A 56097-nucleotide genomic window follows, 5' to 3' on the forward strand; every position below is an offset into this window, starting at 1 on the left:
CAACGCGAAGCCAACACCAAGCTTGGCAAACCATGGATGCAGGCTCACATCCGTGGATAGCATTCAATGGAATTGAGGAGGAAGCACGATGACGGAGGCCGGACGACATCGTCGCTGGTTGTTCTTGCTGTTGGTGACGGTGACCGCATTCGTCGCTGATGATGTCGCGCGCGGGCAGACCAGCGACACCGGCGATCTCTCCTTCGAGCTCGTCGATCCCAAGGTGCTGCGCGTCTGCGCCGATCCGCGCAACCTGCCTTTCTCCAACGAAAAGAGCGAAGGCTTTGAGAACAAGCTCGCGGAATTTCTCGCGGAAAAACTTCAGAAGAAGCTCGATTACGTGTTCTTCCCGCAGGCGACCGGCTTCGTGCGCATGACGCTCGGCGCGCATCGTTGCGACGTCATCATGGGATTTCCGCAAGGCGACGACCTCGTGCAGGGCACCAATCCCTATTACCGCACGTCCTACGCGCTGGTCGCCAAGCCCGGCAGTGGCCTCGAGGACGTCGACACGCTGGAGGATGCGCGGCTCAAGGGCAAGCATATCGGCATTGTCGCCGGCACCCCGCCGGCGACTAACATGGCGCTGGCGGGCTTGATGGGCGACGCAAAACCCTATCCGCTGATGATCGACACGCGTTTTGACAATTCAGCGGACGCGATGATCAAGGATCTCGTCGCCGGCACGATCGATGCCGGCGTGCTGTGGGGGCCGATGGCCGGCTACTACGCCAAGAAGCAGGAACAGCCGCTGCACGTCACGCCGCTGGTCAAGGAGACCAGCGGACCGAAGCTGATCTACCGCATCGGCATGGGTGTGCGTCCCGCGGACCAGAACTGGAAGCGGCAGCTCAACCGTTTGATCCAGGAGAATCAAGGCGCGATCAACAAGATCCTGCTCGAATACGGCGTGCCGCTGCTCGACGAGAAGGACCAGCCGATCGGTGCTGAGACCGCCGGGAAGGCGCCATGAGACGATAGGATGAGGCGACATCTTGCCGCTGTGCTCGTAGCCGCCGCGCTCGCTGTGCCGGCGATGGCGCAGCAGCAGGAGCCGTTCGAGCCGGAGGGCTATCGCACCGACAATTACCGCGCGCCGGTGCCGGCGACGCTGGAAGGCGCGCGCGTGCTGACCACGGCGGAGGCGGAGACCATCTGGCGCGAGAAGGGCGGCGCGTTCATCGACGTGATGCCGCGCCCGCCGAAACCAAAGAACCTGCCCGCCGGCACGGTCTGGCGCGATGCGCCGCGCTTCGACATTCCCGGCAGCATCTGGCTGCCCGATACCGGCTACGGCACGCTGCCGCCGGCGATGGACGATTATTTTCGTCGCGGCCTCGAGCGTGCCTCGCGCGGCAGCAAGTCGGCGCTTCTGGTGATCTACTGCCTCGCCGATTGCTGGATGTCGTGGAACGCCGCCAAGCGTGCGCTGGCCTATGGCTATGCCAACGTCGCCTGGTATCCCGACGGCACCGACGGCTGGGAGCGCGCCAAGTTGATGACGGCAGAGGCGCAGCCCGAGCCGCGGCCGGATTAGGCCATTACATGATCGGCGGTCGCATGATCAGCCGTCACTTGGCCTTCTGCAGCTTGGTGATGGTCTTCGTGCCGCCGGCCTCGGTGGCGGAGTAGCTCACGCGGTCGCCGACGTGAACGGGTTCCAGCATGCCGGCGTCCTTGGCCTTGAACTCCTGCACCGCGCCGCCGCCGCTCGCGCCGACCGTGCCGCTCTGCATCTGCTGGATCGAGATGGTGCTGTTGAGCCGGTCGATCCTCGTGACCATGCCGGTCATGTCGTCAGCGGCGAATGCGCTGGATGCAAGCATCCCCATGGCGGCAGCGCCTGCGAAGATCAATTGTCTGGTTCCCATCGAGGCCTCCCGACATCTAGGATTCACTTCGACAAGACATCCTAGATCGATTTGGTTCCGGCAGATAGCGCCGGCCAAGGATAACGACTGCGATGGGATGGCGGGAACTTGTCCGGGAGCCGTCAGCGAGGCTGACGCTATTCCATTTCCTGCTGGATCACGCGTCCGAGCGCGAACAGGCGCTGGTCGATCGCGGTCGGCACCTCGCAGACGAATCGCACCACCTTGTGGCGGTCCTCGAAAATGCGGGTCTTCCAGATCAGGTCGTTGCTAAGGGCCTCGACCTTGGCCTCATCGCGCGGTGTTGTGCCCTGGAGCGCCTGAAGCTGAAGCGTCTCCTCGCGGATCTTGTCGGCGGCCTCGCGCTGCTTGCGGCTGACTCGTTCAAGCCCGTTCATGACCTGGGAGCGCTGGGCGTTGAGCGTGTCGAACAGGCCGGCGAACAGCAACTTGGCATTGGCCGTCTTGTCGGTAGCAGAGGCGGCCAGAAAGTCTTTCACTGACTTCTCCGCCTCGTCGATCGGCGTCTTGCGCGCCGATAGCTTTGAGACCAATGCGCTGACCTTGGCGTCGTCCTTCCAGCTGTTCTGCACGTCGTCGAGCGCCGGGCCCGCCCACACGGCGGCAAGCGAAATCTCGGGAACCTTGGCTTGCGTGCAGGGCCAGTCCGGATAGCGCGGATCGGCCGCGCGGCTGCCTCCGCTCGTCATTGCGAGCGCCAATGCGGCCGTGAGCAAAATCCGCAAGTTCATCCTTCGCCTCCCGCAGGGCCGCGCCGTGCCAGCCCGCGCGACGGATCATAGGCATAGATCGCGCCGATCATGAAGACGATTGTGCAGGTCGCGACCACCGCCAGCGAGATCCAGTTGACCTGCCCGTAGAACGCAAAGCGGATCAGCTCGACCGCATGCGTGAACGGATTGGCCTGGCAGAGGTAATAGAGGTAGGGGCTGCCTTCCTGCACCCGCCAGAGCGGGTAGAGGGCGGAGGAGGCGAAGAACATCGGAAAGATCACGAAGTTCATGACGCCGGCAAAGTTCTCGAGCTGCTTGATGCCGGAGGAGATCAACATTCCGAGCGAGCCCAGCATCAGCCCGGACAGGATCAGCGCCGGCAGGACGGTGAGGTAGCCGAACGGCGGCGGCGAAATGTCCCAGAACCAGGCGATCAGCAGGAATGCATAGACCTGCAGCAGCGAAACTGCGGTGCCGGCGAGCAGCTTGCAGAACAGCAGGAACCAGCGCGGCAGCGGGCTCACCAGCAGAGTGCGCATGTTGCCCATCTCGCGGTCATAGACCATTGAGAGCGAGGACTGCATGCCGTTGAAGAGCTGGATCATCGCCATCAGGCCCGGCGCGATATAGACCTCGTAGAGGATATAGGTCTCGTAGGGCGGGATGATGGAGATGCCGAGCACCTGGCGGAAGCCGGCGGCGAAGATGAACAGCCAGACCAGCGGGCGCACCAGCGCGGAGACGAAGCGCTCGCGCTGATGCAGGAAGCGCAGGCCCTCGCGCCAGACGATGCCGGCAAGGCACGTCATGTACTCCGACAGCGAGAAGCCGCGCGGGGCGTGATGGGCTCTAGAATCTTGGGCCGTGATGCTGCTCATGCGCCGCCTCCCGGCATGGTTTGCGCGCCTGTCAGGCGCATGAAGGCGGAATTAACGTCCTGCGCGCCGGCTTCGCTCAGCACGCGCGCGACGGCGCCTTTTGCCAGCACCTTGCCCTGGTGCAGCACCACGAGGTCGTCGCTGGCCGTGATCTCGTCGAAAAGATGCGTGGCCCAGAGCACGCCGATGCCCTGTTCGGAGACGAGCTGCCGGACATGACTGATGATGTCGGCGCGCGCCTTGACGTCGAGCCCGACGGTCGGCTCGTCCAAAAGCAGCAGGCGTGGCCGGTGCAGCAGCGCGCGCGCGATCTCGAGCCGCCGCATCTGCCCACCCGAGAGATCGCGCACCTTGCTAGCCGCGCGGTCGGTAAGCCCGATGCGGCCAAGCAGCTCAGCGGCGCGCGCAGCGGCCTCGCGGCGGCCGATGCCGTGCAGGGCGGCGTGATACAGCAGGTTCTGCGTCAGCGAGAGGTCGAGGTCGAGCGTCCGCTGCTGGAATACGACGCCGAGCAGCCGTAGCGCCTCGCCGGGCGCGCGGCTGATGTCGTGGCCGAAGATCGAAACGCGGCCGGACTGGATGCCGAACAGGCGCGTGATGAGCGAGAACAGCGTGCTCTTGCCGGCGCCGTTGAGCCCGAGTAGCGCCGTAAAACTCGCAGGCGCGACATTGAAGCTGACATCCATCAGCGCCCGGCGCGCTCCGTAGGAATGGCTGACGCCGTCGATCGACAGCGCCGCCACCGCGGCCGCATCCGATGCCGGTGCGGTCACGCGGGATTCAGTGATGGGCGCAGGTGTCGTCATGGCGCGATCGCAATACCCCAGGGCAGCTCGCCGACCTGGATGGTCTTGATCACCTTTTGGGCGGCGACGTCAATCACCGAGACGTCGTTGGAGACGCCGTTGGTGGTGAGGAGATATTTTTCGTCCGGCGTGAAGGCCAAGTGCCAGACCCGCTGACCGACCAGCAGGTACTTTGTCACCTTGCGCGTGGCGGTGTCGACGACCGCGATGCGGTTGGCGGGGCCGAGCGCGACGAAGGCGGTCTTGTCGTCTTTGGTCATGCCGATGCCGACCGGCTGGATCGCCTCTTTCCGCAGGCCCGGAATCTCGAAGGTGACCTTGCCGATCACCTCATGCTTCCTGGGGTCGATGATTGAGACCGTGCCGCCGATCTCGGAGGAAATCCACAGCTCCGAGCTGTCATGCTTGAACTCGGCAAAGCGCGGCCGGGCGTCGACCAGCACGTTGGCGACGATCTGGCGCGTGGCGGTGTCGATGAAATGCGCCATGTTGGTCGTTTCCGACGTGTTGATCAGGGTCTTGCCGTCGGGGCTGATGGTCATGCCCTCCGGCTCGACGCCGACCTGGATGTCGCCGAGGCGCACGCGCTTTTCGAGATCGATCACGGTGACCGTGTTGTCGTTCTCGTTGGCGACATAGAGCACCTTGCCGGCGGCATCCTGCGCGAATAGTTCAGGATCGGGCCCGGACGGCAGGCTGTCGACGATGGCCTGCGTCTTGGCGTCGATCACCTGAATGGTGTCGTCGTCGCCGACCGCGACCATCACGAACTTGCCGTCGCGCGTGAAATCGATGCCGCGCGGCCGCTGCCCAACTTTGATAGTCTTGACCACAGTCCAGCTCTCGGTGTCGATGACCGACACCGTGTTGCTCTTCTCGTTCGAGACATAGGCGATGAACGCGTGCGCGGGTGCGGCCGCAAGCATAGTTGCGGAGAGCAGGCCAACACGCCAGATGCGCGACATACGTGTCCTCACTTCAATTTGCATTTGCTCTCCGGACGGTCATAGCCGAGCGTATCGAGCTCCGAGACCTGGTGCAAAAAACCTTCCTGCGGCGAGACCGACACCACCATGCGGCCATCGACCAGCAGAATCGGCTGGCGCAGCTGCAGGTTCCAGTCGCGCAGCGTCAACCTTGTGCCCTTGAAGGCAGCGACCGAAAAGTCCGGTCCCCTAATGAAGTCGGTGACCTTCTTGGTGTCGCCCGAATTGGTGCGCGAGGTGGCCTCGCCGATGATGCGCACGGCGGTCCATGCCTGCATGTCCAGCGCGGTCATGCGGCGCTGATTGAGCTTGATGAAGCGGTTCTGCATCTGCACCGCACCCCATTGGTCCTGCGCCGCGTCCCAGCTCCGCGGCACGAGGCCGGCCGAGCCCGCGACGGGGCGGGGATCCCAGGTGCGGTAGGGCAGGTAGTTGGCGAACACTTCGCTCTCGTCGGCCGCAACCAGCACGTCATAGGCGGGCGCCTGCTGGGTGAACACTGGCATCTGGCGCTGGATCAGCGTCACGCCGGAATCGGTGCGGCGGGCGCCGCCGGCATCCTCGAAGGTGCGCTCCTGCACAATCTTTGCGCCGAAGCGCGTCGCCGTGCGGCGGAGCGCGTCCGCAAACAACTTGTCCTCGTCATGCGAGCCGACGACCAGCAGCCAGCGCTTCCACTGCTTCCACACCAGATACTGACCGAGCGCGTCGGCGAGCATGGCGCGCGTCGGTGCCGTGTGGATGACATTGGCGCGGCAATCAGCCTCGCGCAGCCGCTCGTCGATGGCGCCGGCATTGAGGAGCAACGTGCCGCGGTCGCGGAGCGCATCGGCGGCCTTGAGCAGCGCGTCCGCCGGCAGGTCGGCGACGATAAAACTGTTGCGCTCGGCGAGCTCGGTGGCCGCCTTCGCGGCGTCCTCGCCGTCCTTCAGACGGCGCTCCTCGAGCTTGAAACGCTGGTTGAGGAATTTACCGGTCGTGTTGTTGTCGTCGATGGCGAGGCGGGCGCCTGCGATGCCGTCATTGTCCGCCGGCTGCTCGACCAGCGACAGCGTCTGCTTGACGCCGGCGCGGCCGAGATAGCCGATGCCGATGTCGGTCGAGTCGGCCGCGAGCGTCTGCGTCGCCGCAAGACTTAAAGCCAGCAGGCCGACCAACCATCGGATCATGTTTCCTCCTCGCGTCCTCCCCGCCTTGTGCTGGTGGAGGCATTTCCTGCCTTGAAACATGACCGATTTGGCTTAGCTTGCAACCCCGCATTTCGTCATCGCGACGTTGGAGACCGGAATCACGATCATGCGAGCGTTGCTGCTTGTCGCCTCATTGTTGCTCGCGAGCTCGGCCGCGTCAGCCGATCCGCCAAAGCTTGCGGTGTTCGATTTCGAGCTGATCGATACCAGCCTGCCGGGCGAATTCTACGGTTCGAAGCCGGAACTGGTACGGCTCGATCGCATCAGCGAGCAGTTGCGCCAGGAGCTGGCGAAGTCCGGCAAGTTTACGGTGCTCGACATCGCGCCGGTCAGGGATGCCGCCCATCACAGCAATTTGCAGGCCTGCGGCGGCTGTGACCTGAAGCTCGCCGGACAATTGGGTGCCGATCTCGAGATCACCGGCGTGGTGCAGAAGGTCTCGAACCTGATCATCAACCTCAACATCTACCTGCGCGACGTGAAGACCGGAAACATGGTCACCGTCGCCAGTGCCGACATGCGCGGCAACACCGATGAATCCTGGACCCGCACCATGAGCTATCTCATCCGCAACCGCCTGCTTGCACCGAATTACGGGCGACCGGAGTAGGGGCCACTTACCCTCCCCTGGAGGGTAGGGGAATCGCGCGAAGCGCGAGCGGGGTGGGGTGACGGTCTCTCCGCATCGAGCACTGCCCGAGTGGAGAGATCACCCCACCCCGTCACGCAATCTCGCTTTGCTCGATCGCGTGCCGACCCTCCCCCTCCAGGGGAGGGTAAGCGAGAGCCGTTCTCGCGGGCCGCGATCAGATCACGCCGTCAGCCTGGCCGCGTGCCAGTGCAGATGGTCGCTCATGAATGTCGAGATAAAGTAATAGCTGTGGTCGTAACCGGCCTGACGGCGCAGCGTCAGCGGGATGTTGGCCTTGGTGCAGGCCGCCTGCAGCAGCTCGGGGCGAAGCTGCTCCTTCAGGAAATTGTCGGCCTCGCCTTGATCCACCAGGAAGCCCGAGAATTTCGCGCCGTCCTCGATCAGCGCCACGGTATCATGCGCGCGCCAGGCGTCCTTGTCGGGGCCGAGATAGCCGCCGAGCGCCTTGGTGCCCCAGGGCACCTGCGACGGCGCCACAATTGGCGCAAAGGCGCTGGCGGCGCGATAGCGGTGTGGGTTGCGTAGCGCGACGGTCAGTGCGCCGTGGCCGCCCATCGAATGCCCCATCACCGATTGCCGTTTGGCATCGACCGGGAAGTTCGCGGCGACGAGCTTTGGCAGCTCGTCGGTGACGTAGCTCCACATGCGGTAATTGCGCGCAAACGGCTCTTGCGTGGCGTCGACATAGAAGCCGGCGCCAAGGCCGAAATCATAGGCGTTGTTGGCATCGCCAGGCACGTCCGCGCCGCGCGGGCTGGTGTCGGGCGCGACGAAAATCAAGCCGAGCTCGGCGCAGGCGCGGCGGAATTCGCCCTTTTCGGTGACGTTGGCATGGGTGCAGGTCAGGCCGGAGAGATACCAGACCACCGGCAGCTTGGCACCGTCCGCGTGCGGCGGCACATAGACCGAGAACGTCATGTCGGTCTTGGTCTCGGCGCTGGCATGGCGGTACACGCCCTGCACACCGCCATAGGATTTGTTGGTCGAGACAGTCTGGATCGTCATGTCAGAAAACTCCGTGGCGCCTTAACCACATGATGATTGCAACGCTTGTATGACCGAATGTGTGGCGATGTCAGGCCACGCCGCTGTCGATCGCCAGCCGCACCAGCTCGACGGAGGTTTTTACCCCGAGCTTCTGGCGCATGATGGAGGAGGTGTTGGCCACCGTCTTGTAGGAGGACTGCACCAGCCAGGCAATCTCGGAAAGACTTTTCCCGGCACTGAGCAGTCTTAGAATTTCCATCTCCCGCGCATTCAGTTTCGACAGCGGGTTTTGCGCCAGCGCCGGTCCCGCAAAGGCGATGCTGCGCGCCATCGCGCTCGGCAGATAGGTCTCGCCATTGCCGACGGCGCGGATCGCCTCCACGAGGTCGTTGGGGTCGCCGGTCTTGGAGACGTAGCCCTTGGCGCCGCATTCGATCGCGCGCGCGGCGAAGGCGGGATCGTCGTTCATGCTGAACATGATGATGCGCGCCTCGGGCGCGCGTTCGAGGATGCGGCGCGCGAGCTCGAAGCCGGAGACGGTGGGCAAATTGATGTCGATCACGCAGAGGTCGGGACGTTCGACGATGAACACGCACTCGCCGTCTTCGGCGTCGGCGGCCTCCAAAATCTCGATCTCGCCCTCGTCGGCCAGCACGGCACGGCAGCCGGAGGCGACGATGGGATGATCGTCGACGATCAGAATGCGCATTGGCGTTTCCTCGGACAGCCCCGCTAGCCCTTTTTGCGTCGCATCGGGCCGGGATTGCTGTACGCTTTCGATTAGATATCGGGCGTTTCGGGTCTGTCAATGTTGGTCAGACAGGCGTCAGAGGTAACGGGCGAAACCAATGTGGCAAAATCTATCCTTGCGCGGGCGCATCAACCTGTTGCTGGCGCTGTTGCTGGCGCTGGGGCTCGCGGTGAACATCGCGCGGCAGGTCGCGGAGGCGGGGCCGCGCGTCCAGGCCGAGGACCAGAGCGTCATCCGCCTGGCGCGCGAATTCATCGAGATGATCGTGGCCGATCTGAAGGAGGCGCCGGATCCGGACGCCAAGCTGAACCAGATCGCGCGCGACCTCACGCGGCTGCGCCATGTCTCGATCGCGCTGCGGGACGAGACCGGAAACGCGCTGACGCCGCCGCGGACCGGTGAGAGCGACGATGGGCGCGCGCCGCCGGCCTGGTTCGTCAGCCTGGTTCATCCCGAGCAGACCGCGGTCAGTGTTCCCGTGTCCATCCATGGCAAGCCCGGCTCGCTGGTGATCACCTCGCACCCGAACGACGAGATCGCCGAGATCTGGGACGGTATCCTGACCCAGCTCGAGGTCGGCTCGGTTGTCGCGCTGGCCCTGTTCCTGGTGATGATGACGGTCGTCGGCCGCGCGCTGGCGCCGCTGCAATCGCTGTCGCAGGCGATGACCGAGCTCGAAGCCGGCCGTTACGACGCCCGCGTTGAGCCTGGCGGTGCACCCGAGCTCGCCGCCATCTGCACCAAGCTCAATCATCTCGCCGCGACCTTGGGGGAGGCGGTCGAGGAGAAGCGCCGGCTCGCCGAGCGCGCGGTGTCGCTCCAGGACATCGAGCGCAAGGAAATCGCGCGCGAGCTGCACGACGAGTTCGGGCCGTATCTGTTCTCGCTGCGCGCCCACGCCACGGCACTGGCAAAGCTGTCCGAGGCGCGCGAGCCGGGCGCGGAGGCCCTGCGCAAGCACGGCGCGGCGATCCTCGAACAGCTCAATTCGCTCCAGCAGTTCAATCGCCGCGTGCTGGAGCGCTTGCGGCCGGTGGGCCTGGCCGAGCTCGGCCTGCGCCAGGCGCTGGAATCGCTCTCTCGGCTGTGGCGGGAGTCGCATCCCGACGTCACCATCGCGACCACGATTTCGCCGGCGCTGGGGCCGACCGGCGAGACCGCTGATCTCACCATCTACCGCATCGTGCAGGAGGCGCTCACCAACGTATTCCGCCACGCCGGTGCGACATCGGTCGACGTCACGATCGAGCCCGGCGGCGCGCGCGACGGACGCGGCTGCGCGCGGGTACGCGTCCGCGACAATGGCCGCGGCATGGAGCCGGGCCAAAAACTCGGCTTCGGCCTCGTCGGCATGCGCGAGCGGATTCTAGCGCTGGGCGGCACGCTGAACGTGGCCTCGGGCGAGGGCGGCGTGACCGTGGAGGCGCTGGTTCCGACCGCCGCGGCCTGATCGGGAAAAATTCCCGATTTCGTCGGGAAGATGGGTGCGAATTTCCTCCGACCTTTTGGGGCTGGTGCGATCGGACCTGCCGACTACACTTCCTTCAAGCGAAACGGCATTGTTCAGAACAAGCCGTAAGCGATTGGGATGAATGGGACGACCGGGGTATGGGCGCGCGACGTCTGTTGATTGCTTCTGTGACGACGGGGCTTGTGTTGGGGCTTGATGCGGCGCTCGCCGCACAGGAGGAGGAAACCAACGTCCAGAATTTACCGCCGGTCGAGGTCTCGGCGCCGCCACCCTCGACGCGGCGCAGCGCGCCGCGAATGCCGACCCGCGTTGCCGCTCCGCGGACCCGGCTCTACGTCTACCCGACCTCGCCGGGCACCAGCAAAGGCCTCGACGTCGACAAGGTCCCGTCCAGCATCAACGCGGTCGATGCCACCCAGATCAAGCGCACCGGCTCGATGAACGTCACCGACGCGCTGCGCGACAACATCGCCGGCGTCAACATCTCCGAGGTGACCGGTAATCCGTTCACCCCGGACGTCGAATTCCGCGGCTTCGTTGCCTCGCCGGTGACGGGTACGCCGCAGGGGCTTGCGGTCTACCAGAACGGCGTCCGCATCAATGAAGCCTTTTCGGATGCGATGAACTGGGACCTGATCCCGACCGCCGCGATCCGGTCGGTCACGCTCGTGACCAACAATCCCGCCTTCGGCCTCAATGCGCTGGGCGGTGCGATCAATCTCCAGATGAAGGACGGCTTTACCTATCAGGGCGCCGAGATCGACGTCATGGGCGGCTCGTTCGGTCGCATCCAGGGCTCGGCGCAGTGGGGCAAGACCGTCGACAAGAACTACGCCGTCTATGCCGCGCTCGAAGGCCTGCACGACAACGGCTTTCGCAATTTTTCGCAGTCCGACGTGCGCCGTTTCTACAGCGATGTCGGCTACAGGAACGAGAACGCCGAATTCCACGTCAATATCGGCGCCGCCAAGAACAATTTTGGCGCCAGCGCCACCGTCCCTGCCGAACTCCTCCAGCAATATTGGGGCGCGACCTACACCACGCCGCAGACCACCGCAAACCGCGTCGGCTATCTCAACCTCACCGGCAAGGTCGAGGCCACGCCGACCTGGACCTTCGAAGGCACGGCGCATGTGCGCAGGTTCGAGCAGAATGTCGTCGACGGCAATCCGACCGACGTGCAGGAATGCGCCATTGCGGGGCTGCTGTGCTTTGGCAATGACACGACGCCCGCAAATGGCGTGAACGGCGTACAGCTTGCCAATCCCTTCCCGACGGGGACGATCCTCGGCGAGATCGACCGGGGCTCGATCCGCTCGACCACCTTCGGTGTGTCGGGGCAGGCCACCAACACCGATCAGCTGCTCGGGCATGATAACCGCTTCGTGGTCGGGGCCAGCTATGACGCCAGCGTCACGCGCTACAACGCTACCGCAGAGATCGGTACGATCGGCGAAAACTACGTCGTCACCGGCAGCGGCATCTTCCTGGGACCGACCGGCACACCAGACCCGGTCGCCGGTCCTGTCTCGCTGCGGACCGTCAATCAATATAACGGCCTGTACGCGATGGACACGTTCAACGTCACGGACGCCTTCGCGATCACCGGCGGCGGCCGCTTCAACGCCGCGCGCATCTCGCTTGAGGATCAGCTCGGCACCGCGCTCAACGGCGACCACAGTTTTAATCGCTTCAATCCTGTCATCGGCGGCACCTACAAGTTCACGCCGGAATTGACCGCCTATGCCGGCTACTCCGAGGCCAACCGCGTGCCGACACCGCTCGAGCTCGGTTGCGCCGATCCCCTCAGGCCCTGCCTCCTCGCGGCATTTCTGGTTTCGGACCCGCCCTTGAAGCAGGTGGTGTCCAAAACCGTCGAAGCGGGCCTGCGCGGCACCAAGGAGCTGAACATCGGCACGCTTGGCTGGAAGATCGGCGGCTTCCGCGCCACCAATTACGACGACATCCTCGCCGTTCCCGTGCCGGGGCGGACCGGCTTCGGCTATTTCCAGAACGTCGGCTCGACCCGCCGCCAGGGGCTCGAGGCCGAGGTCAACATCAAGTCGCCGACGCTGACGTTCAGCGCGAGCTACGCGTTCATCGATGCGCGCTTCCTCGATGCGTTGACGCTCGGCTCCAACAGCCCGTTCGCCGACGCCGACGGCAACATCCAGGTGTCGCCCGGCAACCAGATCCCCGCGGTGCCGCGCCACCGCGTCAAGGTCGGCGTCGAATACGCGCTGACCGATGCCTGGAAGGTCGGCGGCAACGCGCTGTTCGTCTCCAGCCAGTATTTTGTCGGCGACGAGTCCAACCAGTTCGCAAAGCTGCCGTCCTACACCGTGTTCAACGTGCATTCCTCGTATCAGGTCACCAAGAACGTCACGTTCTATGGCCGCATCGACAACATTTTTGACAATCGCTACGCCACCTACGGCCAGTTCTTCGACACCACCGCCGTGCCCAACTTCACCAATGGCGGCGCCGCCTTCAACGACCCGCGCTCGCTGAGCCCGGCAAGGCCCCGCGCGCTCTACGCCGGCATGAGGGTGACGTTCTGAGGAGCGAGAAGTCCCTGATGTTTTGCTTCAGCCAACCGGCCCGGGGATCCAATAATCACCGGCCAGTGGCCTGACCTTTACGCCGGAGATGACCCCGAGCTCCAGGCTCGGATCGAAATGGCGCATCGTCCGTTCATTGAGATCAATGATGCGGCCAGGCACGAGTGGGCCCACGTCATTGATCTTGACGATGACTTTCTTGCCGACAGCCTCGACGAGGGCAAATTTCGGCCGCGCGCCAAATTGAACGCCACCAAATTTCTGACGCAAGCTGGTCTTGATGGCGGCCGCCCAAACAGAGGGATCATAGCGCTCGCCGGAGGCTGTGTCCGGACCGCCCTCCTGCCGTCCGGGCTTGAATGGATTGTACATGGACGCTGCGCCAACGATCGCATCTCCGCAAGCCTCGTTGACGACAGCGCTTGAATGAACTCCACTTGCTTCACAGCGAGCAGCGGTAACTGAAACGGCAAGCGCAACCACGGCGCCGCAAACTGCGGCGCTCGAGCAGAACAGCATCATAGATCCTCGATTTTCTGTGATCGTAGTTCCCGAAGCCGCAGAAAAGCGTCGAGCGAACGCTGGAGCGTTGCGAACTCGTGCCTATTCGTTGCGGATTCGTGCCAATTCCGGCGACGGAACCGTTGTGAGAACCTGGGAGGTTCCACACAGTGTTCTAGTTTTCACCGGTTAATACAGGGAATGCGTCAGTAGCGTGACCGACAGTAATTCCACGGTCGTGCCGATACTGCCCTTTTACTGCCCCTTTTACTTCCGTTGGCCGCTCAAGAAGCGGACGTTCGATCAGCTCGTACTTATTCGGGCAGCCCCGCTTTGATCCGAGCTGTGAGTTTAGCTCCAGAGCGCGATGACACAATCTGATCGCCTCGGCCAAGCCTTCGCGCGTAATATTGATGCATGGCCCGAAGGCAGAAATCATAGGCCGTGAGGTCCTCCGGTCGTCGCCGCGTTGCCATCGCTATTCCGGCCTTGAATAGTTTGGGCTCGATGGCAGAGACAACGGCGACCGTCACTTCGTCCTGCAGAGCGAAGACATCAGTCAGGTCACGCTCGAACCTGCCTGCCCAGACGTGAGCGCCAGTTGCCGCATCGATCAACTGCCCTGCGATGCGGACTTTGCCCGAGGCCTTGCGCACCGATCCCTCAAGCACATATCGAACGCCAAGCCTGCGCCCGACCTCCTTGATGTCGGTGGCCTTGCCTTTGAAGGTGAAGCTGGAATTTCGAGCGATTACGAACAGCCATTTGAACTACGAGAGTGCGGTGATGACCTCCTCGACCATTCCATCGGCAAAATACTCCTGTTCGGGATCGCCGCTCATGTTTTCGAACGGTAGCACTGCGATAGACGGCTTATCGGGAATTGCGAGAGCGCTCTCTGATGCATCTCCGTGACTTGGGATGGCAGCCTCTCGCACCTGCCCGACGAAACGGAATCCCTTGCGCGGCAACGTCTTGATCAGACGCTGTTCTTCTCCGGAATCGCCAACCGCGCCTCGAGCGGCATTGAGCCGAGTCGTCAGTGCTGCATCCGAAATGCTGCGCCCATTCCAAACGGCATCGTCCTTGCTGACGACGCGCTCCCTGTTGCGGATCTCAGTCGAGCAGATCAAAGACCTGTGGCGCCATCGGGACCAGGTCGGCGCCGCGGTACAGCTCGCGCCGGTCAGTATCAAATACGTAGTCCTTGAAGAGATAGCGCAAGGCGCGAAATCCCTCGGGTGGGCCCGATCGCCGGTCGGGGTTTTTGAAGCCGCCGGAAAGCGCAAGAATAGGCTCCCGCTCAGGAAAATGTAAGCAGGCCGTCAAGCATCCACGAGCTCGCGGTAGCCGTCAGCCAAACATAAGCAGATGGAGGTCACCGATCTAATCGATGTCGCCGCGAACATAGGCCTCTGCGCGCTCGACCAGACGATCGAGCGTGCCTGCGGCCGTGTCGAGGACGAGATGCTCCCGATCCCAGGGTTCATAGTCCCGGCTCATGATCTCATCCCAGGCGGGCAGCTTGTGGCCGCCGATGTCGGGGAGGCGGTCTTCCGCGCGCCGGCGGTGCAGGGCGGGGTCGCTGCAGACGAGCTCGATTTCGACGAGACGCGCCGCGTTTTGCGCTGCCGTCTTGCGCCATCCGGTGCGGCTCGCAAGCACAGGATTGACGCAGTCCACGATCACGATGCGCCCCGGCTTCAGGTTTTCGGCCGCCAAAGCGTTGGCAATGGCGTAGCCGGTCTCGCCGACCGTGAGCCCCGCTGCCTGCATGGCCTGCTCGATCGCGTCGATTCGGAGATAGGTTGCCCCGAGCCGCATGGTCAATTTGCGGGCAAGGGTCGTCTTGCCGGTCCCGGGTCGTCCTCCAAACACGACCAATATCGGCGGTTGCTGTTCATATTTCATGACGGATCTGAGGGCCGCTGGATTGTTTTCGAGCAAAGTGGATACCGGTTGAGAAAACGCGTCAAAAAAACGCGTCAAAACAAGAATCTAGAGCCCCCGTTCCGATTCGATCGGAACGGACTCCGGCGACCGGGCCCACGACCATGGGAGGGCAGATAATTGCCCGGGCGAAGGGTAAGATCGATTGCAACGGACGATCCGTAAATTTATTCAAGCGGTTGGTATCCTGGTTCCACTATAACGGCGAACGATCCGGCGTAGGCGCGGGGATGAAATGTTAGCTGGCAGCACTGTCGATATTTCTTCGATCCTGAACCGCATCCTCGATACGGCCGCGGACAATCTGCGGGTCGCGAAGATCCTGGTCCAGATCGGACTCGACCCCAACAACATCACCTATGAGGCGCTGTTCAACCGCCTGCTGGAGATCTTTCTGGCCAACATCACGCTGGCCAACATGTTCGCCGTGATCGGCGCGGTCTTCTTCGTGGCGACGCTGCTGATGCAGACCATGGTGCCCTTGCGCATCGCGAACATGTGCGGCGCCACCTTCCTCGCGGCCTTCGGCGCCTTGTCGGGAAACGTCGGCACGTTGGCTTTGTACCTCCTGTCGCTGCCGATCAACGCCATCCGGCTGCGCCAGATGCTCAAGCTGATCAAGAAGGCGCGCACGGCGACGCAGGGCGACATGTCGATGGAGTGGCTGAAGCCGTTCATGACCGAGCGCAAATATCGCAAGGGCGACGTTCTCTTCAAGAAGGGCGATCCCGCCAACGAAATGCTCCTGACCGTCACGGGCAAGTTCCTGGTCAAGGAAATCGGCGTCGAGCTGCCGCCCGGACGTCTTATGGGCGAGCTCGGCTTCCTGACGCCGAACAACCGGCGCACCGGAACGATCGAGTGCCTGGAAGACGCGCAGGTGCTGACCATCACCTACGAGCGGCTGCTCGAGATCTACTTCCAGAATCCGCAGTTCGGCTATTATTTCCTCGTCCTCACCAGCCAGCGCCTCCTGGAGAACATCGCACGGCTGGAGGGCATCGTCGCGCAACAGAAGGCCGCGGAGCAGTCCGCGAAGGGCGATCTCGCCTAAATCTGCCACTGGGTTGGGCGAGCCGAGTACCCCAGTCTCGACGTCCGTTGATCTGGATCAACAAAGGCAAATTCGACGTTCAGTCTCTTTGGCGTCGGGCTCCGCGCGGCTTCCCTGTCGAGAGATCGGCATTTGGAGCGGCCCGCGCGTTTCTCGGGAGGTTCGACGATGACACGGCACCTTCTCTTCGCGATCGCGATCATAGGCACCGGCGTGCTCCTCAACGCACCAGTGGGAATGGCGACCCCGCTGCAATGTGAGGACAGAAACGTGAATTGCCTGGGCAACTGCGCCGACAGGACAGGAGGGGCAGGTGACCTGGGAGGCCGCCAGAACAAATGCCTGCTCTACTGCAGCCGGCAGGTCTCAAGATGCTTGATACGCGATGCGATGATCCGCCATTGACGCAGGCCAATTTCTTCGGGAGGTCCCATCCGGTCTACGCAGACCTTGGTGGAGGTAAAACTCGCCTCGCCTTATCTTCGCTTCCGATCCAGAGCTGACTTGTGACGAGTGTCTCGGGGGGTAGGCAAGTCTAATTGAACGCGAACCAGGCCTTGGCGACGAATGTCGCGCTGCACCAGTTCGAGGTCAGGCCATCCGGGTTGGGGACGAGATTAACGCGGCCGCCTGGCCGCGCATTTGGATCGCCGGTAAAGACGAAGCAGTTTTCCTTCGACAGGTTGGTGTCGTAGTAGCGCAGGTCGAGGTTGAACGCCTTGTGTGTGAAGGTGACGCCCGCTTGCCAATTGAGATAGGCGGGAAGCGGGAAGCCGCCGAGTTGCGAAGCCTGATTGCCGAACCAGGAATAGCCGGCAGCGGCGGTGAACGATATGGTCAGGTTCTGCGGCAGCAGCCGGGCCGGCATGTCGAAGCCAACCCCGCCCGCCACATATTGACTCCAGGCGCCGGTGTTCGAGACATTTGGAGAATAGGCGTAGCCGGCGGCGACGCGGATCTGTTCGCCGATGCGTCGATCGCCGCGGACAACGGCCTCCCAGTAGTTGATGCCGTTGGTCTCGCCAGGAAGTCTTTCACCGGGATAAGCGAAATAGGTGACCCCAAGATCGAAATCGATCGTTGCTATCTTCGGGCGCATACCCGCAGCAAAGGTGAACTCGGCGGCTGGCTGGGTCGGCAGCTTGACGGTGGCGACCGTGGTGCCGGCGTAGAGTAGGCCCCATCTTGTTTCGAAGGCGGCGCCGGCCGCGGGCCCATGATCGGACAGCGTGGTCCCGCGATAAATATAGTCGGATGCAAGCCCGCGCGGGCGCTGAATTCGAATTCGTTCGCGGACGTTGCGTGATCGGTGTCGGCCGCCGACCATCCGCGGTTGCCAAGGCCAATCGCACCGCCCTGAGCGGGGGGTTCGGCTAGCGCCAGACCGCCGGTCACGGGTGTCAGCAAAAATCCGACCAGCACAGCGATTGAGGCGCCGCGTACACGTCGGACCGATGCTCCGTCTCGCCGTTCCACAGTCCGTTATCCTCCCAGGGCTACCGCGACACCAACCAGCGCACTACCGACAGCCACCATCGCAAGTCCCGTCGCCCAGGGCCGCAACCCGCTATGAAATCCGAACACGTAACCACAGCAGAACAGCATCACGATAGCCACGGCGTAGGACACACGCAGCGCCAATCTGGCGTCGCTCAGGACCAGGAACGGGATTACCACCGGGAATGTCGAAACAAAGCTTAGCAGGCAAAGGCCCAACGCGCCGGTCCAGTCGCGCTTGGTCAGCCGTGGACCGGGAGAGGCCTCGGGCATTTGCTGCAATCTTTGCCGCATCGACTCCAACTGCTCCGCAGGCGGGATTGCCGATAATTCCTCCGGCAATGCCTCGGCAATGACGCGCCGCGCCGTTTCGGCATCGGGCGCCCGTCGTATCGCGCGGAGGGTCAGAATTTTGGCTCCCCGGTCGTTGATGCGCGCCAGCAGATAAAGACCGCCGTCAACAATGCCCCAGGCGAGATTGCAGCCGAGCGCACCGATCAGCATCGTCTGAACGTTGATGTCAGCCCCGGTCGCGACGCCGAGCGAGCAGATGAAGGTGAGGGCCATGATCAGCCCGAATAAAGTCTCCGAGATCCGTTCCATCGGATCAAGGACGTTAGCGAAGAGAGATTCTGAAACCTCTGACATCCCGGTAAGACGCCCGTTGGTCGCTGCTGATGAATCAACTTTCCACGCAAAGCTTGAGCCACGTCGAAGAACGCGCCGGCAAGCTTGATCTAGATCAAGCGTACCGCCCCCCAGGGCGCCTCGCTCGCGCGATGTGCGCCCGGCTCGTACTTGACAAGCACGATGAGAGAACGCCGCCCAGCACGAAAACGAGCGATCCGGAAGGGTGAGCATTATTCTGTGGTGGCAAGACGCGCTGTATAGTATTATAGGTTGCGTTCAGATGGGGCGGCCTGGAAGCGTTGCTTGCCCAGCACGAATTGAAAATGGAGATGATGCAGAGCGAGAACCTGCTGCCAGATGCTTGGTCTTGAACGTCGCAAAATGCGCAAGCCAGTACGAAGGGAGTGGAAGATGGATTGGATAGAACAGTTGTTGGGCTTTAGCCCCGATGGAGGTGACGGCACTGCTGAGGCGATGATTGTTTTTGCCGCCTGCGTGGTCGTTGCAATTGTTATTTTTGCTCGTGTGCCCAAGGCAAGAGGCTACGTCCGAAATCTGCTGGGGCTGAGCAAGCGCGCGTGATTGCAACCCAAGGATGGGGCGCGGCAATAGCAGATCCGAATTCTTGAAATGGCCGAAGGTGCTCGACCCGGTCCTTGATACTGACTGTTCTGACTGAGCAAGGGCAGCTGCTCAGCGCGCCCATTGCTGCACTTCCTACCGCGTGTCGTGAATGGACAAAGTCGCCTGATAGCGCGAGGTCGTTCAGATGAGCAAGTCGACAAAACGGAAGCGAAGCTCCTCCCCAACATCCCCCAAGCGATATGCGCGCAAGACCAGACGCGCTGCTGCACCTGCCGCTCCCTCATTCAAGCCGCTCAGGCTTAGCAAGCAAAAGGTCGCTGCAAAGAAGAAGAAAAAGAAGACAGATGGAAGCGGGCCACTCGAGTGGCTGCTCCCGATGCTGGAGTCGAGCTACACGCCACTGGAAGCGCGGGGCGCAACGTCGCGCTCGGCCATCACGACAACTGCAAGCAGTCTTGATTCGAGGAGCAGGACCCTGATCGCGCCGGCCCCGCCCGCAATATGGCGCGACGTTCTCCTCGAATATAAGCAACGCAAGGCCGTGGCGGTCGCAGCGCCGCCGTCGGCAGCGGGCGCCCCGCCGGCGCCATTTGTTCCAGGTGCGCGCAATTGGCTTCCGCTGGGCCCGAGCGTCGTGATAGATGGCCAGACCGTCGGCAATCAACCGGTTGCGGGGCGTGTCTCGCGTCTTGCGGTTGCGCCGGGCGGTGCGGTCGTTTATGCCGCGTCGGCCAACGGCGGCGTATTTCGCTCCGCCGACGGCGGTACAACGTGGCGGTCCATGATGGACCGTTTCGACTTGGATCCCACGAATTTTGCCACTGCAAGCTTGGTCTGCGGAGCGATCGCAATCGACCTCGCAGACTCGAACCGCGTCTATGTTGGAACCGGCGAAGGGGACACGCTGCAGCTTTTCCGCTCTCGCGTAACAGGAGCCCTTCCAGCCTACCGGGGGCTCGGTGTGATCCGCACCGATGACGGGGGCGCGAATTGGAACGTCGAACCGAGCTCGCCCGACCTTGCGGGTGAGGCCTTCTTCGCGCTCGCCGTCGATCCCGGCAATCGTGAGAATGTAGTTGGCGCCACGACCGTTGGGCTTTACCGCCGCGTACCTCAGACTGGTGGTCAATTTCAATGGGTGCAGGTGCGCCCCGGAGTGCACGCGAGCGTCGTTGCCGCATCGAGCGCCGGCACGACACGATTCTTTGGTGCTGAGTGGGGACAGGGTCCCTCGCCATCAACGGTCGTGTATTCGGACGACGGAGGAGCAACCTGGGCTGGCGCCGGCACCAATTTCCCAACAGCCGGCATCGGGCGCATAGCACTTGCGGTACAACCAGATAAGCCAGATCGCGTCTATGCATTTGTTGCGACCTCGAGCGGATCGCTCCAGGGCGTGTATCGCCTTGATGGCGTGACTCAGGCTTGGAAACGCGTTGACGCTGTGCCGAACGTGCTGCCCGGAGGTCAGGGGGACTACGACCTGACGATCATCGTTGATCCTGCCGATGCAAACCTGATCTACCTCGGCGGCGATCGCATGGACGCCCCGCCGTGGGGCGGATCGATCTGGCGTTGCAGCATTCGGGCGAGCGGCTCTGCTTACAAGGTGAGCAACTCGGTATCGATCGGTACTCATGCCCACGCCGATATTCACGTCATCTGCCACACGCCCGGTGATCCGAACGAGCTGTGGTGCGGATGCGACGGTGGAGTATTTCTCAACCGCGACCCCAAAGGCAGCGGTGAGTTCGTAAGTCAAAATAACGGGCTCGCGTGCCTCTGCAGCAATTTTATCGCGCAGCATCCAACGGATCCCAATATCCTGTTCAGTGGTCTGCAAGATAACGGCACGGCGCGGACGGCGTCGGGACCGATCTGGACGCATGTCAGCGGTGGAGATGGTGGTTACTGCTTGATCAACTGGAATAATACCAACCAAGTGCTCGTGTACATGAATGGGGTCGTGTATCGCTCTACGACCGGCGGCACATCGCACGCGGGGTGGACTCCGGTATGGAACTTCGGTTGGGCGACGATGACGCAACCGATTGTCGGTGTGCCGTACAATCCTTCAAGCCCATCCAGCGCAGACTTGGTGGCGGTCGGGGCTGGTCAGCTCGTATATCTATCGAATAATTTCGCGAGCAATTGGCTCTCGCCGATCACTCTCCCTGGTGGGGCTTCGACGGGTGACGCGTTCGCACTAGCTTTTGCCTCGGCAAACCGTCTGTTCATCGGGACGACGCGCGGCCAAGTGTTTCGAGCGGATCGCTCGGGCAATGCTTGGCAGATTGCGCGGCTCGACGACGCGCCCGCCGCGCCGCTCGGAGTATCGGGTCTCATCGCCGATGTTGCGGTGGACTGGGCCGATGCGAGCAACGCCTCCGTCTATGTCACCTTTGGGGGACTCGGAGATCGTCGCAGAGTGTGGCATTTCGACGGGACACGCTGGGACGTTCGCAGTGGCACCGGCGGGACCGGCCTCCTTGACGTTGAGCATAACGCCCTGGCCGTTGACCGGATAGCCCCCAACAACCTCTATGTCGGCGCTGATGTCGGCGTCTGGCATTCTCCCGACGGTGGGCTCAATTGGAATCCGCTGGAGAACGGGTTGCCCGATGCGCCGGTTTTCGATCTGCAAATTCACCCAACACAGCGGCTATTGCGAGCGGCGACGCACGGGAGAGGCGTGTACGAGATTTCGCTCCAATAAGGAAATACAAGTTTGCTTCAGCGGTCTCATTGTCGCCTCAAAAGGCAGACGATGAGCGGCTAAGCAGACTTGAGCGAAAGCTGGAGACGCGTTCGAACAGGGCGCGAACGGCACTTCTCAAATCGCCCGAGACTGGTCATTGTGCCTGCCGGAACAGGAACAGCCGGTTGTCGGAGAAGCATTGATGTCGGACGAGGTCTCGCGTCGCGAGTTTGCGAAGATCGCGGGATTGTCCGCGGCCGGGTTGGCAGCTCCGCAAGTCGTGGAGGCAAAGCCGGCAGCCGCGCCGCGCAACGCCGGCGGCTTTCCGGCGGGTTTCCTCTGGGGCACCGCGACCTCGTCCTATCAGGTCGAGGGCGCCGTTACCGAGGATGGGCGAGGGCCGTCGATCTGGGACACCTTCACCCGCGTGCCCGGCAAGATCGAGGACGGCAGCAATGGCGACCGTGCCAACGAGCACTATCATCGCTACAAGGACGACATCCGCCTGATCGCCGATCTCGGCTGCAAGGCGTATCGCTTTTCGGTGGCCTGGCCGCGGGTGTTTCCGGACGGTGACGGCAAGCCGAACCCAAAAGGGCTCGACTTCTACAACCGCCTGATCGACGAATGCTTGCGGAACGGCATTGAGCCGTGGCTGACGCTCTATCATTGGGACCTGCCGCAATCGCTGCAAGACCGCTTTGGCGGCTGGCGGTCGGCCGAGACCTGCAAGGCTTTTGGCGATTATTCGGCCTATGTCGCACGGCACCTGACCGATCGCGTCAAGAACGTGTTCACACTGAACGAGAGCGGCCGGTTCGTCTATTTCGGCTATGGCAGCGGCATCGACGCGCCGGGGTTGACGTTGTCGCAGGCCGAGGTCAACCAGGTCAGGCACAACAGCGCACTCGCGCACGGCCTTGCCGTGCAGGCGGTGCGCGCCAACGGCCGCCGCGGCACAAGGGTCGGGCCCGCCGAGAACATCGATGCCTGCATTCCCGCGATCGACACGCCGGAAAACGTCCGCGCCACCGAGATCGCGCTGCGTGAACTGAACGCCAGCTATCTCAACGTCATCCTGGAGGGCAAATACACCGACGCCTTCCTCAAATTCGCCGGCGCCAATGCGCCAAAGTACACGGCGGAGGAGTTGAAGGTTATCTCCTCGCCGGTCGATTTCCTCGGCCTCAACATCTACGCGCCCCAGCACTACATCATCGCCTCCGACAAGGAGCCTGGCTTCTCGCTGCTGCCGATCCCAAAATCCTTCCCGCACATGAACTCGAACTGGCTGCGCATCGGCCCGGAGACGATCTACTGGGTGCCGAAGCTGGCGGCAAAAATCTGGAAGACCGGCCCGATCTATATCAGCGAGAACGGCACGTCCGGCGAGGACGAGGTGACGGCCGACGGCAAGATTTTCGACACCGACCGCATCATGTATTTGCGCAACTATCTGGCGCAGCTCCAGCGCGCCACCGCCGAAGGCGTGCCGGTGCGTGGCTATTTCCTGTGGAGCCTGATGGACAATTTTGAGTGGGTGTTCGGGCTCAACAAGCGTTTTGGCCTGTACCACGTCAATTTCGACACCCAGGTGCGCACGCCAAAACTGAGCGCGAGTTTTTATCGCAACGTCATCGCGAGGAACGCGGCGGGGGTGTGACGGCGCCTCCCGTAGACGTCAAACGTTCCCGCTCATTCCGGCATTCCGGCGAGACGATAGGCTTCCTCCAGCTTCGCAAAGTCCTGATCTCTCCATGGAGAGCGCTTTCGTATTCCGGACAGACGATCAGATGGAGAGAGAAGAGCGACTTGCTGCCAAAGTTTTTGTGCAGCTTCCATGTCGCCCAGCATCGCATGACAAGCCATTGCCATGCGCAGGCCCTGCACATAAGTCGGATGATGACGCAACATATTGGCCGCGAACTTGAGCCCCTCCTTATAGTTCCCGAGAAAGAAGTGGGCGAAAGCCAATCCTTCGTTTGCGAAAGCAATGCGGGGATCCAGTGGGCTCAGTCTCAATGCGCGCTGAAGGTAGTCAAGTGCTGTTCGTGGGTCACCCAGGATGGTTTTGGTCCATCCACCCCACATCCATCCCGACATTCCATTTGGATCCAGGCGAATTGCTTCGTTCAGGAGACTGTCGGCCAGTTCGACTTCATTGCTGTTGAAGGTCAGAACCAGTGCTGATCGCGCCAACACCGAAGCATCTTGGCTCTCCAGACGCAAGGCGGTCTTGGCGTAGGTGATGGCTTGAGATCTGTCGGATGCCGGATCGGTACTCCACCCAAAGGCTTTGCGGCTGCTCAACGTCACTGCCAGTGCTGCATGAGCCAGTGCAAACTGCGGATCCAGCGCAATAGCCCTCTCGTAGAGACCAACGGCTCGATTCGTGGCGTCCCTTGTAAATTCGAAATGCGAGGCATCCCCACGCAGATAATAATCATACGCATCAAGATTGCTGGTGGGCTTTCGTTTGGCGCGCTCCATTTCAGCCTGGCTCACGCTTGGGGCGATTGCGCCAGCCACGCTGGCCGCGACCTGGTCCTGCAGGTCGAAGATATCCTCAAGCGCTCCGTCATATCTGTCAGCCCAGAGATGCGAGCCGGAAGCTGCATCTATCAACTGACCGGCGATCCTGACGCGACGACCGGATTTCCGAACGCTTCCCTCCAGAACGTATCGAACCCCTAAATCCCGGGCCACTTGCGTGATCTCGACAGGTCTGCCCTTGAACGCAAAACTGGAGTTCCGGGCAATGACGAAGAGCTGCTTGTTTCGCGAAAGGGCCGTGACAATTTCCTCGACCATGCCGTCCGCAAAATACTCCTGCTCGGGATCACCGCTCAGGTTCTCGAACGGCAGCACGGCGATGGAGGGTTTATCCGGGAGAGCGAGGGCGAGCCTTTTCGGTTCTATCGTGCCATCAGGGACTGCAGCGCCTTTGCGCCCCGGAGCTTCCTGCACTTGTCCGACGAAACGGAAGCCCTTCCGCGGCAATGTCTTGATGAGGCGCTGTTCCCCGCCGGAATCGCCAATCGCGCTCCGGGCAACATTCAGGCGGGTCGTCAGCGCTGCGTCCGAGACGGCGCGTCCTTTCCAGATGGCGTTGATGAGGTCGTCCTTGCTGACGACGCGTTCCCTGTGGCGGATCAAGTAATCGAGCAGGTCGAAAACCTGAGGCGTTGTCGGCACCACGACAGCTCCCAGGAGCAGCTCGCGCCGGTCAGTGTCGAACGTATAGTGCTCGAAGAAATAGAGCACGGGACATTCCCCCGGTTGCCCCTTAAGGCCGCTAGAGCGATGTCTGACGCGAAAACAATAGGCTGCCGGTACGGAAAATGTAAGCCGTTTGCCGAGCGCGCCTCTCCCGCCGCGTCAAACCATCCGCATGACGGAGATTGCGAGGGGCGCATTTCCGATCGGCCTGGCGGGCCGCCTGCCGACATCCTTGCGCGTCGCCGCTGATTTGCGTTGAGGCGTCATATGGTTCGCCGGAATGGCCGTGCGCTTTGCGCGAAACCCAGCTTCTACTGTGCATGGGGTTGTTTTCGAGCTTTTTGCAGGAGGGCGATCCGGCGCGCCGATTGACTCCGCTCGCCCCCTGATTCAAAACGCCCTCAGCCATTCAAAAGAAGAGGAAAAGCCATGGCAGACGCACTCATCATCGACGCATGCAGGACGCCGCGGGGCGTGGGCAAGGCGGGCAAGGGCGCGCTGTCGGGCATCCATCCGCAGCAGTTGGGTGCAACGGTGCTGCGCGCGCTCGCGATGCGCACCGGCATCGACACCGCCGATGTCGACGACATCGTCTGGGGCTGCAGCGCGCAGGTCGCAACGCAAAGCGGCGACCTCGGGCGCATGTCGGCGCTCGATGCCGGCTATGACGTGCGCGCCAGCGCCGTGACGCTCGACCGCTTCTGCGGCTCCGGCATCACCAGCGTCAACATGGCGGCGGCCTCGATCATGGCGGGTGCGGAAGATCTCGTCATCGCCGGCGGCTGCGAGATGATGTCGATGGAGGGACGTCGCGGCGGTGGTCCCATGATGATGGATGGCGGCAATCTGCGCCTGCGCGCAAGACATCCGCAGTCGCATCAGGGCGTCTGCGCGGACGCGATCGCGACCATGGAGGGCATCACCCGGCACGACGTCGATGCGCTTGGCCTCGAGAGCCAGAAGCGCGCGGCGCATGCGATGGCGAACGGCTACTTCAAGAAGAGCCTGGTGCCTGTTCATCGCGAGGACGGCAGCCTCGCGCTCGACCACGAAGAATATCCGCGGCCGCAGACCACGATGGAGGGGCTTTCCGCCCTGAAGCCGGCGTTCCCCGCGATCGCCGACTACGCGCTCGACGACAAGGGCACCACCTATCGCGGCCTGATCCTGCAAAAGTATCCTGATCTGAAGATCGACTTCATGCATCACGCCGGCAACTCGTCGGGAGTGGTCGACGGCGCCGCCGCCATTCTGCTGGCGTCGCCCGCTTACGCGAAGGCGCATGGCCTCAAGGCCCGCGCGCGCGTCGTCGCGATGGCCAATATGGGGGACTCGCCGACCCTGATGCTGAACGCGCCGGTGCCGGCGACCCGCAAGGTGCTGGCGAAGGCGGGGCTGACCATCGACGACATCGACCTGTTCGAGATCAACGAGGCCTTTGCGGTGGTCGCGGAGAAATATATCCGCGACCTCAGGCTCGACCGCGCCAAGGTCAACGTCAATGGCGGCTCGATCGCGCTCGGCCATCCCATCGGTGCGACCGGTTCGATCCTGATCGGCACGGTGCTGGACGAGCTCGAACGGCGCGACCTGAAGCGGGGCCTCGTGACCATGTGCGCCGCCGGCGGCATGGCGCCGGCGATCATCATCGAGCGCGTCTGACCCCTATTTTCAGGGCCTGAAATCGACCGGCCTCCCACAAAGAGGCCGGTCGTCGCTTGTCGAAAGCATGGAATCAGCTTTAGCAAAGGCGTATGCGGGCCTTTGAAACGCGGCAAAAAGCGCTGCTTTGGGCGCCACCCACTCCGGAAGTGGCTAAAAAGCAGGGTTTTTTGTCACAGAGGGGCAAAAAAGCCCGCAAAAATCGCGACAAAACTGTGCAGAAGGCTCTAGGCCTTCAATGGTTGGTCTAATATGCAACCGGCAACGAATCAGAGGAGACACGATGCCAGCCCAAATGTCCAAATCGCAGCTCATCGAGAAGATTGCGACCGCCACCGAGCTTTCCAAGCGCGACGTCAAGAACGTCATGGAGACGCTGACGGATGTCGGCCACAAGGAGCTCAAGAAGAACGGCCTGTTCCTGGTGCCGGGCTTCGCCAAGTTCGTCGTCATCAAGAAGCCCGCGACCAAGGCGCGCAAGGGCACCAACCCGTTCACGGGTGAAGAGATGATGTTCAAGGCCAAGCCGGCCCGCAAGATCGTCCGTGCCCGGCCCGTCAAGGCCGCCAAGGACGCCGTGGCCTAAGGGCTAAAAGCAAAGGCCCCCTTCGCCAAGGAGGGGGCCTTTTGTTTTGGGTGCCGCGAGGGTGAAGCGGAGGGATTAGCCCTTGCGGCGCTTAGGCCGGACCGGGATCGGCACCGGCCGGAGCGCATGCGACGGCATGACGTGCCAATGCCAGAACTGGGCGACCTTGCGGCGCAGCCGCTGAAACGTCTCCAGGTTCATCATCGTCTTGAACAATCCGAACATCAGTAGGACCTCTATCGTCTCGCTGGTCTTCTCATCGTCTGCGCGGGGCTCGCGCCCCGGTTCCCTAGGGCTAAGGAAACGCCCGTATGGCGCGGGCGTCCTTGCTGTGGATCAAGCTTTACGGGAAATATTTCATTCCGCCGCCTCGACCTGCGGTTTGGCCGGCTCGAGCACCGCTGCGACCGCCTCGTCGACGCGTTCCAGCCAAATGAATTCGAGCTTGTCCCGCGCGCTCTGGGGGATGTCGTCGAAATCCCGCTTGTTGCGCGCCGGCAGCATCACCCGCGTCAGGCCGGCGGCGGCTGCCGCCACCACCTTCTCCTTGATGCCGCCCACCGGCAGCACCAGGCCGCGCAGCGAGATTTCGCCGGTCATGGCGGTATCGCTGCGCACCGTGCGGTTGGTCAGGAGCGAGGTCAGCGCCGTGAACATCGCCACCCCCGCGCTCGGTCCGTCCTTCGGGGTCGCACCCGCCGGCACGTGGACGTGGATGTCGCTCTTCTCGAACAGCGACGGATCGATGCCGAGCTGGGTGGCGCGGCTCTTCACCAGCGTCAGCGCAGCCTGCACGCTCTCGCGCATGACCTCGCCGAGCTGGCCGGTCAGGATCATGCTGCCCCTGCCGGGCACGCGCGTCGCCTCGATGAACAGGATGTCGCCGCCGACCGGCGTCCAGGCGAGGCCGGTGGCAACGCCGGGCACGCTGGTGCGGAGCGCAATCTCGCCCTCGAAGCGGGGCTGGCCGAGCACGGTCGCCAGATCCTTCGGCGCGATCACCACCTTCTCGGCGGTGCCCTCGGCGATCTGCACCGCCGCGTGGCGGAGCACCTTGCCGATCTCGCGCTCGAGGTTACGCACGCCGGCTTCCCGCGTGTAGCCCTTGACGACCAGACGCAGCGCCTCCGGCTCGATCTCGGCCTGCTCGGCCGTCAAGCCGTTGGCCTCGAGCTGCCGCCGCACCAGATAGCGCTTGGCGATCTCCAGCTTCTCCTCCTCGGTGTAGCCGGCGAGGCTGATCAGCTCCATGCGGTCCAACAGCGGGCCCGGGATCTGGTCCAGCATGTTGGCGGTCGCGATGAACACCACGCGCGACAGGTCGAAGGGCACGCCGAGATAATTGTCCCGGAACGTCCCGTTCTGCTCGGGGTCGAGCACCTCCAGCATGGCGGCCGAAGGATCGCCCTGCACGCCACGGCCCATCTTGTCGATCTCGTCCAGCATCATCACGCAATTGCGGCTACCCGCCTTCTTGATGCCCTGGATGATGTTGCCGGGCAGCGCGCCGATATAGGTGCGCCGGTGGCCGCGGATCTCGGCCCCGTCATGCACGCCGCCGAGACTGACGCGCACGAAGGGGCGATCCATCGCGCGTGCGATGGACTGGCCGAGCGAGGTCTTGCCGACGCCGGGCGGACCGACGAAGCACAGGATCGGCGCCTTGCCCTGCGGTGCCAGCTTGCGCACGGCCAGATATTCGATGATCCGGCTCTTGATCTTCTCCAGGCCGAAGTGATCGGCATCGAGGATGCGCCGGGCCTCCTTGATGTCGATCGGCTTCTCCTCGGGCAGCGCCCAAGGCAGTTCGATCAGCCAGTCGAGATAGGTGCGGACCATGCCGGCTTCACCGGCCGCCTCGGGCATACGCTCGTAGCGCCGCAACTCTTTCTTGGCGTGAGCCTCCGCCTCGGGCGGCATCTTGGCTTTGGCGATGGCTTCCGTCAGCTCGGCGACCTCGGCCGCCTTGCCGTCGCCTTCGCCGAGCTGGCGCTGGATGGTCGCCATCTGCTCGCGCAAAATCGCCTCTCGCTGGCGCTCGTCGAACGCAGCCTTGGTCTTCTGCCCGATCTCGTTGGAGATGCGCAACACCTCGAGCCGCTCGGCGAGCTGCTTTGACACCTTCTCGACGCGCAAAACGAGGTCGACTGTCTCCAGGATCTCCTGTTTCTCCTGCGGTTTGATGTCCATGGTCGAGGTCGCGAGATCCGCCAGCGCTCCGGGCGCAGTGGTGTTCTGGAACATCGCGATCAATTCGGGCGGCGCCTGCGGCAGCAATTCGATCGCCTCGATGGCCTGGCGTTGCAAATTGAGGAACCGCGCCTCGATCTCCGGCGAGGTCGTGGTCGGCTCCGGAATCTGCTGCACCCGCGCGACCGGGAACGGCGTCCCCGGCAGGAAGTCGAGGATGCGCGCGCGCTGCACGCCCTGGCAGACGATGTGGTGGGTGCCGTCGGGCGCGGTGATGTAGCGCACGATGTTGGCGATGGTCGCCACGCGATAGAGATCGTCCGGACCGGGATCGTCGACGTCAGCGTTGCGTTGCAGGACGATGCCGATCGGCCGCTGCTCGCGCAGCGCCTGTTGGGCAGCCGCAATCGACTTCGGCCGCGCAATCGCAATCGGCCCGATCGCGCCGGGAAACAGCACGAGATCGCGGACGGCGACCATGATCAGCGCGTCCTCGGGGATCTTGGTTTCGGGGGGCGGGGTGGTGTTCATCTGTTCGTTGGTCATGATCGACCTCAGGCGGATTTGGCGAGGCGCAGCGCGACGCAGCCGTCCATCACGAAGCGGCTGATGGCGTAGCGCCCGACGGGCAGGGCAATGCGGCGCTCGAAGCGCCCCTGCGGCAGCTCGAGCCGGTGGATCCGCGCGTTGCGCAGCTCCGGCGGCAGGGTGCGATGGCCGCTGATGACGAGCACGCCGTCATGGATTGCCGTCTCGACATTGTTCGGACCGACGCCGGGGAGCGCGACGAGGATCAAGAGCTCCCGCTCGGTCTCGAGCACGTCGATCGGCGGCTCCCAGCAGGCGTCCTGGCGGCCGAATTGCTGGCGCATCCGGTCGGCGCGGTGGAGTTGATCCAGCGCTTCGGACAGCATCCAGTTCAGGGGATTTTTGGTGGACATGGGCAGGCTCTGGGGTGGGAAAGCCTGCATATGGTACGCCTTGCCGGGAAATCCAGCATGGGCCGGTTGGGTTGGCATGGCTGACCTGCAGGGTCAGGGGCTGGCGCAACAGGCGCCGGCGCCACGCGTGGTGAGCCGCGGCGCCGTCCGTTGTCGTCCAGCGCGGCCGCTAGGCCGCCGCGCGATAGCCCTCTTCCGCCTCGAGATTGATGACGGAAGTTGCAAGCTCGGTCAGCGTGTGATCGGTTGCCTCTTCCTCGTCCAGCGTCTCCTGGAGCAGCCTTGCGGCCTCCGGCATGCCGAGTTCCTCAGCCCAGGTGCGCAGCGTGCCGTAGCGGGATATCTCGTAGTGCTCGACGGACTGCGCGGCGGCGAGCAGGCCCGCATCTAGGGCAGGGGCGTTCTTGAACGCCTTCATGATCCCGGCGCCCTCATCGGTAATGCCCTTGATGGCTTCGCAGGGCTTGCCGCGCGCTGGTTTGTCCAACATTTTGAACACTTGGTCGAGGCGCTTGACCTGACCTTGCGTCTCGCGGAGATGCTTGTTGAAGGCGGCGGCAAGTTCCTTGGAATGCGCGGCCTTGGCCATCTTGGGCAGCGTCTTGATGATCTTGTTCTCGGCGAAATAGATGTCCTTCAGCGTCTCCAGGAACAGGTCCTTCAACATCTTCGGCGCCTGACGCGTACGGCGAACTGCCGTCTTTTTGGTTGCTCGCTTCTTCGCTCGTTTAGCCATAAATCCTCCTCTCGAGGTGCGCAGGAAGGCACCCCCATCCTCAATCCTCACGCGATCAAGATTCTGCGCTGGTAAATGTTCCTCGCGGTCCCCTTAGCGAGCGGCTAAGCATGGGGACGTGCCACTCCATCGAGAAGACGGCCTCTCGCATGCTCGATTTTGCCTTGTCGGCCTTCGTCACCTTGCTGCTCGTGGTCGATCCAGTCGGCCTCGCGCCGGCCTTTTTGGCCGCGACCAGCGGCATGGGCGACAAGGACAAGCGTGCGGTTGCACTGCGCGCGCCGCTGATCGCCTCCTCGATCCTGGTCGTGATCGCGCTGATCGGAAACTGGCTCTTGCGCCAGCTCGGGATCGGCATTCCCGCCTTCGAGATTGCCGGCGGCCTTCTCCTGTTCGGCGTGTCCTACCAGATGATCTTTGGCGACCGGCCGCGGCGCGAGGCGCGCGAGGCCGACAAGGCGCTGTCGGAGCACGCTTCCGACGTCGCCGTGTTTCCGCTGGCCATTCCCATGATGGCCGGCCCCGGCGCGATTGCGACCACGCTGCTGTTGTCGGGCAACGCGGCCGATGCCGGCCGGCTCGCCGTCATTATCGCGATCATCCTCCTGGTGTGCCTGATCTGCGGGCTCTGTTTCGTCTCCGCGAACCTGATCGCGCGGACATTGGGGCGGACCGGCAATGCCGTGCTTTCGCGCCTGCTTGGCATCCTGCTCGCGGCCTATTCGGTGCAGTTCGTCATCAATGGAATCGCAGCCGTGCGGGCCAGCCTGTCATGACGCGGTTCATTCCGTAAGAAATTGATTTCACTGAATAATTATTGACGTCGCTGCGCCGGCAATTCGACCGCAGGCAAGGAAGAACGCTTTTGCTTGCGCTGCCTGAAGGCTTTGCGTACTCCGGGTGACAACAGCGCAAAAAGCGCCGATCGCGAGGACGTCGATCTCAATGACAACAGACGAGCTTGTCCGCCAGCCCAGCGCCGTTCCCGGCATGGCCGCAGCCTGATCGGGCGCCCCGGTGTTCGCGCGGATCAGGCATCTCGTCGATCGCAAGGGATCGAACAAGGCGTCGAACCGGCTCCTGGTCCGCATCCGCGCGCTTTTGCGCAGCAACGAATTCTACCTGATCCCGCTCGCGCTCGTGATCGGCACGCTGGCAGGCGCTGTCGTGACGCTGATGGCCGAGATTGCGCAGATCGCCCATGTCCTGATCTTCGGTATCCCTGTCGATGTCCGGCTGTCGGCCAATGCCGTCGTCAGCCCCTGGGCGGCGCTGGCGGCGCCCGCGCTGGGCGGGCTCGCGCTCGGCATCATGGAGTGGTCGCGGCGGCGGCTAAAAATCTCCGTCGCGGTCGACCCGATCGAGGCCAATGCATTGCGCGGCGGCAGCCTGTCTATGCGCGACAGCATCGTGGTGTCGAGCCAGACGTTGATCTCCAACGGTTGCGGCGCCTCGGTCGGGCTAGAGGCCGGGTACACCCAGATCGGCTCGGGCATCGCCTCGCTGCTCGGTCGGTTCCTCAATCTGCGGCGCAACGATCTTCGCCTGATCGTCGGCTGCGGCGCGGCGGCGGCCATTGCGGCCGCGTTCGGCGCGCCGATCACCGGCGCGTTCTACGCCTGCGAGTTGATCGTCGGCGTCTATTCGGTCGGCAGCGCAGCGCCGATCCTGGCGGCTTCGCTCGCGGGCGCATTGACGGCGCAGTATCTCGGCGGCGCGCCCTATTCGCTCGAAGTGCCGCGGGTGGAGGCGGTTGGGCTCGAGCAATATCTGGCCCTGGTCGGGCTTGCGCTCGTCACCAGCGGCGTCGGCATCGCCGTGATGCGCAGCTCGACGGTGTTCGAGCGGATGTTCGCCTGGCTGCCAGTCTGGATCAGGCCGGTCTTCGGCGGCCTGATCGTCGGCGCCTTCGCGATCCTGACCCCGCAAGTGCTCGCGGCCGGTCACGGCGCGATGGTGCTGGATCTGCACCACGACATGACGATCGCGCTCATTGCCATGATCATCGCATTGAAGCTGACGGCGTGCCTGGTATCGCTGGCGTCGGGCTTCCGCGGCGGCTTGTTTTTCGCCTCGCTGTTCGTGGGCAGCCTGATCGGCAAGTTCTTTGCCGCAGTGCTGCTGCTGGTGAGCCCGAATTTTGCGATCGACCCGCTGGTCGCGATGCTGACGGGCATGGCGACGCTCGGGGTCGCCATCGTCGGCGGTCCCCTGACGATGTCGTTTCTGGTGCTGGAGATGACCCGCAACGTCGATGTCACCGCCGTGGTGCTGGCAGGCTGCATCGTCACCTCGATCTGCGTCCGCTTCATGTTCGGCCATTCGTTCTCGACCTGGCGCCTGCATCTGCGGGGCGAGACCATCCGCAGCGCCAACGACGTCGGCTGGCTGCGCAATCTGACCGTGGAGCGGATGATGCGCGGCGACGTCGGCAAGGTGCCGTCGACCACGACGATCGCGGCTACGCGGCGCGAATTCGTGCTGGGATCGCGGCCCGGCATCGTCGTCGTCAACAACGCCGACGAATATGTCGGCCTCGTCATGCTGCCGGACCTGTTCTCCAGCGATCTCGACACCATCGCCGACGACATCCAGGTGGTCGAGCTGGCCCGCTACACCGACATCGTGCTTCTGCCTGAAATGAACGTGAAGAGTGCCATGGCCGTCTTCGACGAGGCGGAAGCGGAAATGCTGGCGGTGGTCGAATCCGCCGATAGCCGCAAGGTGGTCGGCTTCCTCAACGAGTCTTTCGCCCGCCGCCGCTATGTCGAGGAGATCGACAAGGCGACGCGCGGCGTGCTGGGCGCGCTGTCGTAGGAGCGCGGTTCCGGGGTGGGTCTGCCCAGCCGCTGTCGCCATCCGGCCCCATACTTTCCACGATGTGGTCTTGCTTCGGCCGAACTGCGTTGGGGAGTATCAGCCAAGCGCAAATGCGACGGGATGCCCTCATGCGGGCGACATTGGGCTGGGGCAAGGAGCGCCAATGGATTCCGCACCGAACCCGACGCCAATTGATCAGCGTCATGCCCTGTCCGCGCGTGCGGACGACGAGCTCGTTCACGCCTATGAAAAGATCAGGAGCGCGGATGAACAACTCGCGCGTGCCAATGAAACGCTGTCGAGGCTGGAGCGCGAAGACGCGCGCCGCCGGCAGTCGCGCGGCAGGCCGGCGCTGCGCGGCCTGATCGGCTTGGTGTTAGCAGCTTGCATCAGCGCCGCCGCTCTTGTCTCGCAATCGTCCTATGGCGATACGGCCAGGCTGAAGATTGCCGGTTGGGCACCGCTGCGCGCTGCGACGCCTTCGCAAGCGCAAGCAGAGCCGGTACCTGCCGTGCAGCCAAGCCAGGCTGCTGCTCAGGTCGCCCAGGCGGAGCCAGCGCCGCAACAACCAGCACCTTCTGCTCAGGCCCCATCGGAAGCTATCGCGCCGCCCGTAACCACGGCCTCCCCCGATCTGACGGAGTTGCTCCAGAAGATGGCGCGCGATCTCGCAAGGCTTGAACAGGGCATCGAGCAGCTCAAGGCGAACGAGGAGCAATTGAAGGCGCAGCAGGAGCAAATGGCCCACGACAACGCGAAGACCGCCGAGGAGTTGAAGGCGAGCCAGGAGCAAATCGCGCGCCTTGTTACCAGCACTCCTGACAAGATTTCTGAAAAGACTCCCGACCAGGCTCCCCAGCAGAGCCCGCAACCCAAGACGGCAGCGTCGCCGGTGCCATCGCCACGCCCGGTTGCTGCGTCGGCGCGCAAGCCGGCGTCGACGCTTCCGTCGCCGCAAGCCAGAGTGCAGCGACCGGCGCCAGTACAGTTGCAGTCCGCTCGACAGTAGTCGCTATCGGCGGTGCATGTGGTTTCGCGTGGACGGGTGCTCGTCGTTGGCCGCACCTTGAACTTCGCAAGGCGCGCAAATCGCCAAAAGTTCCCCGCACGGCGCAAATGTCGCAGGCCGCCGGCCATGGTTGACGTTCATCGACCAGACAGGTGACATGCGCTATGAGATGCGGAAGTCCATGGAGATGCAGATGTCGATGCGCAAGGGATTGATCTCTCCGGCCGGGCGGAACGCCGCCTTGGCCGCATTCGCCGGCCTCGTCCTCGTAACCGCAGCCTCGCCCTCGGTCGCAGCTTCGGGCCCGTTGGCGCCAAAGGCCGCCTCCGCGGCAGCTGCGTCCTCCGATGCCACCGATTTCAGTGCCGTCCGCCGCCGCTATTACCGGCGCGGCCCGAGCGCGGCTGGCCTTGCGATCATGGGCGCAGGGATGGGCCTGATCGCCGGTGCCATCGCCGAGAGTCGCCGGCAGGAGTATTACGAGAACCAATACTATTATGGTGGTCCCGGCTACTATGGTGGCGGCCCCGCTTATTATGGCGGCGGACCGTACTACGGCGGACCGCGCTACTATCAGCCGTACTAGAGGCGCGTCGTCGGACAAATCCGTGCCCCGGACGCAGCGGAGCAACGCTTGGGGCGTTGCTGCTTGTCCGGGACACGAGAGGAGTTTCGCGATCGCCGTTACGGCGGTGCCACTACCATCGCCACGATCCGCCGGACCAGCGGCAGGACCATGAGCAGCGTGGGAAACGCGACCAGCCAGGACAGGCCCATGCGACCGGCCAGGTCGACAGGAATTCCGGCGTGGCACCCAGGCTCTTCAGCGTCGAAATCATCGATACGACAGCCGTCATCAGTACGGACAGCACGAAGGGCATGACGACCGGCGCATAGCGCGCCGGCAGCTTGCGAAAGACAGGCATTGGACTTCTCGATGGAATGAACAGGTCGATCACGTGGGCTTCGAAGACGAGCAGCGGTCCCGACCATGTCGGTAGATGCGTTGCTTCACGTGAGACGCTTACGGCGCTGGAATAGCGGCAGGTGTTCCATAGCGACGCGGTGCCGGCAGCGCAAGCCGAAACGAGCCGCGATGGTTATGATCGTTCGAGAACGACATTTTGCGAAAGCCCGTGCCACCACGAAGCAATTTTCGGCTAAATATTCAGCAGGCCTGCGCGCGCCTGCCGATAGACTTCGACCGGTCGATCCGATTGAATGACGGGGGACCACGGTTGAGCGATGCCGATGTGGAGAATTGTACCAGCCCTGCTGCTGCTGGCTTCGCCGGCCATAGCGCAAGTAAAGCCGGCTCCGAAAAGCATGGCTGCGCGCACCGAACCCTGTGCGCCGATCGGGCGCACCGCCGACGGCAAGCTGGTCTACTCCATGAAGTGTGAGAGCATCCCGACGCCGCCTGCGCCTCCGCCTTTGCCGCCGCAGGCCGAGGTGAAGGAGGCGCCGACGGCCGAGCCCGAGCCGGAGGTGCGGCGCAGCGGAATTTTTGGCTGGTCCTACGACCGCAGGTGAGCGGCCGCGCCCCTTGCGCAGGGCCCGCTGGAGTGCTCTTTGCTTGAATGTTCCCCTTGGAGGGCCGAAACCCTCCGACCCAGAGAGATGAGATGAGCAAACTCGTTATCCGCGCCGGCGATTTCACCTTCGATGCCCGTTTCGAGGAGCAACTCGCGCCCAAGACCGTCGCCGCGTTCCGCAAGGCCATGCCGTTCGAAAGCCATATCATCCATGTGCGCTGGAGCGGCGAGGGCGTGTGGATGCCGCTTGGCGATCTCGATTTCGGCGTCGGCTACGAGAACCACACCAGCTATCCCGCGCCGGGCCAGATCATTCTCTACCCCGGCGGCATCAGCGAGACCGAGATCTTGATGGCCTATGGCGGCGTGCACTTCGCGAGCAAGATGGGCCAGCTCGCCGGCAACCATTTCATCACGCTGACGTCGGGCCTGGAAAATCTCGCCACGCTCGGCAAGACCGTGCTGTGGAAGGGCGCCCAGCCGATCCGTTTCGAGGAAGTCTGAGTTGACGGAACCTCGTTACCCGCGCGATCTCCGCGGCTACGGCCGCAACCCGCCGCACCCGCAATGGCCCGATAGCGCGCGCGTGGCGGTGCAGTTCGTCGTCAATTTCGAGGAAGGTGGCGAGAACAACATTTTGCATGGCGACCGCGCTTCGGAAGCGTTCCTGTCTGATGTGCTCGGCGCACAGCCCTGGCCCGGACAACGGCACGCCAATATCGAATCGATGTTCGAATATGGCTCGCGCGCCGGCTTCTGGCGGCTGTGGCGGATGTTCACCGCGCGCCAATGGCCGACCACCGTATTCGGTGTCGCCACCGCGCTGAAGCGCAATCCGGAAATCGTCGCCGCCATGAAGGAAGCCGGCTGGGATATCGCGAGCCACAGCCTGAAGTGGATCGAGCACAAGGACATGACGGAGGCGCAGGAGCGCGCCGAGATCGCCGAGTCGATCCGCGTGCACACCGAGGCGACGGGGGCGCGGCCGCTCGGGTGGTACACCGGCCGATCCTCGATCAATACCAACCGCTTGCTGATGGAGGAGGGCGGCTTCCTCTATCTCTGCGACTCCTATGCCGACGATCTGCCTTATTGGGTCAAGGGTCCCCGCGGCAAGCAGCTCATGATCCCCTATACGTTAGACGCCAACGACATGCGCTTCATCAACCCGCAGGGTTTTGCGGAGGGCGAGCAGTTCTTCACCTATCTCAAGGACGCCTTCGACGTGCTCTACGCCGAAGGCGAGACCGCGCCGAAGATGATGTCGGTGGGGCTGCATTGCCGCCTTGTTGGCCGTCCCGGTCGCGCCGCGGGCCTGCTTCGCTTCCTCGATTATATCGGCAAGCACGAGCGGGTCTGGGTGCCGACGCGGCTGCAGATCGCGCAGCACTGGCACGACAAGCTCGCGCATCTCGCCGAAGATGCATTCGAGGTCTAGCCGAGGGAATGATGTCGCAGATCTCGCTGTCCGATCTCAATGCTGCTGACAAGGCCGATTTCGTCGCGGCGCTCGCCAATGTCGTCGAATATTCGCCGTGGATCGCGGAAGGGATCGCCGGGCAGCGGCCGTTCGCGGGCATCAATCAGCTGCATGCGGCGCTGATGGCGGCCATCCAGAGCGCTGAACCAGACCTCCAAATGGCGCTGATCCGTGCCCATCCAGACCTCGCCAACAAGACCCAGCGCGCGGCCGGGCTCACGGCCGAGTCGAATGCCGAGCAGAACAGTGCCGGCCTCGACCGCTTGTCGGAGGCGGAATACGCGGCGTTCGAGCGGGCAAACCATGCCTATCGAACGAAATTCAGCATACCCTATATCGTCTGCGCGCGTCGCTACACCAAGGATTCCATCCTGCGTGATTTCGAGACGCGGCTTCAAAACATTGCCAAGACCGAGATCCGACGGGCGCTTGAAGAGATCGGTCGCATCTCTGCGCTGCGCCTCGACCAACTCGTTGCAGCCGACGACAAGCTGAAAGTGCACGGCCGGCTGTCGACCCACGTGCTCGACAATCACGCCGGCAAGCCAGCGCCGGGCATCGCGGTCGAGCTCGTCGAGCTCGCAGCGCTCGGTGAGAGCCGCGTCATCGCGCGCGCGGTGACCAATCATGACGGCCGCACCGACGCGCCGCTGATCGGCGGCCGTCCGCTGCCGATCGGCCGCTACGAGCTGCAGTTCAGTGTCGGAAAGTATTTCGCCGCACGCGGCGTGCAGATGTCCGACCCGCCCTTCCTCGACGACATCCCCTTGCGTTTTGCGATCAGCGAGCCGGAGGGGCACTATCACGTTCCGCTGCTGGTCACGCCGTGGAGCTACTCGACCTACCGCGGTAGCTAGACGCCGAATTTATCCTGTAAAGCGGGAAACAATCGGTCCGGCTTGAACGGCACGGACGTGAAGCGGATGCCGGTGGCATCGGCAATGGCATTGCCGAGCGCAGCTGCGACCGGATTGTACGGGCTCTCGCTCATCGATTTCGCGCCCATCGGTCCGATCGCGTCCGAGGTCTCGGCGAAGAACACCTCGGTGCGCGGCACGTCAGCGAAAGAGGGCAGGTGGTAATCGCGGAACTTGGCGTTGATCACGCAGCCATCGGCGTCGATCACCATCTCCTCGTAGAGCGCGGCGCCCAGCGATTGTGCCACGCCACCTTCGACCTGACCGCGGCATTGCATGGGGTTGGCGACGCGCCCGGCGTCGGCCGCCTGCACGCTTTTGAGAATCTTGATCTCGCCGGTGCCCTTGTTCACGGCGACGCGAAAGCCCTGCACGTTGAAGGCCACCGAGCGGGGCGTGCCGCCGGAGTTTCCGCTGGCCGCAAGTGGCTTGCCCTGAGCCCGCGCGAGCTCCGCAAGCTCGGCGAAGGAGATGCGCTTCACGCCGCTGACGACGGAATGGCCGTCGAGCGTGCAACTGGCGGCATCGCAAAGCCAGGCATCGGCGGCTGCGCGCTTCAGCTCGTCTGCCAGAGTCTCGGCCGCCGCTTGCGTCGCCTTGCCGGCGACGAAAATACCGGCGCTGCCATAGGCGCCGGTGTCGTGGCCGCCATGGACGGTGTCCGATTGCCGCAGGCGAATGTTGTCGACGGTCGTCGACAGCGCGGAGGCTGCGATCTGGCGATGCACGGTGCTGGTGCCGTTGCCGAACTCAGCGGTGCCGACGGTGAGCTCAAAGCTGCCGTCGTCGCGGAGCGCGATCGCGGCATCCGCGATGTGCCCTGCCGGCGGCACCGTGTCGATCATGGTCAGCGCAATGCCTTCACCGGTCAGCCAGTCCGGCGACAGGTCCGGCATCGGCGCATCCGCCTGCATTGCGCGCTCGACGAGGTCGAGACACTGGTCGAGCCCGTAGGAGCCGTACTCGACATCATGATATTCCGACGGCGGTGGCGTCAGCATGGGGTCGCCGGGCTTGACGACATTGCGGCGGCGGATGTCGAAGGAGCTAATGCCGAGTTGCTTTGCCAGCTCGTCGATCGCGGCTTCCACCGCGATCAGCGTTTGCGGCAGTCCGTAGCCGCGAAATGCACCTGATGGCACCGTGTTGGTGTAGACCGCGACCGCATCGACCTTCTTGTTCGGGCAGTTGTAGACGCTGAGGCACTCCTGTGCTGCGTGGAACAGCACGGGGCCGGCGTGATTGCCGTAAGCGCCGGTGTTGGAGAGCACGTCGAGCTGGAGCGCGGTGAGCTTGCCGTCCGCATCGGCGCCCGCCTTGACATGGACGCGCATCGGATGCCGCGTCGAGGTCGCGATGAATTGCTCCTCGCGGGTGAGCTCGAGTTTCACGGGTCGCCCGGTCTTCAATGCGGCGAGCGCCAGGATGTCCTCGACAAACATCTCCTGCTTGCTGCCAAAACCGCCGCCAACGCGTTCGCAGAACACGCGGACTTTGTCCTTCGGCAAATCGAAGAGATCGGCGAGCGTGCGTCGGGTGAGGAACGGCACCTGCGTGGAGGAGCGGACGTTGAGCACGCCTGTAGCATCGAGCCAGGCAAGGCCGCCATGGGTCTCCAGCGCCGCGTGCTGCACGCGCTGGGTGGTGAAGGTGCCCTCGTAGGTGACGGCGGAACTCGCGAGCGCCGCGGCGACGTTGCCGAATTCACCATGCTTTTCGGCGACGATGTTTTGTCGCGCATTGGCGACGCGCTGCTCTTGTGTCCGATCGGGATGAATGATCGGCGCGCCGGGCGCGCGCGCCCGCTCGGGATCGACGACCGCGGGCAGGATGTCGTAGTCGACCTTGAGCCGGCGGCAACCTTCCTCGGCGGCGGCCTCCGTCTCCGCGACGACGGCGGCGACCTTTTGGCCGATAAAGCGAACAACGTCATCGAGGACGCGCGTGTCGTCGGGGTCCATCCAGTCCCGCTCGTGCCGCGCGGTCGAGAACAGCCGGTCGGGCGCATCCTCATGCGTCAGCACCGCGTGAACGCCGGGGACGGCCAGCGCGGCCGCCTTATCGATCGCGACGATCCGCGCATGCGGATGCGGCGAGCGCTTGAGCTTGATGTGCAGCAGGCCTTCGATCGTCGTGTCGAAGGTGTAGCGCGCCCTGCCGCGCACCACGTCGGGCCCGGCGGGAGCCGGCAGGCTGCGGCCGAAGGCGGTGCCGGGCTCGACGGTCTCCTCGACATTAGTCGTGCCGTTGAGTGCGTCCTCGATTGCGCGATAGCCGGTGCAACGGCAGATATTTCCCTTCAGCGATGCACCGAGATCGGTGCGCTGCGCCTGGTTCAGCGAGGCGCAGGTCAAGATCATGCCGGCGGTGCAGAAGCCGCATTGGAAGGCCTGGGCGTCGAGGAAGGCCTGCTGCATCGGATGCGCGCCGCCCTCGGGCGCAAGACCTTCGATCGTGGTGATTGCGCGGCCTTCGGCGCGGAACGCCGGGATCAGGCAGCTATGTACCGGCTCGCCGTCGAGCAGCACCGTGCAGGCACCGCAATCGCCGGCGTCGCAGCCTTTCTTGACGCCAAAGTGGCCGAGCTCACGCAGGAACGTCCGCAGGCACTGGCCGGCGCGCGGCCGTTCGGAAAACGGCGTGCCGTTGATCTCGAAACTCATGGGCGCGCCGTGTCACACAATTCGCTGCGGATTTCCTCGGCAAGCCGCAGCGTCATGTGCTTGCGCCAGAATGGCTTGCCGTGGACGTCGTCATGGTAGAGGTCGTCGGCGATCTCCTGCGCGATCAGTTTGCCGAGCGTAGCCGCGTCGGGTGACTTTGGAAGCAAGAGTTGAATGGGACGCACGGTCGACGCCGTCACCGTCAACGTGAACGTGCCGTCATCGCCGAGGCTGCCGATCAGGAGCGCGGCTGACCGGCCGACCGGCGTCAGCGAGATCTGGCGAAACGCCGAGCGTCGCTTGAGCGCAGTCAGGGGGATATCGATCTGCCGCAACAGGTCGCCGGGTGTCAGGCGATTGCGATTGTTGCCGGTGACGAACTCGACGACGGGAATTTTTTGCTCGCCGCCATTGGCCTGCCAGATGGTACAGATACCGTCGAGCGCTGAGGTCAGCGAGATCATGGGGCCGGCGGGCAACGACATGCAGAGATTGCCGCCGACGGTGGCGGTCTTCCAGATCTTGAACGAGGCTAGGAAGGCGCGGCAGCACTGGTTGATGAGGGGGGCGGCGAGCCAGTCGGGCGGGCAAGCAAGCGCGTCGAGCTGCGCGATGGTGCAGGTGGCTGATATCGACAGATGGGTTTCACTGATGGTCAGCGCCGGCCATTTGAGGTCGGTGAGGTCGATCAGCCGGTTCAGATGCTCCTGGGGTTCCGAGAACAGCCAGGTCCCGCCCGCAAGCCAGGCGTCGCCTGCCGTCCAGGCGGGCAGTTGGGCCCGCGTCTGCGGATGGGCCACGGCCGCGATGGTATTCAAGTCCATGGCTGCGCCAGCGCCTCGACCCGGGTGGATTGCTTCACAACAAGTCTTGCAAGACCGGCGCCAAGTCGCAACAAGAGTTGCTGGTTGCGCTGGCCCCTGCCTTGCAGGCACGAACCCAGCCGTCCGGCGGGAGAAACGGGAATATGGACAAGGCGAAGCCGATCTGGATCAAGGATCCCCTCGCGATCCTGGCTGATGGCGCCGAGCGCGGGATCGTGGTCCGGGAGGGCCGAATCGTGGAAACGGTGCCGGCCGGCGGCAAGCCTGCCACGTCCGATGTCGCCGTCTTCGAGGCGGGCGAGCATGTCGTGCTGCCCGGGCTGATCAACACGCACCATCACTTCTACCAGACCCTGACGCGCGCGCTGCCGGCAGCGATGGGTCGCGAGCTGTTTCCGTGGCTTCAGGCGCTCTATCCGGTCTGGGCCAGGCTGACGCCTGAATCCCTCGAGCTCGGCGTCACCGTGGCGATGTCGGAACTCCTGCTATCGGGCTGCACCACTACGACCGATCATCACTATGTGTTTCCCGCCGGCCTGGAAGATGCCGTCGACATCGAGGTCGGTGTTGCAAAGCGGCTCGGTGTGCGGGTGCTGCTGACGCGCGGCTCGATGAACCTGTCGCAGCGCGACGGCGGTCTGCCGCCTGACAGCGTGGTGCAGGACGAGGACACGATCCTTGCCGACAGCGCGCGGGTCGTGGCCAAACATCACCAGCGCGGCGCGGACGCCATGGTACAGATCGCGCTCGCGCCATGCTCGCCGTTTTCGGTGACGACGTCCTTGATGCGCGCGACCGCCGATCTCGCCGATAAGCTGGATGTGCGGCTGCACACGCATCTGGCCGAGACCGAGGACGAGAACCGGTTCTGCCAGCAGATGTATGGCTGCCGTCCGCTCGACTATCTCGAACAATGCGGCTGGCTCAACGCCCGGACCTGGTTGGCGCACGGAATCTTCTTTGAGGCCGACGAGATGAAGCGGTTGGCCAAGGCCAAGACGTCGATCAGCCATTGCGCGTGCAGCAACCAGATCCTGGCATCCGGCTGCTGTCCGGTCTGCGAGATGGAGGAGGCGGGGGTAGGAATCGGGCTCGGCGTCGATGGCTCGGCGTCGAACGATGGATCCAACCTGATGCAGGAGGTGCGCGCGGCGTTCCTGCTGCAGCGTGCGCGGTATGGCGTGGGGAAGGTCAGTCACAAGGATGCGCTGCGCTGGGCAACGAAAGGCTCGGCGGCTTGCGTCGGTCGTCCGGAGCTCGGCGAGATCGCCGTCGGCAAGGCCGCCGATCTCGCGCTGTTCAAGCTCGACGAATTGCGCTTCTCCGGCCACGGCGATCCGCTGGCCGCGCTCGTGCGGTGCGGCGCGCATCGCGCCGATCGCGTGATGGTGGCAGGCAAATGGGCGGTGGTCGACGGCGCGATCCCTGGCCTCGATATTGCCGATCTCATCCGCCGCCACGGCGCGGCGGCGCGGGCGATCCAGGCTGGATAGGCTGCGGAATGGAAGGAGGGGGCGACCACCAGTGCCGGGTTCTCGTGGCCACCCCCTCCGAACCTCCTCCGGGAGGAGCAGGTGATTTACTGAAGCAAGAACCGTGCTACTTACCCGGGATCTTGTCGTCGATGCCCTTGACGTAGAAGTTCATGCCGAGGATCTGGCCCGGGTCGAGAGTCTTGCCACCCTTGCATTCCACTTCCTTGCCGTCCTGCGCGACCATCGGGCATTTGAACGGATGCAGCGTGCCGGCGGTGATGGCAGCCTGCGTCTCCTCGGCGGCCTTCTTCACATCGTCGGGCATGTTGGTGTAGGGCGCCATCGCGAACATGTGGCTGTCGAGCCCGCCCCAGCTGTCCTCGGACTTCCAGGTGCCGGCGAGCTCGGCCTTGACGCGCTCGATGTAGTAGGGGCCCCAGGTGTCCAGGATCGAGGTGAGCTGCGCCGTCGGGCCGAACTTGATCATCTCGGAGTCCTGGCCGAAAGCGAGCTTGCCGCGCTCGCTCGCGATCTGCATCGCCGCCGGTGAATCGGTGTGCTGCATGATGATGTCGGCACCCTGGTCGAGCAGCGCCTTGGCGGCGTCGGCTTCCTTGCCGGGGTCGAACCAGGTGTTCACCCAGATGATCTTGACCTTGATGTTCGGGTTGACGGCCTGCGCGCCGAGCATGGTCGCGTTGATGCCGGAGACGACCTCGGGGATCGGGAACGAACCGATATAGCCGAGCACACCGCTCTTCGACATTTTTGCCGCGATCTGGCCCTGGATGTAGCGGCCCTGGTACCACTTGGCCGAATAGGTCGACATGTTCGGCGCGCGCTTGTAGCCGGTGGCGTGCTCGAAATGGACGTTGGGATATTTCTTGGCGACCTTCAGCGTGGGATCCATGTAGCCGAAGGACGTCGTGAAGATCAGCTTGTTGCCGGCGCGGACGAGCTGCTCGATCGCGCGTTCGGAGTCGGGACCTTCGGGGACGTTCTCGAGATAGGTGGTTTCGATCTTGTCGCCGAGCTCCTTCACCAGCGCCAGGCGGCCCTGCTCATGCTGGTAGGTCCAGCCGAGGTCGCCGATCGGGCCGAGATAGATGAAACCGACCTTCAGCTTGTCGGCAGCGGAGGCCGCACCGACGCTCCCGGCGAGCAGGAGCCCGGCAACAGCCGCAAGAATTGTTTTCCTCATCGTCAATCTCCAGACAGTCGGGGAAAGCCACACCCCGCAGACGCACGCGCCCCATCGCGCGCATTGCGGAAAATCGATCAGCGGTCGGGCACGAACACAGTACCGAGCGCGGCTGGCGCGGTCGAGCCGCCGGTGCGCGCACGGGATAGAAGGACCAGAACGATGACGGTCGCAAGATAAGGCAAAGCCGACATGAATTGCGAGGGCACGCCGATGCCCCAACCCTGCGCGTGGAGCTGGAGGATGGTCACCGCGCCGAACAGATAGGCGCCGACGACGAGGCGGCCCGGCCGCCAGGACGAGAACACGACCAGCGCCAGCGCGATCCAGCCGCGGCCCGCGGTCATGCCGGGAATGAAGAACGGCGTGTAGGCGAGCGGCAGATAGGCGCCGGCAAGCCCTGCGCAGGCGCCACCGAACATCACAGCAAACGTCCGGATACGCAGCACGGGATAGCCGAGTGCATGCGCGGAGACATGGTTGTCGCCGCAAGCGCGCAGGACCAACCCCGCCCGCGTCCGGTACAGGAACCACCAGACGCCGATGATCAGGGCCAGCGAGACGTAGACGAAGGCGTCCTCGCCGAACACGACGCGGCCGATCAAGGGAATGCCGGTGAGGACGGGAAGGTCGAGATGGGCCGCCGGCGTGATGCGCTCGCCGACAAGACCTGCGCCGATCAGGCCTGACAGCCCGACGCCGAGGATAGTCAGCGCCAGTCCCGTCGCGACCTGGTTGACAGCGAGCCCCAGTGTCATCAGCGCGAAGATCAGCGACATCAGGATGCCTGCGACAATGCCGCAGAGTGCGCCAATGACGATCGAGCCGGTGAACCAGGCGCCGGCAAAACCGCAGGCCGCGCCCATGATCATCATGCCCTCGACGCCGAGATTGAGGACGCCCGAGCGCTCGGTCACGAGCTCGCCGGTTGCCGCAATCAAGAGCGGCGTGGAGGCGGCGAGCACCGAGAGGATGATGGCTTCAACCAGCTCCACGGGCCACCTGACGGTTCGGAAACACCAGCCGGAAACGGTAGAGGATGAGGGAATCGCAGGCGAGCACATAGAACAGCAAAATGCCCTGGAAGACCTTGGTCACGTCCAACGGGATCTTCATTGCGATCTGGGCCTGCTCACCGCCGATGAAGGTCAATGCGAGGAAAAGGCCTGCAATTAATATTCCAAGCGGGTTCAGCCGGCCCAGGAAGGCGACGATGATCGCGGTAAAGCCGTAGCCCGGCGAGATGCCGGGCTGCAGATGGCCGACGGGCCCCGCGACCTCGATGATTCCTGCCAGCCCTGCAAGCGCGCCGGAGACGGCGAAGGTCAAGATGATCAATTGATTGGCATTGAAGCCGCCGAACCGCGCTGCGCGGGGCGCGGCGCCCACCACGCGGATCTCAAAACCCTTGATGGTCCGGCCGAGCAGGATGGCTGCAGCCGCGACGACCAGCAGTGCGATGATGGAGCCGAGATGCAGCCGGCCGCCTTCGATCAGGAGGGGGACGGTCGCGACTGGATCGAATTCCGCTGTCGTCGGGAAGTTGAATCCTTGCGGATCGCGCCAGGGGCCGCGGACGAGATAGTCGAGGAACAGGTCGGCGACGTAGACCAGCATCAGGCTAGTGAGGATCTCGCTGGCGCCGAACTTCACCTTGCAGATCGCGGGGATCAGCGCGTAGAGCGCGCCGGCGGCCGCGGCGAGCACAAGCATCGCCGGCAGCACCCAGGCGCCGGCATCGGTACCTTGCGTCTTCACCGCGATCCAGCTTCCGGCAACGGCGCCGATCAGGAACTGGCCTTCGGCACCAATATTCCAGGCGTTGGCGAGATAGCAGAGCGACAGCCCGATCGCGATCATGACGAGCGGCGTCGCCTTCACCGCGATTTCCTGCAGCGAATAGCCGTCGGTCAGCGGCGCGATGAAATAGGCATGCAGCGCAAGAAGCGGATTCTTGCCGAGGATCGCGAACAGGATCGACATTGTCGCGATGGTGAGACCGATGGCGATCAGCGGCGAAATCAGCGCGATAGTGTTGGATCGCTCGGCGCGCTTCTCAAGCACGAGCTGCATGGGCGGCCTCCGTCGGGTCGAGCGAGCTTCCGCCCATCAACAGGCCCAGTTTTTCGCGCGTGGCCTCGCTTGTTGCGAGCGGTCGCGACAGCCGGCCGTGAAACATCACCGCGATGCGGTCGGCAATTTCGGCAAGCTCGTCGAGATCCTGGCTGGTGACCAGCACCGCCGCGCCGCTGGCCGCGAGATCGAGCAGGGCCTGCCGGATGACGGCCGCAGCGCCAGCGTCGACGCCCCAGGTCGGCTGGCTCACGACCAGCACGGCCGGATTGCGCAGGATCTCACGGCCCACGATGAATTTCTGTAAGTTGCCGCCGGAGAGGCTTGCGGCTTCCGGATCGCGCTTGGCCTTGCGGACGTCGAACGTCTCCGTGGCCTTGTCCACGGTCTTCAGCGTCGCGGCGGTGTCGATAAAACCGTGCCGGACCATGCCGCTTGCAGCGTGACCGGTCAGCAGCGCGTTCTCCGACAGCTTCATGCGCGGTGCAGTGCCGTGGCCGAGCCGCTCTTCCGGCACGAAGGCCGCGCCGAGCTTGCGGCGTTGCGTGATCGACATGTGGCCGGCGGCGATGCCCTCGATCACCACCGTGCCCGGATCCTTTGCAAGGCGCTCGCCCGAGAGCGCTGCGAAGAGTTCATCCTGGCCGTTGCCGGCGACACCGGCGATGCCGAGGATCTCGCCACCCTTCAGTTCGAGCGAGATGTGATCCAGCCTGACCCCGTGCGCTTCGTCGGGAGCGAGCGAGAGGTCGTTGACGACAAGCCGCGGCACCGTGGTCTGCCGGCCTGCAGCAGGCCTGACCTCCTTGATTTCGCCGCCGACCATCATGCGCGCCAGGGAGGCTGCGGTCTCCTGCCTCGGATTGCAGGTCGCGACCTTCCTGCCGCCGCGCAGAATCGTGGCGGTGTCGCACAGCCGCTTCACCTCTTCGAGCTTGTGGCTGATATAGAGGATGGCGCGGCCCTCGGCCTTGAGCCGCTCCAGCACGATGAAGAGCTGATCCGCTTCCTGCGGCGTCAGCACCGCGGTCGGCTCGTCCAGGATCAGGAATTTCGGATCCTGCATCAAGGCGCGCACGATCTCGATGCGCTGGCGCTCGCCAACCGACAATTGCCAGACTTGGCGCCGAGGATCGAGAGGAAGTCCGTAGGTCCTCGACACCTGCTCCAGGCGCGCTGCCATGTCCTTGAAGGATTCCTTGCCGTCGAGACCAAGCGCGACGTTCTCGGCGACGGTGAGATTGTCGAACAGCGAGAAGTGCTGGAACACCATGCCGATGCCGCGGGCCCGGGCTTCCGAGGGCCCGGACAGGACGATCCTCTCACCTCGCCAGCGAATCTCACCGGCACTCGGCTGGATCAGGCCGTAGATCGCCTTGACCAGCGTCGACTTGCCCGCGCCGTTCTCGCCGAGGAGGGCATGGATCTGCTGCGGCCAGATGTCGATATCGATCGCCTCGTTGGCAAGAAAGTCCCCATAACGCTTGGTCAGTCCGATCGCCTGGAGCAAGGGCGTCTTGTTGGAATGCAGGCCGTTGGGCGTCGAATTGAACATCCGCAGTCACGCGTGCAGGGGTGAACAGAGAGGTGCCTCAATAGTGGGCTAGTTTCAACTGCGAGGTAAGTAGTGAAAAAGCATCAGTCCTTGCTCAAGCCAGCGGCAACGCGGCTGGATTCTTGCATCACCGTCGTCTCGAGGCCGCGACCCCAGCAACGTCAGTACTTCTACGAGCATCAGCATAGCGCAGCATCGTGGCGCCTGTTGCAAATTTGTGACGGTTAAAGCCAAATCGGAACCGGCTGTGCAGCCATGGCGTCAGGTTGAGCATCGGACGTCTCGTCCTCGTATGCTTTCGCGCGATGCAGCGATGAGACTGCTTCGATTTCGTCTTCGGTCTTCCGAGACAGCGAAAAATCCGAACAGAAACAATCGAGGAAGTGTTGCAACGACGCGTTCGCGCTCGCGCGGCGGACACGCGCGATGTGCGATTGTCTTCGCGATATCGCGCGCAGCGTTGCCAAAACATGCAGCACGCCATGGGAAAAGTTGAGGCTTCTCACCCCAAGCGAACGGCGCAAGTGTCGCACCCAACGGGGCTTGATTTCTTCAGCTTCCACTTCGGGGGTGTTCAGGATGTCGGTTCGTTTCAAGGCAATTGCAGCAGCGGCGCTGTCGATTGCCATGCTGGCCACCGGTGGCCTGGCTGAGGCCGCAGATCTTCCGGTCAAGGCCGCCAAGAAAGCGGCGGACCTTCCGTTCTTCCTGGTCATCGACAACCGCGTGTCGTTCTCCTGGATGCCGAAAGGCACCGACCCCGGCATGTGGAGCGTCCGTCCGGACGGCAGCATCAACGGCACCACCGCCAAGCAGGTCTATTCGTTCACGCATTTCGACCTCTGGGCCTACGGCACCAACTTCTTCACGATCTCGATGTTCAAGTCGGGCCACAACGACCCGGCCTCGCCCTGCGTCGCGCCCGGCGTGACCATCACCGGCGCTGCCGCTGATTGCGCCGGAGCGACCGAGATCTACGGCCTGTTCCGCTCGACCTTCGGCTGGAACGAGCTCTTCAATACCAAGGCCTTCACCATGGGGCCGCTGCACAACATCTCGTTCGAAGTCGGCATGGATGCCAACACAGAGAACAACTTCCTTGCGCCGGCCAAGCGTGACGTCGTTGCCGGTCTGCAGTTCGCATTCGACCTTCCCTACAAGGGCTATTTCAACGTCGCGCCCTTGATGTACTGGGAGTTCTCCAACCACAACGCATTCACGCAGTGCGGCCTGTTCGGCCCCGGCATTCCCGGCACGTCCTGTAACTCGGACGGCAATGTCAGCTACCGACCGACCTGGGCGGTCGAAATCAACTACTACATGGACCTCGGCTTCCTGCCCGAGAACTTCCAGTTCTTCTCGATCAGCGGCCGCGCCGGCTGGTATGGACCGAAGGGCGACTCCAACGGCCTTCCAGCACTCTCGGGCCTGGGCCGGTTCTCGACCGCGTCCAAGACCGAGCTCAACAGCGAGCCGATCCGCCTGACCTTCGACGCGTCGAAGGCGGCCTGGGGTGCAAAATACTCGCACTTCGTCGATCTCTGGGTCGCCTATCGCTATTGGCAGAACAAGTTCGGCCTCGACCACAACGCCATGCCCGGCGTCTGCACGGTCGCCGCGACTGGACAGAGCACCAACAGTTGCGCCGAGTCCACGGTCTATGGCGGTGTCACGGTGAAGTTCTGATCGGCTGAAAGTCTCCAAGGCAGAGGTAGCGCTGCGCGAGGTTCGCGCGGCGCTATTTCCGTTTTCGAGGTGCCGTAGGGTGGGCAAAGGCGCGAAGCGCAGTGCCCACCAATCTTCCTAGTGGCGACAGAAGTGGTGGGCACGCTTCGCTTTGCCCACCCTACGATGGCGGTGCTCTGGATCCGCTACTTCGTCCACACGCCGTCGTGCAGTGCCTCGGCTTCATCTTCCAGCAAGGGACCGACGACCTCGGTCGGACGCTGGCCGCTGGCAAAGACGTCGCGGCAGGGCAGGTCGAGCGTGGGATTTTCCGGATGGTCGCCGGTGACACCGCGCAGGCGGTGCTCGCTGAGGCCGTAGACGACACGGCCGATACCGGCCCAGTAGATGGCGCCGGCACACATCGCGCAAGGCTCGGCGGAGGAATAAAGGGTCGCTCCTGCGAGCACCTCGCGGCTCAGCGTCCGGCAGGCCTGCGTCGCCGCCAGGCGCTCGGCATGCGCGGTGCCGTCATGGTCCGGCATGTAGCCGTTCTCGGTCTCGATCAGCACATGGCCCTCAGTATCGACCAGTAAGCAGCCGAAGGGATGGTTGCCATGGGTGAGGGAGCGCCGGGCCACCGCGAAGGCCAGGCGCAGAAAGTGTTCGTCGCGGTCGGGTCGGTCCGCCATCGTTTCTCCGCGGTCAGTGTCCCGCCATGTGACGGCCGACCACAGTGAGGTCGGCCTCGCTGGTGCGAGCCTCGTAGACGAACTCGCCATGGAACATGACCACAAGGCGGTCGGAGAGTTCAAGCAGTTCATCGAGGTCCTCGCTGACGAGCAGCACCGCCGCGCCGCGGTTGCGGGCGGCCATGATCTCGGCGTGGATTTGCGCCACCGCCGCGAAGTCGAGGCCGAAGCAGGGGTTCGCCGCGATCAGCACCTCGACGTTGCCGCCGAGCTCGCGCGCCAGCACCGCGCGCTGCACATTGCCGCCCGACAGTGCCGAGATCGGGGTATCCGGCGTTCGCGTCTTGATCTTGTACTGGCCGATCTTCTTCTTCGCGTCGTCGCGGAAGGCGCCGCGGTTGAGCCACCAGCCACCACTGGCGAAAGGAGCACGGTCGAACTCGCGGAGAGCGATGTTGTCGGCGACGCTCATGCCGCCGACGCAGGCGTTCTTGAGCGGTTCTTCCGGCAGAAGCGACATTTTGTGCCGGCGCATCTCCTCGCGGGTCGCGTGATAGGCATCGCCTGCGACGCGGATCTCGCCGCTCTCGGCTTCACGCTGACCGGCCAGGACTTCGACGAGCTGGCGCTGGCCGTTGCCGGACACGCCGGCGATGCCGACAATCTCCCCGGCGCGAACGGTGAGCGAGACGTCGTGCACGGCTACGGCACCAGCGTCGTCGAGCGCGCGGACCTTTTCCAGCTCCAGGCGCGCCTTGCCGGTCTCGCCGGTGCGCGCCGGCTGCACCGTCAACTCCTCGGCGCCGATCATGGTGCGCGCCATCGCGTCCGGCGTGAGCTCGGCGACCTTGCCCTTGCCGGCGAGCTTGCCGCGCCGCAGGATCGTCACCTCGTCGGCAAAGGCCATCACCTCGCGGAACTTGTGCGTGATCATCAAAATGGTCAGCTCGCCCTTCACGACCATGTCGCGGAGCATGCCGAGCACCTCGTCGGCCTCGGCCGGCGTCAGCACCGAGGTCGGCTCGTCCAGGATCAGGAAGCGGCGCTTCAGATAGAGCTGCTTGAGGATCTCGCATTTCTGCCGCTCGCCGGCGGAGATGTCGGACACCTTTGCATTCAGCGGCACCTTGAAGGGCATTTTGGAGAGAAAAGTCTCGAGCTCCGTCTTCTCCTTGCTCCAGTCCACGACCGCCGGAACGTCGTCGCGCGCGAGCACCAGGTTCTCCGCGACCGTCATTGCCGGCACCAGCGTAAAATGCTGGTAGACCATGCCGAGACCGAGCGCGTGCGCGTCCTTCGGGTTGTTGATCGCCTGTTGGCGGCCGCCGACCAGCACGTCGCCCTCGGTCGGGTGGTAGTAGCCCATGATGCATTTGACGAGTGTCGACTTGCCGGCGCCGTTCTCGCCGAGAAGGGCGTGGAAGGAGCCCGGGCGGACCTTCAGCTCGACATTGTCCAGCGCCAGGAAATCGCCGAACCGCATGGTCATGGCGATCGCGTCGACGCCGAAGGCGCCGCTCGGCGGCGGTGTCTCGCCGATGATCACGAAATCGCTCCGATGAAGGCGTCCGACGTCGAGACTGCGCCGAACACGCCGCCCTGCATCTTGATCATCTTCAGCGCGTGGTCGTGATTGCTCTTGTCGGTCGCCCCGCAACAGTCGCGCAGCAGCACGCATTCAAAACCGCGGTCGTTGGCTTCGCGCATCGTGGTATGGACGCAGACGTCGGTGGTGATGCCCGTGAGCACGATGTTGTCTATGCCGCGCACCCGAAGGATCAACTCGAGATCGGTGGCGCAGAACGAGCCCTTGCCGGGCTTGTCGATGATGGGTTCGCCCGGCAGCGGCGCCAGCTCGGGGATGATGTCCCAGCCGGGCTCGCCGCGCACCAGGATGCGGCCGCACGGGCCGGGATCGCCGATCCCGGCGCCGATCTGCCGCGAACGCCAGCGCTTGTTGGCGGGAAGGTCCGAGAGATCGGGGCGGTGGCCTTCGCGGGTATGGATGATGTGAAAACCCTGCTTGCGCATGGCAGCGAGCAGCTTCTTGATCGGCTCGATCGGAGCGCGCGTGAGCGAGAGGTCGTAGCCCATCTTGTCGACGTAGCCGCCGACGCCGCAGAAATCGGTCTGCATGTCGATGATGATCAGTGCCGTGTTCTCGGGGCGAAGATCGCCGTTGTAGGGCCAGGCGTAGGGCTCGGACTTGATGTGTCGCTCGGGCATGGCTTCGTCCCTGTCTCAGCGGGTGATCGACAATTCGGCTGGCGCGCCCGTCAGCGTGCGCTTCGGCGAGCAGGTGATGATCATGATCGCCAGCGTCAAAATGTAGGGCGCGGCGTTGAAGAGGTGATAGCCGGAGGTGACGCCGACCGATTGCAGCGCGGGTCCGAGGGCTGCGGCGCCGCCGAAGGCGAGCGAGGCCCACAGGCACAGCATCGGATCCCAGCGCGCGAAGATGACGAGCGCGACGGCGGTGATGCCCTGGCCCGAGGATAGGCCTTCGTTCCAGCTTCCCGGATAAAACAGCGACAGGAACGAGCCACCGATGCCGGCAAGAAAGCCGCCGACCATGGTGGCGCGCAGGCGGATCAGCAGCACGGAATGGCCCATGGCGCGTGCTGCGTCCGAGCTTTCGCCGGCGGTGCGGATCAGGAGGCCCCATCTTGTGGTGCGGAAGGCCCAATAGAGGATCGGCGCGAGCGCGACGCCGATCAGGAACATGACATTGATGCGCAGCGCCGCGCGCACCTGCGGGATGTCGCTCCACCAGCCGAAATCGATGGCCGGCAGGCGCGGTGCAGTCGGCTCGATCAAGGGTTTGCCGAGGTAGAAGGCGAGCCCGGTGCCGAACAGCATCAGGGCGATGCCGACCGCAATGTCGTTGACGCGCGGCAGTGAGCAGATGCCGGCATGCAGCGCGCCGAGGAGCGCGCCGGTCACCCCGGCCGCGAGTACGCCGAGCCAGGGCGAGCCCGAGAGATAGGAGATGCCATAGGCGCTCATCGCGCCCATCACCAGTGTGCCTTCGAGGCCGAGATTGATGCGGCCGGAACGTTCGGTGATGCATTCGCCGAGACTGACGAACAGGAACGGCGTGGAGACGCGGATGGCGCCGCCGAGCACGGCGAGCGGGACGGTCCAGAGTCCGATCGATCCGTCTGCCATCTCAGGATTTTCCCTTCAGGAATCCGATGCGGCCGTAGAGTGCATCGCTTGCCAGAACGAAGACGAAGATGATGCCTTGCAGCACCAGCACCGATGCATCGGGCAGTCCGAGACGGCGTTGCAGCAGGCCGCCGCTGGCGCTGATGCCGCCGAGCAGGATCGCCACCGGAATGACCGCGAGCGGATTTTGCCGGGCGAGGAAGGCGACCAGAATGCCGGTGAAGCCGTAGCCAGCGGCGAGGTTGGCATTTGTGCGGCCCTGGACGGCGGCGACCTCGACCATGCCTGCGAGGCCCGCGGCGCCGCCGGCGAGGAAGCAGATCGTGAGGATGAGCTTGCTGACACCGAGGCCGACGATTTTTGCGGCGCGGATGTTGCCACCGGCAACCCGCGCGGCGAAGCCGAACACGGTGTGATAGATCAGGATGTAGGCGGCGATCGCGGCGATCAGGCCGAAGACGAGGCCCCAATGCACATCCGTGCCGGGAATCGTGCCGATCATGTTCGCCGCGCCGATCTCGCGTGTCGACGGCTTGTTGAGGCTCGCGGGGTCGCGCATCAAGCCTTCGACAAGATGGTTGAGGATGGCGAGCGCGATATAGACGAGCAGCAGGCTCGAGATCGTCTCGTTGACGCCGCGATATTGGCGCAAGCCACCCGCGAGCATGATCCAGAGGCCGCCGCCGATCACGCCGGCGCAGACCATCGCGATCTGGATCACGAGCGGGGGCAAGCCTTGTAGCGCCAATGCGGCGCTGGTCGCCGACAATGCGCCGATCAGAAGCGCACCTTCGCCTCCGATGATGACCATGCCGAGCTGCGCAGGCAGGGCTGTGCAAAGCGCAGTGAGAATGAGAGGCGCCGCGCGCGTCAGCGTGTTCTGCCAGGAGAACCAGGTGCCGAACGCGCCGTAGTACATGTAGAAATAGAGGTCGAGCGGGTTCTTGCCGAACAGCGCGACGAAGATGCCGAACACCGCGAGCGCGGCGACGAGTGCCGCGCCCGGGATCAGGATGTACTCAATGGTTGCGCCGTGGCGCTGGAGGAAGCCGGGATCGGCGGCCGGGGCAACGGCCCCGACCGCGTCGACGGGATCCACCGCTTCCGTTGTCACGAAGTCGCTCCGAGCACGCCCTCGACGAGGTAGTCCATCTTCTCCAGCTCAGGGTCCTTCTGGCCGCGATCGGTGCCGGCAGCGATCACCGTCTTGCCCTTGTTGTCGACCAGGCCGCCCTTGAAGATGGCAAAACCGTCGGCGGACAGGAACTTTGCCTTGGCCTCATCGGCTGCCTTGCGCGCTTCGGCCGAGACCGCTTCGCCATAGGGTGATGTCTTGACGATCTCTTCCTTGAGGCCACCGCGGTAGAAGTTCGGAATGCCCTCGCCGGCTGCGATCATCTTGACGAATTTTGGATACAGCGCTTCCCAATTCCACTCGGCGCCGGTGAGATACGCCTTCGGCGCCAGCGCCGACTGGTTGGTGTGATAGCCGCACACCATGGCGCCGCGCCGCGCGGCGTTCTCGACCATCGTCTTCGGACCGTCGACATGACAGGTCAGCACGTCGACGCCCTGGTCGATCAGGCTGTTGGTGGCCTCGGCTTCCTTGACCGGCATCGACCAGTCGCCGGTGAAGATCACCTGCGTAGTGGCCTTCGGATTGACGGACTTGGCGCCGAGCGTGAAGGCGTTGATGTTGCGCAAGACCTGCGGGATCGGCTTGGCCGCAACGAAGCCGAGCTTGCTGCTCTTCGACGTCAGGCCGGCGACGATGCCGGAGATGTACTGAGCTTCGTCGATATAGCCAAAATAGCTGCCGGCGTTCTTCGGGTCCTTGTCGCTCCAGAGGCCGCCGCAGTGCTCGAAGCGGAGCTTCGGGTACTT

51 protein-coding genes and 2 pseudogenes (1 of these 53 cut by a window edge) are annotated in these 56097 nt (G+C 63.8%); 21 read left to right on the forward strand and 32 right to left on the reverse strand.

The window, feature by feature from the left end:
- Positions 1-88: 88 nt before the first annotated feature.
- Positions 89-973, forward strand: coding sequence for a substrate-binding domain-containing protein (locus JQ632_RS13700; RefSeq protein ID WP_212402855.1), 885 nt, complete (start codon positions 89-91; stop codon positions 971-973).
- 9 nt (positions 974-982) lie between these two features.
- A complete protein-coding gene (locus JQ632_RS13705; protein WP_212402856.1) occupies positions 983-1537 on the forward strand; it encodes a PQQ-dependent catabolism-associated CXXCW motif protein in 555 nt (184 codons plus the stop codon).
- Between the two features lie 34 nt (positions 1538-1571).
- On the opposite strand, the gene JQ632_RS13710 is transcribed toward JQ632_RS13705, so the two are convergent.
- The 6 genes from JQ632_RS13710 to JQ632_RS13735 all read right to left on the reverse strand — a co-directional run bounded on the left by JQ632_RS13710 (position 1572) and on the right by JQ632_RS13735 (position 6444).
- Positions 1572-1871, reverse strand: coding sequence for a copper-binding protein (locus JQ632_RS13710; RefSeq protein WP_212402857.1), 300 nt, complete (start codon positions 1869-1871; stop codon positions 1572-1574).
- Positions 1872-2008: 137 nt separating this feature from the next.
- Positions 2009-2623, reverse strand: a complete 615-nt coding sequence (locus tag JQ632_RS13715; protein ID WP_212402858.1) for a hypothetical protein — start codon at positions 2621-2623, stop codon at positions 2009-2011.
- On the reverse strand, positions 2620-3483 hold the full coding sequence (locus JQ632_RS13720) for an ABC transporter permease (protein WP_212402859.1): 864 nt from the start codon (positions 3481-3483) through the stop codon (positions 2620-2622). The genes JQ632_RS13715 and JQ632_RS13720 overlap by 4 nt, the downstream gene beginning before the upstream one ends.
- Positions 3480-4289, reverse strand: a complete 810-nt coding sequence (locus JQ632_RS13725; RefSeq protein WP_212402860.1) for an ABC transporter ATP-binding protein — start codon at positions 4287-4289, stop codon at positions 3480-3482. The genes JQ632_RS13720 and JQ632_RS13725 overlap by 4 nt, the downstream gene beginning before the upstream one ends.
- Entirely contained in the window at positions 4286-5254 is a 969-nt protein-coding gene (locus tag JQ632_RS13730; protein WP_212402861.1) for a YVTN family beta-propeller repeat protein, read from the reverse strand. The genes JQ632_RS13725 and JQ632_RS13730 overlap by 4 nt, the downstream gene beginning before the upstream one ends.
- Positions 5255-5262: 8 nt before the next feature.
- A complete protein-coding gene (locus tag JQ632_RS13735) occupies positions 5263-6444 on the reverse strand; it encodes an ABC transporter substrate-binding protein (protein ID WP_212402862.1) in 1182 nt (393 codons plus the stop codon).
- Between the two features lie 127 nt (positions 6445-6571).
- Between JQ632_RS13735 and JQ632_RS13740 the strand changes: the two genes are divergently transcribed.
- Positions 6572-7075, forward strand: a complete 504-nt coding sequence (locus tag JQ632_RS13740) for a DUF3280 domain-containing protein (protein WP_212402863.1) — start codon at positions 6572-6574, stop codon at positions 7073-7075.
- A 201-nt stretch (positions 7076-7276) separates the two neighbouring features.
- On the opposite strand, the gene fghA is transcribed toward JQ632_RS13740, so the two are convergent.
- Both fghA and JQ632_RS13750 read right to left on the reverse strand, forming a co-directional pair.
- Positions 7277-8122 (reverse strand): S-formylglutathione hydrolase, encoded by an 846-nt coding sequence (fghA, locus tag JQ632_RS13745; protein ID WP_212402864.1) that lies wholly within the window; start codon positions 8120-8122, stop codon positions 7277-7279.
- 70 nt (positions 8123-8192) lie between these two features.
- On the reverse strand, positions 8193-8813 hold the full coding sequence (locus JQ632_RS13750; RefSeq protein ID WP_212402865.1) for a response regulator transcription factor: 621 nt from the start codon (positions 8811-8813) through the stop codon (positions 8193-8195).
- 139 nt (positions 8814-8952) lie between these two features.
- Between JQ632_RS13750 and JQ632_RS13755 the strand changes: the two genes are divergently transcribed.
- Complete coding sequence (locus JQ632_RS13755; protein ID WP_212402866.1) at positions 8953-10305, forward strand: ATP-binding protein; 1353 nt, start codon at positions 8953-8955, stop codon at positions 10303-10305.
- Between the two features lie 158 nt (positions 10306-10463).
- Positions 10464-12887, forward strand: coding sequence for a TonB-dependent receptor (locus JQ632_RS13760; protein WP_212402867.1), 2424 nt, complete (start codon positions 10464-10466; stop codon positions 12885-12887).
- A 27-nt stretch (positions 12888-12914) separates the two neighbouring features.
- On the opposite strand, the gene JQ632_RS13765 is transcribed toward JQ632_RS13760, so the two are convergent.
- The 3 genes and pseudogenes from JQ632_RS13765 to JQ632_RS13775 form a co-directional block, all read right to left on the reverse strand.
- On the reverse strand, positions 12915-13409 hold the full coding sequence (locus JQ632_RS13765; protein ID WP_212402868.1) for a septal ring lytic transglycosylase RlpA family protein: 495 nt from the start codon (positions 13407-13409) through the stop codon (positions 12915-12917).
- Positions 13410-13722: 313 nt separating this feature from the next.
- Positions 13723-14612: pseudogene (locus JQ632_RS13770) on the reverse strand (adenylate cyclase 3); the annotation flags it as partial.
- A gap of 162 nt (positions 14613-14774) precedes the next feature.
- Positions 14775-15299, reverse strand: coding sequence for an AAA family ATPase (locus JQ632_RS13775; RefSeq protein ID WP_212402869.1), 525 nt, complete (start codon positions 15297-15299; stop codon positions 14775-14777).
- Between the two features lie 274 nt (positions 15300-15573).
- Here JQ632_RS13775 and JQ632_RS13780 point away from each other — a divergent pair, with 274 nt between their 5' ends.
- Positions 15574-16392 (forward strand): Crp/Fnr family transcriptional regulator, encoded by an 819-nt coding sequence (locus JQ632_RS13780; RefSeq protein ID WP_212402870.1) that lies wholly within the window; start codon positions 15574-15576, stop codon positions 16390-16392.
- Between the two features lie 535 nt (positions 16393-16927).
- On the opposite strand, the gene JQ632_RS13785 is transcribed toward JQ632_RS13780, so the two are convergent.
- Entirely contained in the window at positions 16928-17719 is a 792-nt protein-coding gene (locus JQ632_RS13785; RefSeq protein WP_212402871.1) for a TorF family putative porin, read from the reverse strand.
- A 155-nt stretch (positions 17720-17874) separates the two neighbouring features.
- A complete protein-coding gene (locus JQ632_RS13790; RefSeq protein ID WP_212402872.1) occupies positions 17875-18537 on the reverse strand; it encodes a VIT1/CCC1 transporter family protein in 663 nt (220 codons plus the stop codon).
- 393 nt (positions 18538-18930) lie between these two features.
- On the opposite strand from JQ632_RS13790, the gene JQ632_RS13795 reads away from it, so the two are divergent.
- The 3 genes from JQ632_RS13795 to JQ632_RS13805 all read left to right on the forward strand — a co-directional run bounded on the left by JQ632_RS13795 (position 18931) and on the right by JQ632_RS13805 (position 23465).
- On the forward strand, positions 18931-19101 hold the full coding sequence (locus tag JQ632_RS13795; protein ID WP_212402873.1) for a hypothetical protein: 171 nt from the start codon (positions 18931-18933) through the stop codon (positions 19099-19101).
- A gap of 187 nt (positions 19102-19288) precedes the next feature.
- Positions 19289-21820 (forward strand): hypothetical protein, encoded by a 2532-nt coding sequence (locus tag JQ632_RS13800; protein WP_212402874.1) that lies wholly within the window; start codon positions 19289-19291, stop codon positions 21818-21820.
- Positions 21821-22004: 184 nt separating this feature from the next.
- Positions 22005-23465: a GH1 family beta-glucosidase gene (locus tag JQ632_RS13805; protein WP_212402875.1), complete on the forward strand. Its 1461-nt coding sequence runs from the start codon at positions 22005-22007 to the stop codon at positions 23463-23465.
- A 32-nt stretch (positions 23466-23497) separates the two neighbouring features.
- Here the strand turns inward: JQ632_RS13805 and JQ632_RS13810 are convergent, their stop codons facing one another.
- Positions 23498-25066, reverse strand: coding sequence for a winged helix-turn-helix domain-containing protein (locus tag JQ632_RS13810; RefSeq protein ID WP_212402876.1), 1569 nt, complete (start codon positions 25064-25066; stop codon positions 23498-23500).
- Positions 25067-25450: 384 nt separating this feature from the next.
- On the opposite strand from JQ632_RS13810, the gene JQ632_RS13815 reads away from it, so the two are divergent.
- Positions 25451-26683, forward strand: coding sequence for an acetyl-CoA C-acetyltransferase (locus JQ632_RS13815; protein ID WP_212402877.1), 1233 nt, complete (start codon positions 25451-25453; stop codon positions 26681-26683).
- 283 nt (positions 26684-26966) lie between these two features.
- On the forward strand, positions 26967-27269 hold the full coding sequence (locus tag JQ632_RS13820) for an HU family DNA-binding protein (RefSeq protein ID WP_140976245.1): 303 nt from the start codon (positions 26967-26969) through the stop codon (positions 27267-27269).
- Positions 27270-27344: 75 nt separating this feature from the next.
- On the opposite strand, the gene JQ632_RS13825 is transcribed toward JQ632_RS13820, so the two are convergent.
- From JQ632_RS13825 to JQ632_RS13840, 4 genes are all read right to left on the reverse strand, one after another.
- Complete coding sequence (locus JQ632_RS13825) at positions 27345-27494, reverse strand: hypothetical protein (RefSeq protein WP_212402878.1); 150 nt, start codon at positions 27492-27494, stop codon at positions 27345-27347.
- Between the two features lie 132 nt (positions 27495-27626).
- Positions 27627-30005 carry an endopeptidase La gene (lon, locus tag JQ632_RS13830; RefSeq protein WP_212402879.1) on the reverse strand — a complete coding sequence of 793 codons (2379 nt, stop codon included), beginning with the start codon at positions 30003-30005 and terminating at the stop codon, positions 27627-27629.
- Between the two features lie 8 nt (positions 30006-30013).
- On the reverse strand, positions 30014-30400 hold the full coding sequence (locus JQ632_RS13835) for an Hsp20/alpha crystallin family protein (protein WP_212402880.1): 387 nt from the start codon (positions 30398-30400) through the stop codon (positions 30014-30016).
- A 169-nt stretch (positions 30401-30569) separates the two neighbouring features.
- The gene (locus tag JQ632_RS13840; RefSeq protein ID WP_212402881.1) at positions 30570-31136 is read right to left on the reverse strand and encodes a ferritin-like domain-containing protein; all 567 of its coding nucleotides are present in this window, start codon (positions 31134-31136) and stop codon (positions 30570-30572) included.
- A gap of 149 nt (positions 31137-31285) precedes the next feature.
- On the opposite strand from JQ632_RS13840, the gene JQ632_RS13845 reads away from it, so the two are divergent.
- From JQ632_RS13845 to JQ632_RS13860, 4 genes are all read left to right on the forward strand, one after another.
- Entirely contained in the window at positions 31286-31912 is a 627-nt protein-coding gene (locus JQ632_RS13845) for a MarC family protein (RefSeq protein WP_212402882.1), read from the forward strand.
- A 241-nt stretch (positions 31913-32153) separates the two neighbouring features.
- Entirely contained in the window at positions 32154-33953 is a 1800-nt protein-coding gene (locus JQ632_RS13850; protein WP_212402883.1) for a chloride channel protein, read from the forward strand.
- 166 nt (positions 33954-34119) lie between these two features.
- The gene (locus JQ632_RS13855) at positions 34120-34965 is read left to right on the forward strand and encodes a hypothetical protein (RefSeq protein WP_212402884.1); all 846 of its coding nucleotides are present in this window, start codon (positions 34120-34122) and stop codon (positions 34963-34965) included.
- Between the two features lie 199 nt (positions 34966-35164).
- Complete coding sequence (locus tag JQ632_RS13860; protein ID WP_409363484.1) at positions 35165-35551, forward strand: hypothetical protein; 387 nt, start codon at positions 35165-35167, stop codon at positions 35549-35551.
- A gap of 98 nt (positions 35552-35649) precedes the next feature.
- On the opposite strand, the pseudogene JQ632_RS13865 reads toward JQ632_RS13860, so the two are convergent.
- A pseudogene (locus JQ632_RS13865) lies at positions 35650-35891 on the reverse strand (DUF2798 domain-containing protein).
- A gap of 325 nt (positions 35892-36216) precedes the next feature.
- Here JQ632_RS13865 and JQ632_RS13870 point away from each other — a divergent pair.
- The 4 genes from JQ632_RS13870 to uraD all read left to right on the forward strand — a co-directional run bounded on the left by JQ632_RS13870 (position 36217) and on the right by uraD (position 38837).
- Positions 36217-36498 (forward strand): hypothetical protein, encoded by a 282-nt coding sequence (locus JQ632_RS13870; protein WP_212402886.1) that lies wholly within the window; start codon positions 36217-36219, stop codon positions 36496-36498.
- Positions 36499-36590: 92 nt separating this feature from the next.
- A complete protein-coding gene (locus JQ632_RS13875) occupies positions 36591-37004 on the forward strand; it encodes a DUF3830 family protein (RefSeq protein WP_212402887.1) in 414 nt (137 codons plus the stop codon).
- A gap of 1 nt (position 37005) precedes the next feature.
- Positions 37006-37938 carry an allantoinase PuuE gene (puuE, locus tag JQ632_RS13880; protein ID WP_212402888.1) on the forward strand — a complete coding sequence of 311 codons (933 nt, stop codon included), beginning with the start codon at positions 37006-37008 and terminating at the stop codon, positions 37936-37938.
- Between the two features lie 11 nt (positions 37939-37949).
- Complete coding sequence (uraD, locus tag JQ632_RS13885) at positions 37950-38837, forward strand: 2-oxo-4-hydroxy-4-carboxy-5-ureidoimidazoline decarboxylase (protein WP_212402889.1); 888 nt, start codon at positions 37950-37952, stop codon at positions 38835-38837.
- On the opposite strand, the gene JQ632_RS13890 is transcribed toward uraD, so the two are convergent.
- A complete protein-coding gene (locus JQ632_RS13890; RefSeq protein ID WP_212402890.1) occupies positions 38834-41560 on the reverse strand; it encodes a molybdopterin cofactor-binding domain-containing protein in 2727 nt (908 codons plus the stop codon). The genes uraD and JQ632_RS13890 overlap by 4 nt on opposite strands.
- Complete coding sequence (locus JQ632_RS13895; RefSeq protein ID WP_212402891.1) at positions 41557-42384, reverse strand: FAD binding domain-containing protein; 828 nt, start codon at positions 42382-42384, stop codon at positions 41557-41559. Before JQ632_RS13895 ends, JQ632_RS13890 begins: the two co-directional genes overlap by 4 nt.
- A gap of 143 nt (positions 42385-42527) precedes the next feature.
- Between JQ632_RS13895 and JQ632_RS13900 the strand changes: the two genes are divergently transcribed.
- Positions 42528-43877 carry an 8-oxoguanine deaminase gene (locus tag JQ632_RS13900; RefSeq protein ID WP_212402892.1) on the forward strand — a complete coding sequence of 450 codons (1350 nt, stop codon included), beginning with the start codon at positions 42528-42530 and terminating at the stop codon, positions 43875-43877.
- Positions 43878-43983: 106 nt separating this feature from the next.
- Here the strand turns inward: JQ632_RS13900 and JQ632_RS13905 are convergent, their stop codons facing one another.
- From JQ632_RS13905 to JQ632_RS13925, 5 genes are all read right to left on the reverse strand, one after another.
- Positions 43984-45060 carry a BMP family ABC transporter substrate-binding protein gene (locus tag JQ632_RS13905; protein ID WP_212402893.1) on the reverse strand — a complete coding sequence of 359 codons (1077 nt, stop codon included), beginning with the start codon at positions 45058-45060 and terminating at the stop codon, positions 43984-43986.
- 77 nt (positions 45061-45137) lie between these two features.
- A complete protein-coding gene (locus JQ632_RS13910; protein WP_212402894.1) occupies positions 45138-46055 on the reverse strand; it encodes an ABC transporter permease in 918 nt (305 codons plus the stop codon).
- Complete coding sequence (locus tag JQ632_RS13915) at positions 46042-47133, reverse strand: ABC transporter permease (protein WP_212402895.1); 1092 nt, start codon at positions 47131-47133, stop codon at positions 46042-46044. The genes JQ632_RS13910 and JQ632_RS13915 overlap by 14 nt, the downstream gene beginning before the upstream one ends.
- Positions 47117-48688, reverse strand: a complete 1572-nt coding sequence (locus JQ632_RS13920; protein ID WP_212402896.1) for an ABC transporter ATP-binding protein — start codon at positions 48686-48688, stop codon at positions 47117-47119. The genes JQ632_RS13915 and JQ632_RS13920 overlap by 17 nt, the downstream gene beginning before the upstream one ends.
- Positions 48689-48912: 224 nt before the next feature.
- On the reverse strand, positions 48913-49317 hold the full coding sequence (locus tag JQ632_RS13925) for a hypothetical protein (RefSeq protein WP_212402897.1): 405 nt from the start codon (positions 49315-49317) through the stop codon (positions 48913-48915).
- On the opposite strand from JQ632_RS13925, the gene JQ632_RS13930 reads away from it, so the two are divergent.
- On the forward strand, positions 49268-50374 hold the full coding sequence (locus JQ632_RS13930; protein ID WP_212402898.1) for a hypothetical protein: 1107 nt from the start codon (positions 49268-49270) through the stop codon (positions 50372-50374). The two genes, JQ632_RS13925 and JQ632_RS13930, sit on opposite strands and share 50 nt — an antisense overlap.
- Before the next feature lie 185 nt (positions 50375-50559).
- Here the strand turns inward: JQ632_RS13930 and JQ632_RS13935 are convergent, their stop codons facing one another.
- The 6 genes in view from JQ632_RS13935 to JQ632_RS13960 are tightly spaced (at most 15 nt apart) and all read right to left on the reverse strand, a layout consistent with a single transcriptional unit that may run on beyond the window.
- Positions 50560-51045 carry a nucleoside deaminase gene (locus JQ632_RS13935; protein WP_212402899.1) on the reverse strand — a complete coding sequence of 162 codons (486 nt, stop codon included), beginning with the start codon at positions 51043-51045 and terminating at the stop codon, positions 50560-50562.
- Positions 51046-51058: 13 nt separating this feature from the next.
- On the reverse strand, positions 51059-52591 hold the full coding sequence (locus JQ632_RS13940; protein WP_212402900.1) for an ABC transporter ATP-binding protein: 1533 nt from the start codon (positions 52589-52591) through the stop codon (positions 51059-51061).
- Positions 52588-53271, reverse strand: a complete 684-nt coding sequence (locus tag JQ632_RS13945) for a cysteine hydrolase family protein (protein ID WP_212402901.1) — start codon at positions 53269-53271, stop codon at positions 52588-52590. The genes JQ632_RS13940 and JQ632_RS13945 overlap by 4 nt, the downstream gene beginning before the upstream one ends.
- A gap of 15 nt (positions 53272-53286) precedes the next feature.
- Positions 53287-54213, reverse strand: a complete 927-nt coding sequence (locus JQ632_RS13950) for an ABC transporter permease (RefSeq protein ID WP_212402902.1) — start codon at positions 54211-54213, stop codon at positions 53287-53289.
- Position 54214: 1 nt separating this feature from the next.
- Positions 54215-55327 (reverse strand): ABC transporter permease, encoded by a 1113-nt coding sequence (locus JQ632_RS13955; RefSeq protein WP_212402903.1) that lies wholly within the window; start codon positions 55325-55327, stop codon positions 54215-54217.
- Positions 55324-56097 carry the 3' portion of a BMP family ABC transporter substrate-binding protein gene (locus JQ632_RS13960; protein ID WP_212402904.1) on the reverse strand. Its footprint extends 339 nt past the window's final position, so only the last 774 of its 1113 coding nucleotides appear in the window; its start codon lies off the right edge, out of view; the stop codon is at positions 55324-55326. The genes JQ632_RS13955 and JQ632_RS13960 overlap by 4 nt, the downstream gene beginning before the upstream one ends.

This window comes from Bradyrhizobium liaoningense (assembly GCF_018130955.1).
GTDB classification, from domain to species: domain Bacteria; phylum Pseudomonadota; class Alphaproteobacteria; order Rhizobiales; family Xanthobacteraceae; genus Bradyrhizobium; species Bradyrhizobium liaoningense_C.

What these genes read in the sequence shown, in the direction of transcription:
- JQ632_RS13795 (WP_212402873.1), top strand. Translation starts at nt 18,931, where the DNA reads ATGGATTGGATAGAACAGTTGTTGGGCTTTAGCCCCGATGGAGGTGAC.
- JQ632_RS13720 (WP_212402859.1), bottom strand. Translation starts at nt 3,483, where the DNA reads ATGAGCAGCATCACGGCCCAAGATTCTAGAGCCCATCACGCCCCGCGC.
- JQ632_RS13825 (WP_212402878.1), bottom strand. Translation starts at nt 27,494, where the DNA reads ATGTTCGGATTGTTCAAGACGATGATGAACCTGGAGACGTTTCAGCGG.
- JQ632_RS13790 (WP_212402872.1), bottom strand. Translation starts at nt 18,537, where the DNA reads ATGTCAGAGGTTTCAGAATCTCTCTTCGCTAACGTCCTTGATCCGATG.
- JQ632_RS13950 (WP_212402902.1), bottom strand. Translation starts at nt 54,213, where the DNA reads ATGGCAGACGGATCGATCGGACTCTGGACCGTCCCGCTCGCCGTGCTC.
- JQ632_RS13925 (WP_212402897.1), bottom strand. Translation starts at nt 49,317, where the DNA reads ATGGCAATCGACAGCGCCGCTGCTGCAATTGCCTTGAAACGAACCGAC.
- JQ632_RS13765 (WP_212402868.1), bottom strand. Translation starts at nt 13,409, where the DNA reads ATGATGCTGTTCTGCTCGAGCGCCGCAGTTTGCGGCGCCGTGGTTGCG.
- JQ632_RS13890 (WP_212402890.1), bottom strand. Translation starts at nt 41,560, where the DNA reads ATGAGTTTCGAGATCAACGGCACGCCGTTTTCCGAACGGCCGCGCGCC.
- JQ632_RS13725 (WP_212402860.1), bottom strand. Translation starts at nt 4,289, where the DNA reads ATGACGACACCTGCGCCCATCACTGAATCCCGCGTGACCGCACCGGCA.
- JQ632_RS13775 (WP_212402869.1), bottom strand. Translation starts at nt 15,299, where the DNA reads ATGAAATATGAACAGCAACCGCCGATATTGGTCGTGTTTGGAGGACGA.
- JQ632_RS13900 (WP_212402892.1), top strand. Translation starts at nt 42,528, where the DNA reads ATGGACAAGGCGAAGCCGATCTGGATCAAGGATCCCCTCGCGATCCTG.
- JQ632_RS13800 (WP_212402874.1), top strand. Translation starts at nt 19,289, where the DNA reads ATGAGCAAGTCGACAAAACGGAAGCGAAGCTCCTCCCCAACATCCCCC.
- JQ632_RS13935 (WP_212402899.1), bottom strand. Translation starts at nt 51,045, where the DNA reads ATGGCGGACCGACCCGACCGCGACGAACACTTTCTGCGCCTGGCCTTC.
- JQ632_RS13855 (WP_212402884.1), top strand. Translation starts at nt 34,120, where the DNA reads ATGGATTCCGCACCGAACCCGACGCCAATTGATCAGCGTCATGCCCTG.
- JQ632_RS13715 (WP_212402858.1), bottom strand. Translation starts at nt 2,623, where the DNA reads ATGAACTTGCGGATTTTGCTCACGGCCGCATTGGCGCTCGCAATGACG.
- JQ632_RS13840 (WP_212402881.1), bottom strand. Translation starts at nt 31,136, where the DNA reads ATGGCTAAACGAGCGAAGAAGCGAGCAACCAAAAAGACGGCAGTTCGC.
- JQ632_RS13845 (WP_212402882.1), top strand. Translation starts at nt 31,286, where the DNA reads ATGCTCGATTTTGCCTTGTCGGCCTTCGTCACCTTGCTGCTCGTGGTC.
- JQ632_RS13755 (WP_212402866.1), top strand. Translation starts at nt 8,953, where the DNA reads ATGTGGCAAAATCTATCCTTGCGCGGGCGCATCAACCTGTTGCTGGCG.
- JQ632_RS13705 (WP_212402856.1), top strand. Translation starts at nt 983, where the DNA reads ATGAGGCGACATCTTGCCGCTGTGCTCGTAGCCGCCGCGCTCGCTGTG.
- JQ632_RS13700 (WP_212402855.1), top strand. Translation starts at nt 89, where the DNA reads ATGACGGAGGCCGGACGACATCGTCGCTGGTTGTTCTTGCTGTTGGTG.
- fghA (WP_212402864.1), bottom strand. Translation starts at nt 8,122, where the DNA reads ATGACGATCCAGACTGTCTCGACCAACAAATCCTATGGCGGTGTGCAG.
- uraD (WP_212402889.1), top strand. Translation starts at nt 37,950, where the DNA reads ATGTCGCAGATCTCGCTGTCCGATCTCAATGCTGCTGACAAGGCCGAT.
- JQ632_RS13805 (WP_212402875.1), top strand. Translation starts at nt 22,005, where the DNA reads ATGTCGGACGAGGTCTCGCGTCGCGAGTTTGCGAAGATCGCGGGATTG.
- JQ632_RS13920 (WP_212402896.1), bottom strand. Translation starts at nt 48,688, where the DNA reads ATGTTCAATTCGACGCCCAACGGCCTGCATTCCAACAAGACGCCCTTG.
- lon (WP_212402879.1), bottom strand. Translation starts at nt 30,005, where the DNA reads ATGACCAACGAACAGATGAACACCACCCCGCCCCCCGAAACCAAGATC.
- JQ632_RS13860 (WP_409363484.1), top strand. Translation starts at nt 35,165, where the DNA reads ATGCGCAAGGGATTGATCTCTCCGGCCGGGCGGAACGCCGCCTTGGCC.
- JQ632_RS13870 (WP_212402886.1), top strand. Translation starts at nt 36,217, where the DNA reads ATGTGGAGAATTGTACCAGCCCTGCTGCTGCTGGCTTCGCCGGCCATA.
- JQ632_RS13780 (WP_212402870.1), top strand. Translation starts at nt 15,574, where the DNA reads ATGTTAGCTGGCAGCACTGTCGATATTTCTTCGATCCTGAACCGCATC.
- JQ632_RS13820 (WP_140976245.1), top strand. Translation starts at nt 26,967, where the DNA reads ATGCCAGCCCAAATGTCCAAATCGCAGCTCATCGAGAAGATTGCGACC.
- JQ632_RS13735 (WP_212402862.1), bottom strand. Translation starts at nt 6,444, where the DNA reads ATGATCCGATGGTTGGTCGGCCTGCTGGCTTTAAGTCTTGCGGCGACG.
- JQ632_RS13930 (WP_212402898.1), top strand. Translation starts at nt 49,268, where the DNA reads ATGTCGGTTCGTTTCAAGGCAATTGCAGCAGCGGCGCTGTCGATTGCC.
- JQ632_RS13835 (WP_212402880.1), bottom strand. Translation starts at nt 30,400, where the DNA reads ATGTCCACCAAAAATCCCCTGAACTGGATGCTGTCCGAAGCGCTGGAT.
- JQ632_RS13785 (WP_212402871.1), bottom strand. Translation starts at nt 17,719, where the DNA reads ATGGTCGGCGGCCGACACCGATCACGCAACGTCCGCGAACGAATTCGA.
- JQ632_RS13710 (WP_212402857.1), bottom strand. Translation starts at nt 1,871, where the DNA reads ATGGGAACCAGACAATTGATCTTCGCAGGCGCTGCCGCCATGGGGATG.
- JQ632_RS13895 (WP_212402891.1), bottom strand. Translation starts at nt 42,384, where the DNA reads ATGGACTTGAATACCATCGCGGCCGTGGCCCATCCGCAGACGCGGGCC.
- JQ632_RS13945 (WP_212402901.1), bottom strand. Translation starts at nt 53,271, where the DNA reads ATGCCCGAGCGACACATCAAGTCCGAGCCCTACGCCTGGCCCTACAAC.
- JQ632_RS13740 (WP_212402863.1), top strand. Translation starts at nt 6,572, where the DNA reads ATGCGAGCGTTGCTGCTTGTCGCCTCATTGTTGCTCGCGAGCTCGGCC.
- JQ632_RS13815 (WP_212402877.1), top strand. Translation starts at nt 25,451, where the DNA reads ATGGCAGACGCACTCATCATCGACGCATGCAGGACGCCGCGGGGCGTG.
- JQ632_RS13875 (WP_212402887.1), top strand. Translation starts at nt 36,591, where the DNA reads ATGAGCAAACTCGTTATCCGCGCCGGCGATTTCACCTTCGATGCCCGT.
- JQ632_RS13905 (WP_212402893.1), bottom strand. Translation starts at nt 45,060, where the DNA reads ATGAGGAAAACAATTCTTGCGGCTGTTGCCGGGCTCCTGCTCGCCGGG.
- JQ632_RS13750 (WP_212402865.1), bottom strand. Translation starts at nt 8,813, where the DNA reads ATGCGCATTCTGATCGTCGACGATCATCCCATCGTCGCCTCCGGCTGC.
- JQ632_RS13915 (WP_212402895.1), bottom strand. Translation starts at nt 47,133, where the DNA reads ATGCAGCTCGTGCTTGAGAAGCGCGCCGAGCGATCCAACACTATCGCG.
- JQ632_RS13760 (WP_212402867.1), top strand. Translation starts at nt 10,464, where the DNA reads ATGGGCGCGCGACGTCTGTTGATTGCTTCTGTGACGACGGGGCTTGTG.
- JQ632_RS13730 (WP_212402861.1), bottom strand. Translation starts at nt 5,254, where the DNA reads ATGTCGCGCATCTGGCGTGTTGGCCTGCTCTCCGCAACTATGCTTGCG.